Source organism: Pandoraea capi (genome assembly GCF_902459735.1).
In the GTDB taxonomy this organism is placed as follows: domain Bacteria; phylum Pseudomonadota; class Gammaproteobacteria; order Burkholderiales; family Burkholderiaceae; genus Pandoraea; species Pandoraea capi.
The window spans coordinates 229,889-284,679 of record NZ_CABPRV010000010.1 but is presented as its reverse complement, the minus strand read 5'-3'; the positions used below and the strand labels follow the sequence as shown (position 1 = coordinate 284,679).

The 54,791-nt window shown below is 64.2% G+C and carries 45 protein-coding genes (1 of these 45 cut by a window edge); 31 read left to right on the top strand and 14 right to left on the bottom strand.

Going from position 1 to position 54,791, the window contains the following annotated elements; translation table 11 throughout:
• Nucleotides 1-572: 572 nt before the first annotated feature.
• Entirely contained in the window at nt 573-2,636 is a 2,064-nt protein-coding gene (locus PCA20602_RS20105; RefSeq protein ID WP_150722689.1) for an OPT family oligopeptide transporter, read from the bottom strand.
• A gap of 336 nt (nt 2,637-2,972) precedes the next feature.
• Between PCA20602_RS20105 and PCA20602_RS20100 the strand changes: the two genes are divergently transcribed.
• The gene (locus tag PCA20602_RS20100; protein ID WP_150722688.1) at nt 2,973-4,487 is read left to right on the top strand and encodes an MFS transporter; all 1,515 of its coding nucleotides are present in this window, start codon (nt 2,973-2,975) and stop codon (nt 4,485-4,487) included.
• A gap of 28 nt (nt 4,488-4,515) precedes the next feature.
• Here PCA20602_RS20100 and PCA20602_RS20095 read toward each other — a convergent pair whose 3' ends face one another.
• Entirely contained in the window at nt 4,516-5,799 is a 1,284-nt protein-coding gene (locus tag PCA20602_RS20095) for a serine hydrolase (protein ID WP_246182253.1), read from the bottom strand.
• Between the two features lie 325 nt (nt 5,800-6,124).
• On the opposite strand from PCA20602_RS20095, the gene PCA20602_RS20090 reads away from it, so the two are divergent.
• Nucleotides 6,125-6,607, top strand: a complete 483-nt coding sequence (locus PCA20602_RS20090) for a MetQ/NlpA family ABC transporter substrate-binding protein (protein WP_150722687.1) — start codon at nt 6,125-6,127, stop codon at nt 6,605-6,607.
• A gap of 79 nt (nt 6,608-6,686) precedes the next feature.
• Nucleotides 6,687-7,310 carry an ABC transporter permease subunit gene (locus PCA20602_RS25840; RefSeq protein ID WP_150722686.1) on the top strand — a complete coding sequence of 208 codons (624 nt, stop codon included), beginning with the start codon at nt 6,687-6,689 and terminating at the stop codon, nt 7,308-7,310.
• Nucleotides 7,311-7,424: 114 nt separating this feature from the next.
• Here the strand turns inward: PCA20602_RS25840 and ggt are convergent, their stop codons facing one another.
• Both ggt and PCA20602_RS20075 read right to left on the bottom strand, forming a co-directional pair.
• The gene (gene ggt / locus PCA20602_RS20080; RefSeq protein WP_246182257.1) at nt 7,425-9,047 is read right to left on the bottom strand and encodes a gamma-glutamyltransferase; all 1,623 of its coding nucleotides are present in this window, start codon (nt 9,045-9,047) and stop codon (nt 7,425-7,427) included.
• A 752-nt stretch (nt 9,048-9,799) separates the two neighbouring features.
• Nucleotides 9,800-10,468 carry a M24 family metallopeptidase gene (locus PCA20602_RS20075; RefSeq protein WP_150722684.1) on the bottom strand — a complete coding sequence of 223 codons (669 nt, stop codon included), beginning with the start codon at nt 10,466-10,468 and terminating at the stop codon, nt 9,800-9,802.
• A gap of 219 nt (nt 10,469-10,687) precedes the next feature.
• Between PCA20602_RS20075 and pdxR the strand changes: the two genes are divergently transcribed.
• Nucleotides 10,688-12,142 carry a MocR-like pyridoxine biosynthesis transcription factor PdxR gene (gene pdxR, locus PCA20602_RS20070; RefSeq protein WP_174981361.1) on the top strand — a complete coding sequence of 485 codons (1,455 nt, stop codon included), beginning with the start codon at nt 10,688-10,690 and terminating at the stop codon, nt 12,140-12,142.
• Between the two features lie 36 nt (nt 12,143-12,178).
• Here the strand turns inward: pdxR and PCA20602_RS20065 are convergent, their stop codons facing one another.
• From PCA20602_RS20065 to cyoA, 5 genes are all read right to left on the bottom strand, one after another.
• Nucleotides 12,179-13,033 carry an SURF1 family protein gene (locus tag PCA20602_RS20065; RefSeq protein ID WP_246182252.1) on the bottom strand — a complete coding sequence of 285 codons (855 nt, stop codon included), beginning with the start codon at nt 13,031-13,033 and terminating at the stop codon, nt 12,179-12,181.
• Between the two features lie 12 nt (nt 13,034-13,045).
• Entirely contained in the window at nt 13,046-13,453 is a 408-nt protein-coding gene (gene cyoD, locus PCA20602_RS20060; protein WP_069342136.1) for a cytochrome o ubiquinol oxidase subunit IV, read from the bottom strand.
• On the bottom strand, nt 13,450-14,133 hold the full coding sequence (gene cyoC, locus PCA20602_RS20055) for a cytochrome o ubiquinol oxidase subunit III (RefSeq protein WP_150722682.1): 684 nt from the start codon (nt 14,131-14,133) through the stop codon (nt 13,450-13,452). The genes cyoD and cyoC overlap by 4 nt, the downstream gene beginning before the upstream one ends.
• Complete coding sequence (gene cyoB, locus PCA20602_RS20050) at nt 14,126-16,117, bottom strand: cytochrome o ubiquinol oxidase subunit I (protein ID WP_150722681.1); 1,992 nt, start codon at nt 16,115-16,117, stop codon at nt 14,126-14,128. The genes cyoC and cyoB overlap by 8 nt, the downstream gene beginning before the upstream one ends.
• 66 nt (nt 16,118-16,183) lie before the next feature.
• The gene (gene cyoA, locus PCA20602_RS20045) at nt 16,184-17,227 is read right to left on the bottom strand and encodes a ubiquinol oxidase subunit II (RefSeq protein ID WP_083253837.1); all 1,044 of its coding nucleotides are present in this window, start codon (nt 17,225-17,227) and stop codon (nt 16,184-16,186) included.
• Nucleotides 17,228-17,408: 181 nt separating this feature from the next.
• Between cyoA and PCA20602_RS20040 the strand changes: the two genes are divergently transcribed.
• A complete protein-coding gene (locus PCA20602_RS20040) occupies nt 17,409-18,740 on the top strand; it encodes an MFS transporter (RefSeq protein ID WP_150722680.1) in 1,332 nt (443 codons plus the stop codon).
• A 6-nt stretch (nt 18,741-18,746) separates the two neighbouring features.
• Here the strand turns inward: PCA20602_RS20040 and PCA20602_RS20035 are convergent, their stop codons facing one another.
• A complete protein-coding gene (locus tag PCA20602_RS20035) occupies nt 18,747-19,625 on the bottom strand; it encodes a LysR substrate-binding domain-containing protein (RefSeq protein ID WP_150722679.1) in 879 nt (292 codons plus the stop codon).
• A 173-nt stretch (nt 19,626-19,798) separates the two neighbouring features.
• On the opposite strand from PCA20602_RS20035, the gene PCA20602_RS20030 reads away from it, so the two are divergent.
• From PCA20602_RS20030 to PCA20602_RS19940, 19 genes are all read left to right on the top strand, one after another.
• Nucleotides 19,799-20,824, top strand: coding sequence for an ABC transporter ATP-binding protein (locus PCA20602_RS20030; protein ID WP_217432468.1), 1,026 nt, complete (start codon nt 19,799-19,801; stop codon nt 20,822-20,824).
• Nucleotides 20,821-21,954, top strand: coding sequence for an ABC transporter ATP-binding protein (locus PCA20602_RS20025; protein WP_150722677.1), 1,134 nt, complete (start codon nt 20,821-20,823; stop codon nt 21,952-21,954). The genes PCA20602_RS20030 and PCA20602_RS20025 overlap by 4 nt, the downstream gene beginning before the upstream one ends.
• 43 nt (nt 21,955-21,997) lie before the next feature.
• Nucleotides 21,998-23,512: an ABC transporter substrate-binding protein gene (locus PCA20602_RS20020; protein WP_174981358.1), complete on the top strand. Its 1,515-nt coding sequence runs from the start codon at nt 21,998-22,000 to the stop codon at nt 23,510-23,512.
• A gap of 13 nt (nt 23,513-23,525) precedes the next feature.
• A complete protein-coding gene (locus PCA20602_RS20015; protein WP_069342144.1) occupies nt 23,526-24,470 on the top strand; it encodes an ABC transporter permease in 945 nt (314 codons plus the stop codon).
• 13 nt (nt 24,471-24,483) lie between these two features.
• Nucleotides 24,484-25,416 carry an ABC transporter permease gene (locus PCA20602_RS20010; protein ID WP_174981354.1) on the top strand — a complete coding sequence of 311 codons (933 nt, stop codon included), beginning with the start codon at nt 24,484-24,486 and terminating at the stop codon, nt 25,414-25,416.
• A 68-nt stretch (nt 25,417-25,484) separates the two neighbouring features.
• Entirely contained in the window at nt 25,485-27,122 is a 1,638-nt protein-coding gene (locus PCA20602_RS20005; protein WP_150722676.1) for a gamma-glutamyltransferase family protein, read from the top strand.
• Between the two features lie 354 nt (nt 27,123-27,476).
• The gene (locus tag PCA20602_RS20000; protein ID WP_246182251.1) at nt 27,477-29,984 is read left to right on the top strand and encodes an MCP four helix bundle domain-containing protein; all 2,508 of its coding nucleotides are present in this window, start codon (nt 27,477-27,479) and stop codon (nt 29,982-29,984) included.
• A 139-nt stretch (nt 29,985-30,123) separates the two neighbouring features.
• Nucleotides 30,124-30,852, top strand: a complete 729-nt coding sequence (locus PCA20602_RS19995; protein ID WP_150722675.1) for a methyl-accepting chemotaxis protein — start codon at nt 30,124-30,126, stop codon at nt 30,850-30,852.
• Between the two features lie 55 nt (nt 30,853-30,907).
• Nucleotides 30,908-31,486: a hypothetical protein gene (locus PCA20602_RS19990; protein ID WP_150722674.1), complete on the top strand. Its 579-nt coding sequence runs from the start codon at nt 30,908-30,910 to the stop codon at nt 31,484-31,486.
• 88 nt (nt 31,487-31,574) lie between these two features.
• Nucleotides 31,575-32,216 (top strand): chemotaxis protein CheX, encoded by a 642-nt coding sequence (locus tag PCA20602_RS19985; protein WP_069342149.1) that lies wholly within the window; start codon nt 31,575-31,577, stop codon nt 32,214-32,216.
• Between the two features lie 56 nt (nt 32,217-32,272).
• Nucleotides 32,273-32,638 carry a response regulator gene (locus tag PCA20602_RS19980; protein ID WP_039400475.1) on the top strand — a complete coding sequence of 122 codons (366 nt, stop codon included), beginning with the start codon at nt 32,273-32,275 and terminating at the stop codon, nt 32,636-32,638.
• A gap of 197 nt (nt 32,639-32,835) precedes the next feature.
• Complete coding sequence (locus tag PCA20602_RS19975) at nt 32,836-33,411, top strand: MarR family winged helix-turn-helix transcriptional regulator (RefSeq protein ID WP_246182250.1); 576 nt, start codon at nt 32,836-32,838, stop codon at nt 33,409-33,411.
• Nucleotides 33,412-33,769: 358 nt separating this feature from the next.
• Nucleotides 33,770-35,026: a 3-(3-hydroxy-phenyl)propionate transporter MhpT gene (gene mhpT, locus PCA20602_RS19970; RefSeq protein ID WP_246182249.1), complete on the top strand. Its 1,257-nt coding sequence runs from the start codon at nt 33,770-33,772 to the stop codon at nt 35,024-35,026.
• Between the two features lie 119 nt (nt 35,027-35,145).
• Entirely contained in the window at nt 35,146-36,312 is a 1,167-nt protein-coding gene (locus PCA20602_RS19965; RefSeq protein WP_150722673.1) for a porin, read from the top strand.
• Between the two features lie 195 nt (nt 36,313-36,507).
• Entirely contained in the window at nt 36,508-37,338 is an 831-nt protein-coding gene (locus PCA20602_RS19960; RefSeq protein ID WP_150722672.1) for a p-hydroxycinnamoyl CoA hydratase/lyase, read from the top strand.
• A gap of 43 nt (nt 37,339-37,381) precedes the next feature.
• Nucleotides 37,382-38,833 (top strand): aldehyde dehydrogenase, encoded by a 1,452-nt coding sequence (locus PCA20602_RS19955; protein ID WP_150722671.1) that lies wholly within the window; start codon nt 37,382-37,384, stop codon nt 38,831-38,833.
• Between the two features lie 133 nt (nt 38,834-38,966).
• Entirely contained in the window at nt 38,967-40,805 is a 1,839-nt protein-coding gene (locus PCA20602_RS19950; RefSeq protein WP_150722713.1) for a feruloyl-CoA synthase, read from the top strand.
• 1 nt (nt 40,806) lies between these two features.
• Nucleotides 40,807-42,543 carry an acyl-CoA dehydrogenase family protein gene (locus PCA20602_RS19945; RefSeq protein WP_150722670.1) on the top strand — a complete coding sequence of 579 codons (1,737 nt, stop codon included), beginning with the start codon at nt 40,807-40,809 and terminating at the stop codon, nt 42,541-42,543.
• A complete protein-coding gene (locus PCA20602_RS19940) occupies nt 42,540-43,442 on the top strand; it encodes an amidohydrolase family protein (RefSeq protein ID WP_150722669.1) in 903 nt (300 codons plus the stop codon). Before PCA20602_RS19945 ends, PCA20602_RS19940 begins: the two co-directional genes overlap by 4 nt.
• Nucleotides 43,443-43,463: 21 nt before the next feature.
• Here the strand turns inward: PCA20602_RS19940 and pcaQ are convergent, their stop codons facing one another.
• Nucleotides 43,464-44,411: a pca operon transcription factor PcaQ gene (pcaQ, locus tag PCA20602_RS19935; protein WP_069342150.1), complete on the bottom strand. Its 948-nt coding sequence runs from the start codon at nt 44,409-44,411 to the stop codon at nt 43,464-43,466.
• A 131-nt stretch (nt 44,412-44,542) separates the two neighbouring features.
• Between pcaQ and pcaH the strand changes: the two genes are divergently transcribed.
• The 5 genes from pcaH (at nt 44,543) to pcaD (ending at nt 48,620) form a co-directional block, all read left to right on the top strand.
• Nucleotides 44,543-45,253, top strand: coding sequence for a protocatechuate 3,4-dioxygenase subunit beta (gene pcaH / locus PCA20602_RS19930; protein ID WP_150722668.1), 711 nt, complete (start codon nt 44,543-44,545; stop codon nt 45,251-45,253).
• Nucleotides 45,254-45,256: 3 nt separating this feature from the next.
• Nucleotides 45,257-45,856, top strand: a complete 600-nt coding sequence (pcaG, locus tag PCA20602_RS19925; protein ID WP_150722667.1) for a protocatechuate 3,4-dioxygenase subunit alpha — start codon at nt 45,257-45,259, stop codon at nt 45,854-45,856.
• Between the two features lie 145 nt (nt 45,857-46,001).
• Complete coding sequence (locus PCA20602_RS19920; RefSeq protein WP_150722666.1) at nt 46,002-47,384, top strand: 3-carboxy-cis,cis-muconate cycloisomerase; 1,383 nt, start codon at nt 46,002-46,004, stop codon at nt 47,382-47,384.
• Nucleotides 47,381-47,818 (top strand): 4-carboxymuconolactone decarboxylase, encoded by a 438-nt coding sequence (gene pcaC, locus PCA20602_RS19915; RefSeq protein ID WP_150722665.1) that lies wholly within the window; start codon nt 47,381-47,383, stop codon nt 47,816-47,818. The genes PCA20602_RS19920 and pcaC overlap by 4 nt, the downstream gene beginning before the upstream one ends.
• A gap of 13 nt (nt 47,819-47,831) precedes the next feature.
• Nucleotides 47,832-48,620: a 3-oxoadipate enol-lactonase gene (gene pcaD, locus PCA20602_RS19910; RefSeq protein ID WP_150722664.1), complete on the top strand. Its 789-nt coding sequence runs from the start codon at nt 47,832-47,834 to the stop codon at nt 48,618-48,620.
• A gap of 85 nt (nt 48,621-48,705) precedes the next feature.
• Here pcaD and PCA20602_RS19905 read toward each other — a convergent pair whose 3' ends face one another.
• Complete coding sequence (locus PCA20602_RS19905; RefSeq protein WP_069342202.1) at nt 48,706-49,659, bottom strand: helix-turn-helix domain-containing protein; 954 nt, start codon at nt 49,657-49,659, stop codon at nt 48,706-48,708.
• 309 nt (nt 49,660-49,968) lie between these two features.
• On the opposite strand from PCA20602_RS19905, the gene pobA reads away from it, so the two are divergent.
• Together pobA and PCA20602_RS19895 are read left to right on the top strand one after the other, a co-directional pair.
• A complete protein-coding gene (pobA, locus tag PCA20602_RS19900; RefSeq protein WP_150722663.1) occupies nt 49,969-51,147 on the top strand; it encodes a 4-hydroxybenzoate 3-monooxygenase in 1,179 nt (392 codons plus the stop codon).
• Between the two features lie 358 nt (nt 51,148-51,505).
• Entirely contained in the window at nt 51,506-52,885 is a 1,380-nt protein-coding gene (locus tag PCA20602_RS19895; RefSeq protein ID WP_150722662.1) for an MFS transporter, read from the top strand.
• 93 nt (nt 52,886-52,978) lie between these two features.
• Here PCA20602_RS19895 and PCA20602_RS19890 read toward each other — a convergent pair whose 3' ends face one another.
• Nucleotides 52,979-53,821: a DUF72 domain-containing protein gene (locus tag PCA20602_RS19890; protein ID WP_150722661.1), complete on the bottom strand. Its 843-nt coding sequence runs from the start codon at nt 53,819-53,821 to the stop codon at nt 52,979-52,981.
• A 120-nt stretch (nt 53,822-53,941) separates the two neighbouring features.
• Nucleotides 53,942-54,791, bottom strand: the 3' portion of a protein-coding gene (locus tag PCA20602_RS19885) for a chloride channel protein (RefSeq protein WP_150722712.1). Its footprint extends 905 nt past the window's final position; the window shows 850 of its 1,755 coding nt (coding positions 906-1,755); the start codon falls outside the window, past its right edge; the stop codon is at nt 53,942-53,944.

The following is a 54,791-nucleotide window of genomic DNA, read 5'->3' as shown; positions in this document are numbered from 1 at the left end:
ACCTTGCGCCGTCAGAGTTTGCGGCGAAACATCGAGCAACCGCGGACGCTCCTGCCGCTTTCCAGGAGTTGGTTTAACGGGACTTTGCTAGAAGCCCATTGGCCCGATTGAAGGGGGCAGGTCACCGGTGTCGGCTAGCCTGATTTCCACGAAGCGTCCGGAAGAAGACGACGCGCTCCGTTATCTCGGTGTACGCCACGTAATGCCCTCCAATGCTCCCAACCTAATCGCAGCGTGGCCTCCGCCACTGTCGATCTCGGGGATAGCACCCAAGAGCACTGCGGCTTGAAAAGATCGCAGCGGCTTCGGCGCTTTGAACTGATACCAGGCTGCAAGTCGACAATGACCCGCAGGGTAACGATGATTTTCGGTGGATTGGGACGATGACGCACTGCGGGGCAGCACCGTCGTTGAGACGGCTACCAACTTGCGGATACCGCTGCCATCGTCGTGTGACTGAGAGGCGGGGAGATACGAGTCGATGCCCTCAATCTGCCGGGCATCGACTCGTAAAGACAACTGAAACAGCTAGGCAGCTAGCCGACGACGTTGGTCGTCGGTGCGGCAATTCGTTAGCGCGCTGTGGCCAGGACCCTACGCACGATGACTACGCAGATGCCGACGAATACGATCAGTGCGAGCCATTCGGACGTCGGGGCGAAGCTGCTGCCGACAAGCGCGAGCGGGGCGTCCGAGCCGGTGAAACCGACGACCATCGCCATCGCAACACCCACGAGACTTTCGCCAACGATCAGGCCGGACGCCAGCAACACGCCGCGTCGCTCCGCCGCTTCCGCGTAGGGGCCGTAATCCTCCCCCTTCGCCTTCGCACGTGCCTTCAATACACGCTGCGCAATCCACCCCAACAACGCACCGATCACCAGCACCGAACCGATCGTCGGCGGCAAATAGATGCCAATACCCACGGCAATGACCGGTACACGCGCAACACCACCGCGCTTGGCCAACACCGCATCGATGGCAATCAACGTGAGACCGAGCACCGCCCCAATGCCTAACATCGACCAGTCGAGCTGGTGCGTGAAGATGCCCTTGGCAATCGCCGTCATCAGAATCGCCTGCGGCGCCGACAACGCTTGCGACGGATCCATTCCGGGACGCGGCAACGCATCCGTAAAGCCGTACGCGTTGTAGAGCAGATTGAGCACCGGCGGAATCACCGCCGCACCCACCACGCAGCCGACGAGCAACGCCACCTGCTGACGCCACGGCGTCGCCCCCACAAGCCAACCCGTCTTCAGATCCTGAAGGTTATCGTTCGAGATGGTCGCGATAGCGATGACGGCAGCCGTCGTGAAGAGTGCCAACGCAATCGCCAGCTTGCTTCCCGCGCCCGTGTCGAGCAACCCACTCGCCTGGCTGACGCTCAGAATCAGCAGCGAGACGAGCACCACAGCCACAATCCCGATGCCCGAAATCGGACTGGCAGACGATCCGACCAGCCCGGCCATGTAGCCGCACGCGGCAGCCACCAGAAAACCGAAGACGACAGCAAACACCACGCTGCAAATGACCAACGTCGCGATCGCACCGAACGACAGCGGCGCCTCCGCCAGGAAGACTCCGAATGTCACGACCCAGACGGCCACACACAGCAACGTCAGTCCGATCACCCAATACGGCGACAGATCCTGCTCCGTTCGCGCCGGCGCACCTGCCCCGCGCGCACCGCGCGACTTACCCAACGCGGCAAACGACGTCTTCACGCCATCGACCATCGGCTTTGCCAACGTAATCAACGTCCAGACAGCGGCCACGCCGATCACGCCGGCGCCGATGAAGCGCACCTTGTGCTGCCACAGCCCGTTGGCGAACGCGGCCATCGCCACGCCATCGGGATTCGGCGTGATGGAAGTGAGCACCGGCACCGCGATACCCCACGTCAACACAACGCCGAGCAGGATCGCCAGCCCGGACACGATACCGATGAGATAGCCGGCACCGATCAACGCGAGCGAGAAACCCGTCGTGAGACGAAAGACAGCGGCACCCGCAGGAATCCACGCCGTGATGCTCTCGCCGAGCACCTTCAGCCCCGCCGTGGCAAACGCGAAAAGCGCCGACACCACGCCGCCGAACGCAATCTCGCGCACGCCACTGGATTCGTTACCCGTCGCGGCCTTCTTGCCAGCCGAAGGCGTGCCTTCGTCCCCCTCACTGCCGACGCGCAGAATTTCCGCCGCCGCGACACCTTCGGGATAAGGCAGGTCGCTGTCGACGACCATCGCGCGTCGCAGCGGAATGGTGAACAGCACACCGAGAATGCCGCCCGACGCACAGATCGCCAGCGTCAGGCCGAACGGAAAGCCTTGCCAATGCCCGATCATCAGCAAACCGGGCAAGACGAAGATGATCGACGAGAGCGTGCCGGCTGCGGACGCCTGCGTCTGCACCATATTGTTCTCGAGGATGTTGCCGCCACGCAGCGCCCGTAATACGGCCATCGAAATGACGGCAGCGGGAATCGAAGACGAAAACGTCAGACCGACCTTGAGGCCGAGATATACGTTGGATGCGGTGAACACTACGGTGATCAACGCACCGAGGATCATGCCGCGCACCGTCAGCTCGGGAAGCGAGACGGCGTCGGGAATTCGGGTCGGATGAGATGCCATGTACGAATCGGGGGGATTTTTCGCCCAATGGGAATGTGGCGCAGATTGTATGCGTCCACGTGGTGTATCGCCAGTCTTGACGCGCGCGCTAGAACAGTCGTTCGATTCTGACCCTGTGAAGGGTGCATCTCCGCGTAACCTCGTTCATCCCCGTCTCACAAACGCCATACGCAGAATGCTGCCTACATCCATCTGCTTTTCAGATGAAATCTAACTTTTATCAATTGATTTATTGATGGATGATGCGGGTTTTCCCTAGAAATAAATGAATGCGCCGGATAGCTCGGAAGTCACGCAGACAACCGGACCGGCGCGAAGAAGCAAAGGAGTTTTCCGATGTCCAGTCTGCATACCTCAACACATCCGGTTCCCCACACTCGCGACACCCGTCGTTGGTGGGTACTGGCTATCGTGTCGGTGGCGCTGCTGCTCATCGTGATCGACATGACGGTGCTCTATACGGCACTGCCGCGTCTGACCCACGATCTCGCAGCGACGGCCTCCGCCAAGCTGTGGATCGTCAATGCCTACGCACTCGTCGTATCGGGTCTGTTGCTCGGCATGGGCACGCTCGGTGACCGCCTTGGCCACAAGCAATTGTTTCTCGCCGGCCTCGTCGTTTTCGGTATCGCGTCGCTTGCTGCGGCCTTCGCGCCGAGCGCCAATGTGTTGATCGTCGCGCGCGGCTTCCTCGGTGTGGGGGCTGCGATGATGATGCCCGCGACGCTTTCGTTGATTCGCCTGACCTTTGCCGATCCGCATGAGCAAGCGCTCGCTATCGGTATCTGGGCGTCGGTCGCCTCGGGTGGCGCGGCGTTTGGCCCGATCGTCGGCGGGGCGCTGCTCGAACACTTCTGGTGGGGTTCGGTCTTTCTGATCAACGTACCCATCGTGCTGATCGCGCTGCCTGTGGCCTGGTGGCTGATCCCGAATCGTGGGGCGACGTCGACGCAACCATGGGATTGGCTCGGCTCGTTGCTCTTCATGGTCGGTCTGATCGGCGTGACGTACGCGATCAAGAGCGCAGGCAAGATGTCACCCGACTGGACGACGGTCGGCGTCGCGGTGTTCGTCGGCGCCGTCTTCCTGTGGGCGTTCGTCAAGCGTCAGCAACGCAGCGAGCACCCACTGCTCGACTTCGCACTGTTCCGCAATCCGGTGTTCGCCGGCGCCGTTGCCGCAGCACTGATCGCCGCTGCCGCGTTGATCGGCATGCAACTGGTGTTCAGCCAGCGACTGCAACTGGTCCTGGGTTACTCGCCGCTTGCCGCCGGACTGGCGGGGATGCCGTTGTCGTTGGCGGCGTTCGTCGCGGGGCCGATTGCGGGACGTATGCTGCCGCGCATGGGAAGTACGCGCTTGCTGTCGATTTCGCTGACGATGTCGGCCGCCGGCATGGCGGGCTATCTATTCCTGCGTGATTCCGGATTCGTCCTGTGGGGACTCGCGCTGGTGATCCTCGGGCTTGGCGTCGGGGCGACGATGACTGCCGCCTCGCACACCATCATGCAGAGTGCGCCGCCCGAGCGCGCGGGCATGGCCGCGTCGGTGGAGGAGGTGTCGTACGAACTCGGTGGCGCGCTCGGCGTGACGTTCATGGGCAGCTTGTTGACCTTCGTCTACGGCCGCGCGATGGATGTGCCGCAAGTCGCTTCGTTGCCCGACACCGTGCGCGATAGCCTCGATGAAGCCCAGATCGTCGCCGAGCATCTGTCGCCGGGAATGGCCGACGCGCTCACGACGTTGTCCAACACGGCCTTCAATCAAGGCTTCGACGCCGTGATCGGCACCGGGGCATTGTTGCTGCTCCTCACTGCTATCTGGGGACGTTGGCACGCACGCAAGCGCTAACCGGTCGTCTTCATCCCTACACAAGCACCTACCGCAACGAACACGACAACCAATGCGCGATACGCACACCGTCCAGTCGTGAGCCTTCGGGGGTATCGCTACCGAGCATGGTCACGATGACGGGACGTGTCTTGTGCACCAGCACGCGCATCACCATGTTGTGTCCCGACTCGTTGATGAAGCCGGTTTTCTGCACGCTCGCGTGGACCTTCCCGTAGCGCACCAGTCGATTCGTATTGACGTACTGCAACTGTCCTTTGCCCGTAGGCACAAGTTGCTGGTTATCAATCGAGTAGCGGCGAATGAGCGGATAGCCGTTCGACGCGCGCACCAGTCGCGCCAGTTCGCGCGCCGTCGACACGTTTCGCGGCGAGAGCCCCGTGGAGTTCTCGAAACGTGTATTCGGCATGTTGAGCAGGCGTGCCTTGGCATTCATCGCCGAGATAAACGCGGGACGTCCGCCCGGATAGTCGCGGCTCAGCGCTGCCGCTGCGCGATTCTCGGAGGCCATCAGCGAGATGTGCAGCATGTCGGCGCGCGAGAGCGTCGAGCCCACCGCCAGACGCGAATGCGTGAACTTGAGCGTGTCGAGATCTGCGGTGGTGACGCTCAGCGGCGCACGCATGGCCGGGCCGCTATCGAGCCAGACGACCGCCGTCATGAGTTTCGAGAGCGACGCGATGGGGCGCACCTGATCCGCGTTGCGCGCGAACAGCGGCGTGTGGGTCTTCTCGTCGACGATATAGACGGCCTTTGAGAACAGCCGCTTGCGCGACGCTGGCGTGAAGCCACATCGCGCAAGCAGACGCGGCTTGGCGTCGGTACTCACTTGTGCAGAAGCGGGCGCCGTGCTGGTCGCAGCCGCGGCCGTCCCTGCCGCCACACTCCCGGCGCCCGCAACGGCCGCCGTTCTGGGCACTGCCTTGCGTCTGGCTGTCGTTGGCGCCCGTTGGGCCGTCGATCTCGCCGCCTTGGCATGACGCGGCGGCACAGCCTTCTTCGCGCCCCGCGCGGTCCGCGATTTCGCCGAATGACTCGCCGCACGCTTGCGCGAGGCGCTTGCCGTCGCCTTGCGCTGCGGGGCTGCCTTGGCCTTCTTTGCCACGGGCTTTTTCTTCTTGACGACGTCGTGACGGCGTTTGCCGGTGCTCGTGTGATGTGCGTTGGCAGCGAGCGCGTCGCTCACCGGCAGCCCCGCAATCAGCAAAATGACGCCGAACATCACCAGACGGGCGATGGCAATGGCGCGAGGCGACAGGCGGTAAAGGCGGGGCAGGGACGGGCTGAGCAGCGGGTACCACAAGGCGGACATCTTCGCGAGGTTCCGTAGAGACAAGCGGTGGGCGGATGATTCGCGTCGGCAAAAAAGCCGCGCTGCGCGGCAGGCATCGCCACACAGAGCACGGACGCAATTCACGGGGAAACCTGTTGGACGACGCGTCAGCGAGGAGTTCCTGAATTTCTCGATCGCGTATTACAAAAAGTTACATGTGCAGAACCTTCGGCGCACGAATGCTCTTTGCGCGGCGACCCATTAGCTTTACGCAATTGGTTATTGGACGCTCCCGGGCGTCGCTTCCTACACTGTGCGTTCGCCTCAACCGGCGTCACCGATACCAACATCAAGCGGAGTTTTCATGCAACGCCGCCAATTGTTTCGTCTGCTCGGCAGTCTCTCGATCGCATTCGCCATCGGCACGGTGGGGTCGCTGGGGACGATGGCGGCCCACGCGGCCGACAAGCCGCTCAAGGTCGGTGTGCGTGGCGGCGTCGACGAGGAAATCTGGGAAGTGGTCACGAAGGTCGCGAAATCGCGTGGCCTGAACGTCGAACCCATCGTCGTGAGCGGCACCGCCAGCCCGAACGAGGCGCTCAACAACGGCGATCTCGACGCGTCGGCCATCGTCAACAGCTTTGCCTATCAGGCGGGCCTGATCGCCACGCGCGACGGCATCGCAGTGGAGAAGCGCGAGAACAATCCGTACGTGAACATCATCGCCGTGCGAGAGAAGGACAAGAACGCTCCGTGGGTCGCGCCGCTGGTCAAGGCCTATCAGTCTGAAGAAGTGCGCAAGTTCATCGAGACGAAGTATCAAGGCTCGGTGGTCCCGGCGTTCTGATGTCCCGACGTCCTGAACCGAACGCACACCCCACACCCCCATACCTGATATCCAGCCCATCACCTACGAGGAGCCGACGATGGCGACACGAAACGCCAGCGCAGCCCCCGTCACCCGTCTGCCTACGGCAGCCGCACGCGAGGTCGTGCACATCACCTTCGACGGACTCGGCAAGATCTATCCGGGCGCATCGAGCGCTGTGCTGCAAGACATCTCCTTCGCGGTGCAACGCGGCGAGAGCTTCGGCATCATCGGGCGCAGCGGCGCGGGCAAGTCCACGCTGTTGCGCACGATCAACGCGCTGGAGTTGCCGGGCGTGGGCCACATCAAGGTGGATGGCGTGGACATCGCATCGCTCGACGACGAAGCGCTGGTCGGTCTGCGCGAGATCGACCCGGGCCTGATCGAAGCGGCCCGCGCGATGGGCTGCCGCCGGTGGCACATCGTGCGGCACGTGTTGTTGCCGGAAGCCTTGCCCGCCATTCTGGGCGGTGCGACGGTGACGGTGATTGCGAGGGTCGGTGCGTCGGCGATGGCGGGCGCCGTGGGCGCGGGCGGGCTCGGCGATCTTGCGGTGCGCTATGGCTACGAGCGCTACGAGACCAGCGTCATGTTCAACGTGATCGTCATTCTCGTGGCGCTGGTCACACTGGTGCAGCGCGCGGGCGAACGACTGGCACGTCGCGTCGATCATCGTCGCTGAGACGAAGCCCGGGAGATTCGAGGACAAAAAAACGGGGCCGCGATTGCGGCCCCGTTTCATTGGCGATCACTTGCATCGCCGACGATCCGGACGATGTCCGGACCGGATCGTGCATCAGTACCCGAGTGCGAGACCCGTGTTACGACGCGGATCGTTCGCGCCATAGAAACGGTTCTTGCCGATCGGCTTGCCGCCGAGCGACGGGGCGCCCACGAGAATCGCTGCAATGTGGTTCGCCGGCTGCGGACCTGCGAACTTCTGGCCCCAGCTTTCCAGAATCTTCTGCGTATCCGGGCTGAGGGCGAACGGCTCGATGTTCGTCGCTTCCGGCATCCACTGCTGGTGGAAGCGCGGCGCATCGACCGCTTCTTGCAGGTTCATGCCGTAGTCGATCATGTTGAGCATCGTCAGCAGCGTGGCCGTAATGATGCGGCTGCCACCCGGCGTACCCACGACCATGACCGGCTTGCCATCCTTAGTGACGATGGTCGGGCTCATCGACGACAGCGGACGGCGGCCCGGCCCGATGGCGTTCGCTTCACCCTGGATCAGACCGTACAGGTTCGGCACGCCCACCTTGGCGGTGAAGTCATCCATTTCGTCGTTGAGCAGTACACCCGTACCGTTGGCCATGACCTTCGCGCCGAACCAGTCGTTGAGCGTGTAGGTGACCGACACGGCGTTGCCGTCCTTGTCGATGATGGAGTAGTGCGTGGTGTTGCTGCCTTCATGCGGCGGCACACCCGGCTTGATCTCTTGCGAGATACCGGCCTTCTGCGGCTGGATCGCGGCGCGAATCTTGGCGGCGTAGTTCTTGTCGAGCAACTGCGCGATCGGGTTCTTCACGAAGTCCGGGTCACCCAGATAGCTGTTGCGGTCGACGTAAGCATGACGCATCGCTTCGATGGTGTAGTGCACGCCCTGAGCCGAGTGATAGCCCAGCTCCTTCATCGGGTAGCCTTCGAGAATGTTCATGATCTCGCAGATCACCACGCCGCCCGAGCTGGGGGGCGGTGCCGACACCACGTGATAGCCGCGGTAGTCGCATTCGACCGGCGCGAGTTCACGCGTCTGGTACTGGTCGAGATCGGCCTGCGTGATGATGCCGCCGCCGGCCTTCATCGATGCCACCAGCTTGTCGGCGACTTCACCCTTGTAGAAGCCGTCGGGGCCCTTCGCGCTGACCAGCTTGAGCGTGCGTGCGAGGTCCTTCTGCACCAGGCGCTCGCCCGGCTGGAACGGCTGTCCCTTGTTCAGGAAGATGGCGCCCGAGTTGGCGCGGTCCTTCTCGAAATCCTTGGTGGACGTCCACAGCATGTCGACGTCGCCCTGATCCAGCACGAAGCCCTTGTCGGCCAGCGTGATGGCAGGCGCGAGCAGTTGCTGACGCGTCTTCGTGCCGTACTTGCTGCGCGCGTATTCCATGCCCGAGACGGTGCCCGGCACGCCCACGGCCAGATAGCCGGTGGTGGAGGCGCCCTTGATGACGTTGCCGTCCTTGTCGAGGTACATGTTGGCCGTCGCGGCGAGCGGGGCCTTTTCACGGAAGTCGAGGAAGGTCTTGCGGCCGTCGGCGAGCTGGATCGTCATGAAGCCGCCGCCGCCGATGTTGCCCGCTGCCGGGTACGCCACGGCGAGTGCATAGCCCACGGCAACGGCTGCGTCGACGGCATTCCCGCCGGCCTTGAGCACATCGACGCCGACTTTCGACGCGAGGTGCTGGGCCGTCACGACCATGCCGTTCTCCGCGCCGACCGGAGCCTGCGATGCCGCGTGAACGTTGAACAGCGCACCGGCCAGCGCCGTGGCCAGGAGAGCTTTGGTGAAGGTTGGGTTTTTCATCGTCTTTCTTTGGTTCTTGTCGTAAGCGAGATAGAAAGGGACTTCAACTGCGGAGGACTTCAACTCCACATTCGACGGACGCACGACGGGCAGCTCACCCTCGTGCACGTGCCTGAGCGAGTGGCACAGCGCCGGGGTGACGTCTCCGCTGCCGGTGTGTCGTACATTGGGAAATATCCGTCGACCATCGAACGTTAACGCATAACGGGTAATTGGGGAAAGATGTGCCAAAAGTCCGGGCGACGGGCCACGACGCGCGACCGGGTGGCTCTGGACAATTGGCAAAACAGCATGCGAGCCTTCAATGACGTGCGCTCGACGTGATTTGGGGTCAGATGCCGGAGGGGATTTGTCCGTCGAAACGGTGAGGATCGCGAGGCGAAACAGCAGGAAAAGTTCGGAAACCGCCCGATGATGTTGCGTTATCACTACGTTGTGACGTGCGTAGTGTCATGGCGAGCATGGGGTGACGACAGCGAAGATTGCGCTCAAGTCTTGAGCCGCGAATGGCGGCTTGAGCCAGATTGAACTGCGTGTTGAGTATTTGTTGGGTATTTCTTGGTCTTCGTCGGGGCTGCCCATGGAATCCCGGCCGCGCCGCTCTCGCGGCGCGTGGCCGGAATCATCCGATAAGCATCACACGAACATCAGATGAGCAGGTCTTCGTAGAAGGCGCCGAAGGCACGCGTCGGATGGGCGATCTGGATCTCGAGAATCCATAGGCCGCTGCTGGGCGTGCCGTCCAGATCGGCCAGCCTGCCGCCCTTGTGGATGGCGTGCGGGAAGTCGCTCACCCGATGGCCCTTGATGTCGAGGTTGAGGACCCAGCCCATCGCTTCGGCCTGCGTCTTCGCGAACTCATACAGCGCTTGTCCGGTCACGCCTTCGGCGCGCCAGTGGGCGTGCACGATGTCGAACAGGCGCCTCGCGTCGTCGGCACAGCGCTGCATCTCGGAATCGGTGCCGGTCGTGCGGGTGAAGCCGCAGTCGCCTTCATGGGCTCCGAACACCACGCCGATATCGATGAAATAGATGTCGTCGTCACCGAGCACCGGGTCGTTATCGCTACGTTCGCTGAAGGTGCGCAACGTGTTTTCGCCGAAGCGGATCAACACCGGATGCCAGATGCGGTCCATGCCGAGCGTGCCGAGCAGCGCCTTACCGGCCGCAATGGCTTCCGACTCACGCATGCCGGGCTTGATGATGGCGGCGATTTTTTCGGTCGCTTCCCATGTGAGGGCCTGCGCCCGCTTCATGGCCTCGACGCTGTACTTTGCTCCGACCGCCTCGCGTCGAGCCAGCTCCGTCAACTCCATCGAATTTCTCCACTGATTGTTTTGGCTTGGGGGGAACGTCCGTTCGCGTTGCAACCTACGGAACGGATGTCATGGCATCAAGGATAAGGTCTAACTTGTATAATTCGAAGCGCCATTTGTCGGGTGTTTGATTGGGCCACTATGAATGAGCCCGGTTGCCGACAAGATGCCTACGTCACGTTTTACCTCCACCAGGCTCGCTCACGAATCCATCGCCCTATGCGCCGTCGTCACTTAAGCCAGTCGCTCGAACTGCCGCTCTCCGACCGTCATGAGAAGGAGACGCGTCAGGCGTGGGTGTATCGCTGTGTGCGCGAGCGCATCGTGGCGGGCGCATTGCGGCGCGGTGACCGTCTGCCGTCTACACGCACGCTGGCCGAGCGCTGGGGCGTGTCGCGGGGGATCGTCGAACTCGCTTTCGAGCAACTGACGCTCGAAGGCTATGTGGCGAGTCGTGTGGGGGCGGGCACGGAAGTGGTCGCGGACCTGCCGGGCGCGAGGGCGTCCACGGATCGGGCGAACCCGTGCGTCGCCCCGCCTGAACCGTTGCCGGAAAACGCGGCGTCGCTCGCTTCGAAGACCGGGCGCTCGCCCGATGCCGCGCTGTTCTCGCTGCCCGTTTGGCGCAAGCACATGAATCGCGCGCTGCGCACGGCGACACCAGAGCTGCTCGCCGACACCGATCCGCGCGGTTACCTGCCGCTGCGCGAGAGCATCGCCCGCTATGTGCGCATGACACGCGGCATTGCTTGCGAGGCCGCCGAGATCGTTGTGACGACGGGCATCCGCCATGCCATCGATCTGGTAACGGAGGTGTTGGCCGACGATGCCACCGCGTTCTATCTCGAAGATCCTGGCTACAAGAATCTGTCGTCGCTGATCCGCGCGCCGTTGCCGCGTTGCGTGAGTGTGCCGGTGGACGACGAAGGCTTCGTCGTGGGAGCGGCTGACCGTGCGGGGGCGGGGCGTGCGGGCATCGCCTACGTCACGCCGGCGCATCAGGCGCCGCTCGGCACGACGATGTCGATCAATCGTCGCATGCAGTTGCTGGCGTGGGCTGTCGCGCGCAACATGTGGATCGTCGAGGACGATTACGACAGCGAGTTCAGCTACGGCAGCGCGCCGTTACCCGCACTCAAGGCCATCGACACGCACGGCCGCGTGATCCATTGCAGCAGCTTCAACAAGACGCTGTTTCCGTCGCTACGCATCGGGTACCTGCTGGCGCCCCCGGCGTTGCTCGCGCGGATTGCGGGGTTACGCTCGGCATCGGGCAGAGCGAACAGTCTCATCGAGCAGATGGCGCTGGCGAGCTATATCGACGCCGGGGATTTCGCGCGACACCTGCGGGCGTCGCGCAGCGTTTATCTGCGACGTCGTAATCTGCTGCTCGAAACGTTACGCGCGCGGATGTCGACCCCGTGTCGCGTCACTGGCGAGCACGCCGGCTTTCACTTCGTGCTCTGGCTGCCGACGCCGATGGATGAGGCGGCGCTCGTCGCGACGTTGCGCGAACAGGGTGTTTTCGTGGAAGGGCTCAGGGAGTTCACGCGAGCGCAGGCGATGGCGCCTGCGCTCGTGCTTGGCTACGCCGCGCTGCAAGAGGCGCGGCTGCCGGAGATTGCGACGCGAATAGCCCTGGCCATCGATAGGGTGGCGCAGGCGGGCGGATGAATTCGCGTCGAGGTCGAACGGACGTGAGACCGAACTTCAGGCCGAACGCTTGCGCATTTCGAGCCGGATGACGAACCAGCCGGCCACGGCTGACATGATCGCCAGCGCATACCACGTCAGCAGATAGCTCATGTGGTTGTTCGGGAACTGCACGACGGTAAGACCGCCGACCGGGTAATCGCGGTCCTGGGACTGAGCGCGGCTGGTGACGGCTTCGGCATCGTTGGTGATGGCGTTCGTGCTGTCGCCGGTGCCGGGTTTGGCGTCGGCATCGACGAAATACGGCGCGACGTCGGCCTGCGAGAGCCCGCGCGCGGCGGCAATCGCGCTCACATCGCGCGAATACCAGAGATTCTCCGACGGCACGTTCTTGCGCAGGAAGCCGCCGACCGGCTCAGGCATGCGCAGCAGGCCCGTGACCGTGACTTCGCCAGCGGGGGCCGGCGGCACCGATTCCTTCCAGCCCGGCGGCACGAAGCCGCGATTGACGAGCACGTCGCCGCCGTTTGCCGTGTGCAGCGGCGTGAGCACCCAGTAGCCGCCGCCCAGATCGGTCACGGCTTGCACGAGCGTGTCCTTGTCAAACCGGTAGGTGCCGGTGAGCGATACATGGCGGTATTCGTCGGATTCCGCGTTCACGGCGGGCCACTGTGCGCGTGTCGGCGCGGCGGACGGCGGCGCATGCACGCGGGAGTTCACTCGCTCGATCAGGTCGAGCTTCCAGGCGCGGCGTTGCAACTGCCACGTGCCGAGCGAGGCGAACACGCTCACGAGCACCAGCGTGATGACGCCAAGGATGACCAGCCGCAGGGGGGAAGGTTGGGCGGGGGCGCCGGAAGCGCGCGGGGGACGCTGTGCGTCCCCCGAATTGTGAAGTCGATCGCTGCTCAAGGGAAATGCCGTTCAAGGGAGGTTTTTCGTATCCTGCATCATACCCGGCATCATGTTTTGGTTCAGGTGATACATCACCCAGAGCGAGCCCGAGAGCGTAATGACAACCAGCACGATCGTGAAGATCAGCGAGAGCATGTTCCAGCCGCCCTCGGACTTCGCGTTCATGTGCAGGAAGTAGATCATGTGCACCACGATCTGAATGGCCGCGAGGAAGAGAATCATGATCGCGGTCGTGCTCGATTTCTCGAACACGCCGCCCATCACGAACCAGAACGGAATGGCGGTGAGCACGACCGACAGGATGAAGCCGGTCGCGTAACCGCGCAGGGTGCTGTGCGGTCCTTCGTCGCCATGATCGTGATCATGGTCGTGGTCGTGCCCCTCGGCACCGTGCAGGGTGGAGTCATGGGTGCTCACGGCAGCACTCCCATCAGGTAGACGAACGTGAAGACGCCGATCCACACGACGTCGAGAAAGTGCCAGAACATCGACAGACACATCAGACGACGGCGATTCGGCGCGGTGAGGCCGTGCTTGCCGATCTGTACCAGCAGCGTGATCAGCCAGACGATGCCGAACGTGACGTGCAGCCCGTGCGTGCCCACCAGCGTGAAGAACGACGACAGGAACGCGCTGCGCCACGGCCCCGCGCCTTCATGGATCAGGTGCCCGAACTCATACAGTTCCAGCGAGAGAAACGCCGCACCGAGCAGGCCGGTCACGATCAGCCAGGCGGTCACCGCGCTCTGGCGGCGCTTTTGCATCTCCAGCATTGCGAAACCATACGTGATGGAGGAGAGCAGCAGGAACGTGGTGTTCAGCGCGACGAGCGGCAGATCGAACAACTCCGCCCCGGTCGGTCCGCCGGCGTAATTGCGACCGAGCACGCCGTACGCCGCGAACAGACAGGCGAAGACGAGACAGTCGCTCATCAGATAGATCCAGAAGCCGAGCAACGTGCCACCCGGCGGGTGGTAGTCGGTCGACATCATGAACTTCAGGCTGGCGTCGCCCGGGGGCGCGGGCGTGTGAGCGGCATGGGCGCCGCCGCCGAGCGGGGCGCCGCCTGCCGGGAAGGGTGCGGTCGTCTCAGACATGCTGGGCGAGCAGTCGCGTGCGCGCTGCCTCCGTGTGTTCGACCTGGTCGGCCGGGATGTAGTAGTCGCGGTGATAGTTGAACGTGTGGCCGATCGCCACCGCCAGCAGCGAGACGAATGCCACGATCACCACCAGCCACATGTGCCAGATGAGCCCGAAGCCGCACACCGTCGCCAGACCCGCGAGGATGATGCCCGCGCCGGTGTTCTTCGGCATGTGAATCGGGATGAAGCCATCGTCCGGACGCTTGAAGCCGTGCTGCTTCATCTGCCACCACGCGTCGTTGTCATGGATGAGCGGCGTGAAGGCGAAGTTGTAGACCGGCGGCGGCGACGACGTCGACCATTCCAGCGTGCGTCCGCCCCACGGATCGCCCGTGTCGTCGCGCAACTGATCGCGGCGCATGAAGCTCACCACGAGCTGGATGATGAAGCAGCCGATGCCGATGGCAATGAGCAGCGCCCCCACGGCGGCGACCTGGAACCAGATCTGGAGCGACATATCGTCGAAGTGGCTCACGCGGCGCGTCACACCCATCAGGCCCAGCAGATAGAGCGGCATGAAGGCGACATAGAAGCCGATGAACCAGAACCAGAACGAGCACTTGCCCCAGAACGGATCGAGCTTGTAGCCGAACGCTTTCGGGAACCAGTAGGTAATGGCAGCGAACACGCCAAACACGACCCCGCCGATGATCACGTTGTGGAAGTGGGCGATCAGGAACAGACCGTTGTGCAGCGAGAAGTCGGCGGGCGGCACGGCGAGCAGCACGCCGGTCATGCCGCCGATCACGAACGTCACCATGAAGCCGACCGTCCAGAGCATCGGCACTTCGAAGTGGATTCGCCCGCGATACATCGTGAACAGCCAGTTGAATATCTTCGCCCCGGTCGGTATCGAGATGATCATCGTCGTGATCCCGAAGAACGAGTTCACGCTCGCGCCCGAGCCCATCGTGAAGAAGTGGTGCAGCCACACGAGATACGACAGCACCGTAATCACGACCGTGGCGTAGACCATCGACGCGTAACCGAAGAGCCGCTTGCCGGAGAACGTGGCGACGACTTCCGAGAACACGCCGAACACCGGCAGCACGAGAATGTAGACCTCCGGGTGGCCCCAGATCCAGATGAGGTTCACGTACATCATGGCGTTGCCGCCGAGATCGTTCGTGAAGAAGTTGGTGCCGGCGTAGCGATCGAGCGCGAGCAGTGCGAGCACGGCGGTAAGCACCGGGAACGCAGCGACGATCAGCACGTTGGTGCACAGCGAGGTCCACGTGAACACCGGCATGCGCATCATCGTCATGCCCGGTGCGCGCATCTTCACGATGGTCACGAGCAGGTTGATCCCGGAGAGCAAGGTGCCGACCCCCGCGATCTGCAACGCCCATATGTAGTAGTCGACGCCCACGTCCGGACTTTGCAGAATGCCCGAGAGCGGCGGGTAAGCCAGCCAGCCGGTGCGTGCGAATTCGCCGACGAAGAGCGACATCATCACGAGCACCGCGCCGCTCGTCGTCATCCAGAAGCTGAAGTTGTTGAGGAACGGGAAGGCCACGTCGCGCGCACCGATCTGCAACGGCACCACGAAGTTCATGAGCCCCGTGACGAGCGGCATCGCCACGAAGAAGATCATGATCACGCCGTGCGCCGTGAAGATCTGGTCGTAGTGGTGCGGCGGCAGATAACCCATGTTGTCGCCGAACGAGACCGCCTGCTGCATGCGCATCATGGCGGCGTCGGCAAAGCCGCGCAGCAACATGATGATGCCCAGAATCACGTACATGATGCCGATCTTCTTGTGATCGATACTCGTGAACCACTCTCGCCAGAGATAGCCCCACAGCTTGAAATAGGTGATGACGCCGACCACCACGATGCCGCCGATCGCCACGCCCGCAAAGGTCGCGAGCAGGATCGGTTCGTGGTACGGGATGGCCTCTAGCGTGAGGCGGCCGAAGATCAGCTTGACGATGTCCATAAGCTCGAACCTGGGATCATTCGCGCGCGAGGCGCATCATTGTCGACGGTTGGGCGCGGTGGTCCATCACTGCGCAAGCGCGGTGCCGGGAACGCGTCTGGCCTCCGACGCGAACTGTACGGTGTTCTGTGCGGTGCACATGGCGTCGGAGAGCAAGGCGTCGGTGCTGCGCGAGCGCGCCCGGCTGGCATGCGAGTGATTGGGCTGATCCATCATGTCCTTCAGACAGGTCTGCCCCGGCTGGACACAACGGTTCAGGATCGCGTCGTAGAGATCGGGCGCCACATCGGCGTAGTACTTCACCGGCACCCACTCGCTCGGTTTCGCGAGCGCCTCGTACTTGTCGCGCGAGAGGTTCTCGCCGCGTGCCTTGACCTGTCGCACCCACGCGTCGAATTCGTCCGCCGTCATGCCGTGGAACTTGAAGCGCATGCCCGAGAAGCCCGCGCCGCTGTAGTTCGCGGAGAAGCCGTCATACACGCCGGGCTTGTTGATGACCGCATGCAGCTTCGTTTCCATGCCCGGCATGGCGTAGATCTGACCGGCCAGCGCAGGCACGAAGAACGAATTCATCATCGTCGTCGACGTGATCTCGAAGCGAATCGGTCTGTCGACAGGCGCGGCCAGTTCATTGACCGTCGCAATGCCCTGATCGGGGTAGAAGAACAGCCACTTCCAGTCCATCGCCACCACTTGCACGGTGAGCGGCCGGGTGTCGGGCGGTATCTCGCGTTTCGCGTCGATGCGTTCGAGCGGCCGGTACGGATCGAGCTTGTGGGTGCTGACCCACGTGAGCGCACCCAGCGCGATGATGATCAGCAGCGGCGCGGCCCAGATCAGCAGTTCGAGCAGCGTCGAGTGATCCCACTCGGGGGTGTAGACGGCGTTCTTGTTCGATGCCCGGTATCGCCAGGCGAACAGCAATGTCAGCACGATCACCGGCACGATGATCAGCAACATCAGAACGGTGGAAATGATAATGATGTCCCGCTGCCTCACCGCGAGATCCCCCGAAGGCGACATCAGAACGGTATTGCAGCCGGACAACAACGCCACGAGGGCGAAGGCGGGGAGCAAAAGTACCCCGCGAGGGAACTTGGGGGAAGTCATGCTGCGATCGATGGAACCGTAGCCTTAGACCGTGACCATCATGGACTGCCCTCCCGCATGCAGCAATTTAGGGTAAACCCTATGGCGGTAACTTGAGATACCTGCGATGCTTTTCTGGCACGAGTGTTTCATCGTCAGCCCGCGCCATCCCGATCCGCCCGATCCGTGAGGGGGTCCGATAATGTCAAGCAGTGCTCATCATTCGCCCACGCCGGGCGTACCCGCCGCACCGACGGCGCACGATCACGGGAGCAAGTCCCGCATCGCGCCGGAGGAAATTGCGGTTGGCGTGGTCGTTGGACGCGCCTCCGAGTACTTCGACTTTTTCGTGTTCGGCATCGCTGCCGTGCTCGTCTTTCCACACGTCTTCTTTCCATTTGCCGACGGGCTGCACGGTCTGCTGTACTCGTTCACGATCTTCTCTTTCGCTTTCATCTCGCGTCCGTTCGGCACGGCATTGTTCATGAACGTGCAACGCCGCTGGGGACGCAGCGTGAAGCTCACGGCGGCGCTGTTCGTGCTCGGTACGGCCACGGCCGGCATGGCCTTCCTGCCGGGGCACGCGGTACTCGGCGATCGTGCGATCTGGTTGCTTGCGTTCTTCCGGCTGGTGCAGGGCATCGGCTTCGGCGGGTCGTGGGACGGGCTGCCGTCGTTGCTCGCCATGAACGCACCGCCGCAGCGTCGCGGCTGGTATTCGATGATGGGGCAGTTGGGCGCACCGATCGGGTTCATCATCGCGGCGTCGCTGTTCCTGTTCCTGCACTGGAGTCTGGAGTCCGACGACTTCCTCACGTGGGGCTGGCGCTATCCGTTCTATGTCGCCTTCGCCGTGAACGTGGTGGCGCTCTTTGCGCGGCTGCGTCTGGTGGTCACGCATGAATACACGGCCATGCTCGAAGAAGGACAACTGGAGCCGATCAGCACGCGCGAGATGGTGCGCTCGCAGGGCTACAACATCTTCCTCGGCGCGTTTGCGGCACTCGCGAGCTACGCGTTGTTCCACCTCGTGACGGTCTTTCCGCTGTCATGGATTTCGCTGCAAAACACGCAGGATCTGAACAGCGTGCTGATCGTGCAGCTGTGCGGCGCGGTGATCGCGATTATCTGTACGGTGCTCTCGGGACGCATCGCCGACCGCATCGGACGCCGGACCACTTTGGGCCTTTTCGCGATCTTTATCGCCATCTTTGCCCTATTTGCACCGTTCCTCATGGGCGGCGGCTCGACACGTCAGGACATCTTCATTCTGGTCGGCTTCGGCCTGCTCGGTCTGTCGTACGGACAGGCGGCCGGCACGGTGACGTCGAACTTCGAGCAGCGCTTTCGCTACACGGGGGCGGCGCTGACGACCGACTTCGCGTGGTTGCTCGGTGCGGCGTTCGCGCCGCTCGTGGCGCTCGGGTTGTCGGCTGAATTCGGGCTGATCGCCGTGAGCGGCTATCTGCTCTCCGGCGCGGTGTGCACACTGCTGGCGCTGCGCATCAACAAGGCACTGGAGACGCGCGACTGACATCGATCACACGTCATGCAACATACCCGCGATGGCGGCGGTGATGTTGTAGGTGCGCGAATCGTGTGCGCGATGAATCATGCCGACGGTGCGCAGCAACGGCGGCTCGGCGATCGGCACGATGCGCAGCGACGGATCGGACTGCCAGTCGCCTCGATGCAGCAAGGGCAGCACGGACACGCCGACGTTCTTGCGTACCAGCGCGACGATTGTCTCGATGGAGTTCAGCTCCAGATATTCCGTCACGCTTAGTTTCGCCGCGCGCAATGCCTGCTCCACCACGAGCCCGGTACGAACGCGCCGGTCGAAGCGCAGGAACGCGTGGGCGTCGAGAATGCGCTGCGGGTCCGGCTCGGTGACCTCACGGTTCACCACCATCACCATGGGCTCGGTGTAGAGCGGCGTCCACACCAGTCCGTCCTGACCGCTGGCATGCGCGTCGTCCGCGCGGCCGACCACGGCGGCGATATCGACTTCCCCCTGTTCCACGAGATCGGTCAGTTCGTCGGAGCGGGCCGACGTCAGGCGAACGTCGAGCCGGGGATGCGCTGTCTTCAATTCCGCGACCACGAGCGACAACGCACCGATGACGGACACCACCGCACCGATGGTTACGGGGCCCTGCATGGCGTCGATGGGCGTGGCGGTCAGTTCGGCGGTCAGCGCGAGAATCTGCTCGACGCGAGGAAACAGATCGCGCCCCTGACGGGTGAGCGTGATCTGGCGTCCGCGCCGGTCGAACAGTCGCTGGCCCACGGCGTCTTCCAATCCCCGCATCTGGAGACTGATGGCAGCCTGCGTCAGCGCGGCACGCTCGGCCGCCGCAGCGAACGACCCGGTTTGCGCGACCAGCCGGAACGTTTTCAACATGCGCAACGTGAGCATTTCGATGGGCGTTCCAATGTTAAAAATTACTTAAGCATGAAAAAGAAATATTAATATTTCTTTTGCTTCCGTGGGGGACATAATCGTGTCATGCAGATCCCTCATGACCGGCGAGCCAAGGTTTCCCGGGCGAGAGGGCAGAAAGACCGACCCACACAACGCGCCCCATGACCATGCCCGCAGACGCTGGGCCGGTGCTTGATGTCACCGGACTGTCGCTGAAGTTCTCCAAGGCGGCCGACGCGCCGAATCTGATCGACGGCGTGTCGTTCGCCGTGCATCCCGGCAAGACGCTGTGCATCGTCGGCGAGTCGGGATGCGGCAAGAGCGTCACGTCGCTGGCCCTCATGGGCCTGCTGCCCAGCCCGCCCGCGAACGTCGTTGCCGGGCGGGCCGTCTTCGAAGGCAAGGACCTTCTCGCGCTGGACGAACGCGACTTCGCCGATCTGCGAGGCAATCGTCTGGCGATGATCTTCCAGGAGCCGATGACCTCGCTCAATCCGTCCTTCACCATCGGTCATCAGATCGAGGAGGGCATTCGGCGTCATCGCGGGCTGGACCGGCGCGCAGCACGGGCCGAAGCGCTCGAGATGCTCAAGCTCGTGCGCATTCCTGCGCCGGAGACCCGACTGGACAACTATCCGCACGAGCTGTCCGGCGGCATGCGCCAGCGCGTGATGATCGCCATGGCGCTCGCCAACCGGCCCGCGCTGCTCATTGCGGACGAACCCACCACGGCACTCGACGTCACCATCCAGGCGCAGGTGCTCACGCTCATCCAGACGCTGCAACGCGAGACCGGCACGGCCGTCGTGCTGATCACGCACGATCTGGGCGTGGTCGCCGAAGTGGCAGACGACGTCGCCGTGATGTACGCCGGGCGCATCGTCGAGTACGGCACGGTGGGCGAGATTTTCGATGACCCGCAGCATCCCTACACCATCGGTCTGATGGGCGCGATACCGTCCATCGGCAAACGAGAGGGCACGCTCGCGACGATTCGCGGCTCGGTGCCGTCGCCGGAGCGCATGCCTGCCGGGTGTCGCTTCGCGCCGCGCTGTCCGTTCGCCGAGGCGCGATGCGTGCGTGAAGCGCCCCCCGAGCGCACGTTGTCGGGCGCGCACCGGGTGGCTTGCTGGCTTGCCCCGGTCGAGGCGCTGACACCGCCGCCGTCCGTTCGTGACGAGGTGGCCGCATGAGTGCCAATCACACGCCGCATACACCCCACACGTCGCCGGTGCCGATTCTCGAAGCACGCGACCTGACGAAGCACTTCGGCGGTCACCGCGTCGGCTTCTCGCGCGCGCCCACGGTCTATGCCGTGAATGGCGTGTCTTTCGCCGTGCAGGCGGGCGAGACGTTCGCGATCGTCGGCGAGTCCGGTTGCGGAAAATCGACGCTGGGCCGTCTGCTGCTGCGTCTGCTCGACGCCACACGCGGTGAAGTGCGCTATCAGGGCGAAGACATCATGACGCTCGGTGCGAATGCGATGCGGCGTTTGCGCCGGGAGCTTCAGATCATCTTTCAGGACCCGTTCGCATCGCTCAATCCGAGCATGACCGTCGGCGGCCTGATCGGCGAGCCGATTGGGCTGCACGGTCTGGCACAAGGTCGCGCCAAAGACGAGCGTGTTGCCGAGCTGCTGCGCACCGTCGGCCTGCAACCCGATTACGCGCAGCGGTTTCCGCATGAGTTTTCCGGCGGCCAGCGTCAACGCATCGGCATCGCACGGGCGCTGGCCGGCGAGCCTCGCGTGATCATCGGCGACGAACCGGTCTCGGCGCTGGACGTCTCCGTGCAGGCGCAGGTCATCAATCTGCTGGAACGGCTCAAGCACGACTTCGGCCTCACGCTCATCATGGTCGCGCACGATCTGGCGGTCATCCGTCACATGAGCGACCGTGTGGCGGTGATGTACCTCGGCGAGATCGTCGAACTCGCAAGCGCCGATGCGCTTTTCGACAACCCGCTGCACCCCTACACGCAGGCGCTGCTTCAGGCGATTCCGGCGAGCCGTCCGCATCTGCGTCGTGAGCGCGCGCCGCTCGGCGGCGAGCTGCCGAGCCCGACCGCACCGCCGCCCGGATGTCGCTTCCATCCGCGTTGTCCGCATGCGCGTGCCGCGTGTCGCGAGCGACAACCGATCACCGAAGTGCTGCCCGACGGACGACAGATTGCCTGCCACTTCTGGCAAGAGATCCAGAACGCCGGCGCGAGCCCCGCACGCGCGGTGGCACCGAGCGAAAAGCTGGGCGAGCGTCTGGCGCTGTATCGCGCAAGACAAGCGCAGGCCGACGCAGCCGTCGCGAATTCCATGTCCGGTGCATAACACCATCTTCACCACACCCTCACACAACCAAGGGATCACACGCATGCGCAACGTTCTGCTCGATCTTGTACTGGCGACGGCTCTGACGACCGGCGCGGCTTCGGTCATGGCGCAATCGACCGCGCCGTCCACCCTGCGCATTGGCTTGCAGGAAGACATCGGTTCTCTCGATCCGGCGCGCAGTTCGCAGGTCGTCGACCGCATGGTGCTTCGCTCGCTGTGCAGCTCGCTTGTGGATATCAGCACCGATCTGAAGTTCGTGCCGATGCTCGCAACCGCGTGGAATGTGAGCGCCGACGGCAAGACCTGGACGTTCAAACTGCGCAAGGGCGTGAAGTTCCACGACGACGAGCCGTTCAACGCGGCCGCCGTCAAGGCGAACCTCGACCGCGCGCGCACCATGCCGGCGAGCAACCGCAAGAGCGAGTTGTCGTCCATCGACCATGTGGACGTCGTCGACGATTCGACCGTCAACATCGTGCTCAAGACGCCGGATTCGGCGCTGCTTGCCACGCTGTCCGATCGCGCGGGCATGATGCTCGCGCCGAACACGCTCAAGGACGACGCCGCCGTGCAGTCGCGCCCGGTGTGCTCGGGGCCGTACAAGTTCGTGCAGCGCGTGCAGAACGACCGCGTGGTGCTGGAGAAATTCGCGGGCTTCTGGGAGGCCGACAAGTACCCCATCCAGAAGGTCATCTACCTGCCGATTCCGGATACGACGGTGCGTCTGGCGAACGTGCGTTCGGGCTCGCTCGACATGCTGGAGCGTCTCTCGCCGTCGGATGTGAAGTCGGTCAAGCGTGATGCGAACCTCACCTTCATCTCGATGGGCGGGCTGGGGTACTACGGTCTGACGTTCAACGTCGCGGCCAACGCCAACAAGGCGCTGCGCGACAAGCGCGTGCGTCAGGCATTTGATCTGTCGATCGATCGCGACGCCATCAATCAGGTCATCGGCGGCGGCATCTTCACGCCCGCGAATCAGGCGCTGCCGCATTCGGGCCAGTATTACGACACGTCGATCAAGACCACGAAGCGCGACGTCGCCAAAGCCAAGGCATTGCTGAAGTCGGCCGGTTTCGAGAAGGTCGAGGTGACGCTGAGCTTCGGCAACAGCACCGTCTCGAACCAGATGGCGCAGATGTTGCAGGCGATGCTGGCCGAGTCGGGCATCACGCTGAAGCTGCGTCCGATGGACTATGCGGCGGCGCTCGACGCCGCGCACCGCGGCGACTTCGACGTGCTCTACAACGGCTGGTCGGGCCGCGTGGACCCGGACGGCAACCTGCATCAGTTCGTGTCGTGCAAGGGCAACCTGAACTACGGTCAGTACTGCAATGCCGACGTCGACAAGCTGCTGAACGACGCGCGGGTGAAATCCACGGTCGCCGAGCGCAAGCCGCTGTACGACGCTGCGAACAAGATCCTGTCCGACGAAGACCCGATCCTCTACCTGTACGTGCAGCCGTGGCCGTATGTGCTCACGAAGAAGGTGCAGGGCTTCGTCGCCTATCCGGACGGTCTGATCCGTCTGCGCGGCGTGAGCCTCAAGGGCTAAGGGGACTGCCGCCATGCTGCGCCTCGTCGTCCATCGTGCGCTGGTTGCGATTCCCACGCTCATCATCGTGTCGATGATGATCTTCGGGCTTCAGAAGATGCTGCCCGGCGATCCCGTGCTCGCGATGGCCGGCGAGGACCAAAACCCGCAGGTCATCGCCGCGCTGCGCGAAAAGTATCACCTCGACAAGCCGCTGCCGACGCAGTACGCGCTGTGGATCGGCAGCGTGCTGCGCGGCGATCTCGGCAACTCGCTGCGCACAGGTGAACCGGTCACGTCGCTCATTGCCCAGAAGCTGCCCGTCACGCTGCAACTGGCGATGTTCGGGCTGGTCATCGCGATCGGCATCGGCATTCCGCTGGGCATTCTGTCGGCGGCCAATCGCGGCAAAGCCATCGATTACGGCTCCAATGTGCTGGCGCTCTCGGGCATGTCGATCCCGAACTTCTGGCTCGGCATTCTGCTCATCTTCCTGATCTCCGTGCGCTGGCAGTTGTTGCCGTCGTCTGGCTACGTGCCGCCGAGCGAAGATTTGTGGATGAGCTTCAAGACGATGGTGATGCCCGCGTTCGTGCTGGGGGCGGCGCTCGGTGCGCAACTGATGCGCCACACGCGTAGCGCGATGCTAGGCGTGCTGCGCACCGACTACATTCGCACGGCGCGTGCCAAGGGGTTGTTGCGCGGTACGGTGGTGCTCAAGCATGCATTTCGCAATGCGCTGATTCCCATCGTGACGGTGCTGGCGTTGCTGTTCGGCGAGCTGCTGGCGGGCGCGGTGCTCACGGAACAGGTCTTCACGATTCCGGGCTTCGGCAAGCTGGTCGTCGACGCCGTGTTCAATCGCGACTACGCGGTCGTGCAGGGCGTGGTGCTGGTGACGGCTGTGAGCTTCATCGTGCTCAATCTTCTGGCCGACGTGCTTTACGTCTTGCTCAACCCGCGCCTGCGTCGCGCCTGAGACCTCTTCGACTATGGCTGCTATTCAGACGTCATCCACGACACCCGCGGGCGCAGAGGCGAATCGGTCTGCGTCGTCTCCCGTGCCGGGTGCGAGCGCGGAGCGACTGCCGCGCCGGCGCTATCGCGGACTGCGCAAGTTCATGCGCAACAAGGCGGCGGTCGCAGGCGCGATCATCGTGGCGTTTGCGGTGCTCATTGCGCTGCTCGCGCCATGGATCTCGCCCTACGATCCGATTGCGACGAGCTTCCTGACGGTGCGTCAGGCACCGAGTGCATTGCACTGGTTCGGCACCGACGAACTGGGCCGCGACATTCTCGCGCGCATGATCTTCGGCGCGCGCGCCTCGCTTGCGGCGGGTGTCGTGTCCGTGGGCATTGCGGTGATCATCGGCGTGCCGCTCGGCCTGCTCGCGGGCTACTTCGGCCGCTGGGTCGACGCTATCGTCTCGCGACTGGCCGATGCACTGCTGTCCATCCCGTTCCTGATTCTGGCGATTGCGATGGCGGCGTTTCTCGGCGCGAGTCTCACGAACGCGATGATCGCCATCGGCGTGTCGGCCATGCCGCGCTTCGTGCGGCTCGCACGCGCGCAGGCACTCACCGTGAAGGCGGAAGAATATGTTGAAGGCGCACGCGCCATCGGCCTGACGGACGCGCGCATCATCGTGCGCTACATCCTGCCGAACGTGCTGCCGCCGATCATCGTGCAGGCCAGCCTGACGGTCGCCACCGCGATCATCGCCGAGGCGAGCCTGTCGTTTCTCGGGCTGGGGCAACTGCCGCCGCTGCCGTCGTGGGGCTCCATGCTCAACACGGCCAAGGACTTCGTCGAGCAGGCGCCCTGGATGTCCATTTTCCCCGGCATCGCCATCTTCCTGACGGTGCTTGGCTTCAACCTGCTGGGCGACGGTCTGCGCGATGCGCTGGATCCTCGCGAGCAATAAGCGTCCGACCCCGGCAGAATCCTTCCAACCAACAAACCAACATACATAAAAGGACAGCAGCGACTCCCATGACGCAATTTAACTGGCAAAACCCGTATCCGACACTGCGTATGCCGGTGTTCGCCCGCAACATCGTATCGACGTCGCATCCGCTCGCGGCGCAGGCCGGTCTGCGCATCCTGTGGCAGGGCGGCAATGCCGTCGATGCCGCAATTGCCGCCGCCGCGTGCATGACCATCGTCGAGCCGGTATCCAACGGTCTGGGCGGGGATTGCTTCGCGCTGGTGTGGGACGGCAAGCAAGTGCACGGCCTGAATGCCTCGGGCACGGCGCCCGGCGCGTGGAACGTCGATTACTTCCGCAAGAAGTACGGTGAGGAGCACGGCATCGCGAAGCAGCCGATTCGGGGTCTCGACACGGTGACCGTGCCCGGCGTGATCGCCGGCTGGGAAGCCCTGCATGCGAAGTTCGGCAAGCTGCCCTTCGCGGACCTGATGGCGCCGGCCATCGAGATCGCCGAGCGTGGTCACGCCGTGGCGCACATCGTGGCGCGCAAGTGGGCGGCCGCCGTGCCGGAGCTCAAGAACCAGCCGGGCTACGCGCAGACATTCATGCCGAACGGCCGCGCGCCGACGACCAGCGAGATGATGCGCATGCCGGGTCACGCGCGCACGCTGCGTCTGCTCGCCAAGGAAGGCCCGCGCGCCTATTACGAAGGCGAGATCGCCGAGCGTATCGCGGCGTGGAACGTCGAGCACGGCGGCGCGATGACGGCCGAAGACCTGCGCGGCTATCGTGCGGACTGGGTCAAGCCCATCGAGAAGGATTACCGTGGCTATACCGTGCATGAGATTCCGCCGAACGGGCAGGGGATCGCTGCGCTGATCGCGCTGGGGATTCTCGACAAGTTCGACGTCTCCAGCCATGCCGTCGACCAAGTGCATTCGCAGCACTTGCAGATCGAGGCGATGAAGCTCGCCTTCGCCGATCTCTACAAGTACGTGGCCGACCCGCGTTCGATGGAGGTGACGCCGGAGCAGATGCTCGACGACGCTTATCTCACCGAGCGCGCGAAGTTGATCAACCCGGACAAGGCGACGCATTTCGATTTCGGCATGCCGAAGTCCGGCGGCACGATCTATCTGACGGCGGCCGACGAGCAGGGCATGATGGTCAGCTTCATCCAGTCGAACTACATGGGCTTCGGTTCGGGTGTCGTGGTGCCGGACTACGGCATCGCGCTGCAAAACCGTGGCTGCGGCTTCTCGATGGATCCCAAGTCGGCGAACGTGGTCGAGGGCGGTAAGCGTCCGTTCCACACGATCATTCCGGCCTTCCTCACGCAGAAGGTGAACGGCCAGCACGAGGCGGTGATGAGCTTCGGCGTGATGGGCGGCGACATGCAGCCGCAGGGGCATCTGCAATCGGTCGTGCGCATGCTCGACTATGGTCAGCAACCGCAGGCGGCTTGCGATGCGCCGCGCTGGAAAGTGAACCGCGACTTCACCGTCGATATCGAATCGACGATGAATCGCGAGACCGTCGACGGGCTGGTGGCGCTCGGCCACAAGCTCAAGTCCATTGACGATCCGTACATGGACTTCGGCTCGGGCCAGTACATCTGGCGTCTGGATCGCAACGATCCGGAGCGTGGCTACGTGGCCGCGAGCGACAGCCGTCGCGACGGTCTGGCTGCCGGTTACTGATCGGCGCCTGATCGACTGCCCTGTTCGTTGCCCGTTGGATGACCTCGCTCCGAGGTGTCGTCGACCGGTAGCGGACAGGTGGCGGACAAGAAGCAGGCCGGGGGACGGTGTGAGGACCGAAACCTCATTCCGTCGCCCGGGATATCCCCGTCAGTACGCACTCGCTCATCTCGGATTCCTACACGGTGGTACGGCATTGGCTCGACGTGAAGCTTCTGTTGATTCATCGAATCGTCACAGTTCACCCGCAATAATCACGGCGCACGAGGAATCTACAAACTAATTCGGCGGCCGATCTACTGCGTCAACTCACGCGTGGCACCGGGCGCCGGTGCGACCCGGGGAAATGACGCAATGACCATCCGTCATCGAATTACGCTATTGGTGATCCTGACGTTCGTCGCGCTCTCGATCATCGGCGGCTACGCGGTCTACCAGACGCGCGCCAGCGCTCAGAAAGTCCGACAGGTAACGGAAGGGGTGGTGCCCAGCGCGCTGGCTTCCGCCGATCTCGTCTCGCAAGTCAAGGCGGTGCAGATCGCCACCATGACGCTGGTCTACGCGCCCGACGACACCGTCGTCGAACAGGCGCTCGACAACCTCAAGAAGCTGCGCGGCGATATCGACCAGTCGCTCGCCCGTCAGGCCGAAGGCGCCGCCAGCGACGCGCAGAAGGGGCTGGTGACGCAGGCCCGCGAGAGTGTCGAGAACTACTTCAACGCCATCAACGACACCGCCAAGCTCAAGCAGGCCGGTAAAACCGAGATGGCCCAGGCGTTCCTCTTCGCGATGGTCGCGCAGTACCGCGACGAACTCGAAGGCGTGGTCAACACGCTGCGCGTCGAGAAGAACCGCCAGAAAGACTCGGCCATCACCACGCTCAACGACACGCTCTCGACCACCACGACCGCCATCGGCATCGTGACAGGGCTGGCGATCGTGCTGCTCACGGCGATCGGCGCGTTGCTGTACCGCCAGATCACGCGCCCGCTCTCGCGCATGCAGGCGATGATGAGCGAGATCGCGAACAGCCAGGACTTCACCCGCCGGGTGCCGGTCGGCCGCATGGACGAGATCGGACATTCGATCGTGGCGTTCAACGGCATGATCGAGAAGATTCAGGAACGCTCCGCACAGCTCAAGCAGAAGACGGCCGACATTCAGGCGATGTTGCAGAACATGCAGCAGGGCATTCTGACCGTGGTCGACGGCTCGAAGGTGCACGGCGAGTATTCCGCCTATCTCGAGGCGATCTTCGAGACGCAGGACATTGCCGGTCGCGGCGTGATGGATCTGGTCTTCGGCGACAGCGATCTCGGCTCGGACGCCCTCTCGCAAGTCGAAGCCGCCATCGACGCGTGCATCGGTCAGGACGCCATCAACTTCGCGTTCAACGAACACCTGCTGGTCGGCGAAATCGGCAAGCGCATGCCGGATGGACGCATCAAGCAACTCGATCTGACGTGGTCGGCGATCACCGATGAAAGCGACACGATCCTGCGACTGATGCTGTGTGTGCGTGATGTGACCGAGTTGCGCGAACTCGCCGCCGAAGCCAACGAGCAGAAGCAGCGTCTGGAGATGATCGGCGAGATTCTGGCGGTGAGCCAGGAGAAGTTCCATCACTTCATCGAAAGCTCGTCGGACTTCATTCGCGAGAACGAGCGGATCATCCGCAAGCACTCGCAGGCCGACAGCGCGGCCATCGCCGAGCTGTTCCGCAACATGCACACGATCAAGGGCAATGCGCGCACGTACAACCTGCAATACCTGACGAACGTCGTGCACGAGACCGAGCAGAGCTATCACGAACTGCGCGCGCCGGACGTCGCCCGCCCGTGGGATCAGGACGGCATGATGCGCGAACTCGAACGCGTGCGTGAGGCCGTCGACGCCTACGCGCACATCAACGAAATCAGCCTTGGCCGCAAGGGCCCGGGGCGTGCTGCCGACGAGCAATCGATGGTGGTCGACCGTGCCCACATCCGCGCCAGCCTGCGCATGCTCGAAGCGGCCGATCCGAACGATCTGCACCAACTGGTCGCCATGCGCGACGCCGTGCACCAGACCCTGCGTCTGCTCGGTACCGAAGGCGTCGGCGAAGCGCTGGGCGGTGTGCTCGACTCGCTGCCGTCGCTGGCCGGCGAACTCGGAAAACCGGCCCCGGCCGTGCGGATCGACGACAACGGCTACCGCCTGCGTGCCCCGGCCGTGCGGATTCTGCGCGACGTGTTCATGCATCTGCTGCGTAACTCGATGGACCACGGGCTGGAAGGTGCGGACGAGCGTCGTGCCAAGGGCAAGCCGGCCGCGGGCACCATCGACATCGAAGTGGGCCTTGATCACAACATGCTGCAAGTCACGCTGACCGATGACGGTCGCGGGCTCGCGCTGCACCGGATTCGCAGCATCGCCGTGCAGCGCGGCTGGATCACCGCCGAGACGTATGTCACCGACGAGCAGATTGCGCAGTTCATCTTCCGTCCGGGCTTCTCGACGGCCTCGGAAGTCACCGAAGTCTCCGGGCGCGGTGTCGGCATGGATGCGGTGCAGGACTTCGTGCGTCGCGAACATGGCCGCATCGAACTGCGCTTCACCGACGAGCGCAAGGGCGCCGAGTTCCGTCAGTTCCAGACAGTGGTGTGCCTGCCCGATAACCTCGTCGTCGACGGGTTCGACCTGAATAGCGTTGCCGCCGACGCCGTCGATTTGCCCGCACTGGACGCTGTCGTGCCGCGTATTGGATTGAATGCGGGACTGAATGCGGGATTGAACGCGGGAACGAATGCGGAGATGGGCGCAGACACGAAGGCGGCCCCGGACAAGTCGCACGACGACCTGTCCCAAACCGGGAAGGTCTGACGCCCGAGCACTCGACAAGCACGATGGACGAGGCGGCGCAGACCTGAAAGGTTTGCAGCCGCCGCGCCATTTTTTGCGTGATGAATGTAGGGACGGCATAGGCGTTTCAGGCGTCGATGGCGTTCAGGGAGAAGCACGGATGGAAGCAGTTCAATGGCTACTGGCGGGGGCGCTTGCGGGCATCGTCGGCGCGGGCGCTGTGGGTTTTATCGTGCATCGCTGGCGCATGGCGCAGGCCACGGCGCACTGGCGCGCACTGACGAAGACGCACGACGAGGCGCTCGAGCAGGCGCTTGAGCGCGAGCGTGTCGCGCTCGCCGACAAGGACGCGCTCGCGCAAACGCACGACGACGCCATCGCCACGTTGCAGACAAAGCTGACGCAAGCCGAGCAGGATTTGCAAACGGCGCTCAAGTCGGAAGCTGTCGTGCTCGAAGCCAAGGCGATGTGGCAGGGCGAAGCGCAGCGCATTGCCGGGGAAGCGGCGCGCCTGCGGGGACTGGCGGCCACCTTCGAGCGCTGGCACGAGCAGATGATTTCGCTGATGACGCAGAACCAGGACATGCACGCGAAGAATCACGAGCTGGCGTCGATCGTGCGCCACGTGCTGATCGTGTCGCTCAACGCGTCCATCGAAGCGGCGCGCGCCGGGACGGCCGGCCGCGGCTTCGGTATCGTCGCCAGCGAAGTGCGCGCGCTCGCCACGCGCTCGGAAGAACTGTCGAAGAGCTATCGCGACAGCCTGCATCGCAACGACGTCACGACGACCGCGACGTTCCAGGACATTCAGGCGGGCGGGAAGATGATTGCGGCGTCGCTCTCCAGCGTCGAGGCGCTGGCGCAGCAACTGCATTCCCGTCTCCATTGAGTTGTCTTACGTGTCGTTATTTCTCTCAAGCATCCGTCAGCCAACAGGTTTCATTGTGATCAGCGCTCACGCTCGCGACAGTTTCGAACGCATTCTCCACAAGGCGGCACGCACGCGTCTCGCGCGCTCAGTCGATTCGCCGTGCGACATCGCGCCGCTCGGCGTGCGCTACAGCGCGAAGGGCGACGCATCGGTGCAGGACGATGGCGTGGCGCTCACCGTGCGTCATGCCAACGTGGTGGTGCTCACCATCTCGGGCATCGACTTCCGCATGCTGCTCGTGCTGCATTTCGACGAGGACGACGCGACGAAGGCGTACTTCGTGGGCGACGATCAGGACAAGTCGTTTCGCGAGGCCTTTCTCGAAATCAGCAACCTGTGCTGCGGGGCGATCAATCAGGAGTTGCTGGGCTACTTCCCCGATCTCGGCATGTCGACCCCGTATGTGCTGAGCGCGCGCTGCGTGCCTCACCTCATGCAGCTCAAACCGAATCATCTGGCGTCGTGGGACATCACGCTCGACGGCTCGGTCAATCTTGCCGCCACGCTATGCGTCTGTGCGCATGCACCGCTGGATTTCAACGCCGAAGTCAGCGAGACGCAGGACAGCGGCGGCGAACTCGAATTGTTCTGAGACGGCCGCGCTTCGCTGCCGAGTAGCAGCCCGCATCCCCTCTCGCCTCTTACGCGCTTTCCGTACTACGCTCTAGGAAATTACGACAATGAACCGAAGCACCCCCCGCGAGTCGGTCGGCCAGTTCCTGATCCTCGAAGACAGCGTCGAGCACGAGTACCCCGACGCGCTTGTGCGCGGCATGATCGACATCACCGACGGCGTGTTTCGCGGCCTGTTCGGCGACATCGAAGTGAGCTGCGATTCGCCCAGCGTGGTGCGTGATCGCATCATCTTCGGCGAAGTGTTCAGCCTGATTCCGCTCGAGAGCGCCTGGTGCCGCGGCTACATGATGATGCAGGCCGAGCAGGTGCCGTTCATGCAGTTGCTGGAGCACACCGGGCGCTGCGAAGGGCAGGCCGGTTTTCGCGAACTGAACGGCATGCTGGGGGAGCTGACGAACCTCGTCTGGGGCGCTTTCAAGAATCGCTACATGGGCGATCCGCTGGCCGTCGACCGCACCCAGGTGCAGGTGCCGCTGCTCATCAATCACAAGCAGAAGTACATCACGTTCGGCACTGACAACCCGCAGTTGTGCTTCGTCTACCGCCTGACCGATCCGGTGAGCGGGCAGATCGTCACGCTGCATCAGCATTTCGTTTTCAGCCTCAACTGGTCGCCCGAAGCGTTTCGCGAGGCGGCACAGGGCACGGCCGAGCCCGTCGAGACCGGAGCGCTGGAACTGTTCTGAGATTCCGGCTCGACACCTGTCACTGCACATTCACTTTTACACACAAGGACAACACCATGTCGAAGATTCTCGTGGTCGACGATTCGAGCACCGTGCGCGACGAAGTCGCCGGTTTTCTGCGCAAGAACGGCCTGGACGTGGACACCGCCGTCGATGGCAAGGACGGCCTGGCGAAGATCAAGGCAAGCCCGGGCGTGCGTCTGGTCATCAGCGACGTGAACATGCCGAACATGGACGGCCTGACGATGGTCGAGAAGATTCGCGGCGAACTCGCGAACGCTTCCGTCAACGTGGTCATGCTCACCACCGAAAGCAGTCCGGCCATGAAGGAGCGCGGCAAGGCGGCCGGCGTGAAGGGCTGGATCGTCAAGCCGTTCAAGGGCGATGCAGTGCTCGAGACGTTCCGCAAGCTCGCCAGCTAAAACCGGCAATGCGAGTGTGCAGGACATTCGGTGACTTCCGGCTTTGAGGGGAGCCGGGGATACCGACGGCGCCTGACGCTCATGCCGCTCATCGATGGGATGAATCGCGGGCAGACCGTCGCCACCGCACGGTGGCGGCGTTACACTGCTGACTTTCCCGTACCACGCGAAAATCTGCGCATTCTCGCTTTCTCATCATGAGCGTCGTCCCACAGAAAAAGAAGTCTGTCGCCGCCACGTCGTCGGCTGCCATCGCTTCCTCCTCGTCTTCCTTGCCCGATGCGCTCGCGCACGATGCCGGGGCTGAAGCTGCGCATGGGACGGCCGACACGACGTCGGATGCGCGTCCGCGTCGCTCCAAGCTGCGCCTGACGTACGTCATCGCGAGTCTCGATCGTTTGCTGCGCCGCCACATGTCGGAAGCGCTGGCGCCGCTGGGCCTCACGCTCGCGCAATTCACCGCGCTCTCCGTGCTCGACGCGCGCGGCAAGCTCTCCAACGCGCAACTCGCACAGCGCTCGTTCATCACGCCGCAGTCGGCCAACGAAGTGGTCAGCATCATGGCGTCGCGCCAGTGGATCACGCGCGAGCCGGATCCCAATCACGGCCGTATCGTGTTGCTGCAACTGACCGACGAAGGCCGTCGTGTGCTCGCGCAATGCGAAGCCGTCGCCAAGGAAATCGACACGCGCATGCGTGCGGGTGTGCCGCGTGAAGACGCCGCCGCCATTCAACGTCATCTCGAAATGTTCGTGCGCAATCTGCGCGACTGACTCCGGGTTTGTCCCGACCTGCCGATTGCTTGTATTGTCAGGTTGCTTGATATTAAATGGAGTCCGTCACCCCCGGTCGGCATTCGACGATGCCGGCCTGAGATCTACCGGATCGAGCCCCGTATCTTGCCGAAAGCAAGGGCACGAGCATTGCACGACCGCATCCCAGTGACCCGCTAAGACGACAGCGATGCACCGCTATCGCGGTGTTGTCGCGCCGTCACACGTTCGCCTTTAATATCAGGTTTCCTGATTAATTGTCGAGCTGGGTGCCGAGCGTTGGCGCGTGTTGCTTCCGGTGTCGGTTGAGCTTGCAGGGTGGCGACCGACGTTCATAAAGAAGATGACAGGAGACAGCATGGAATCGAATCGGGAGGGCAACGTTCAGGCGTTGCCATTGGGGGCGGATGGTGTAGCGAGCGCGGCGAGTCCGGTCGCGCTCACGCTCGCGCTGTGTTTCGCCGTAGCGCTGCTGGAGGGGCTGGACCTGCAATCGGTCGGCGTGGCGGCGCGCGGCATGGCACGAGAGTTCGGGTTGAGCGTCGCGCAGATGGGCATCGCATTCTCGGCGGGTACCTTCGGTCTGCTGCCGGGCGCGATGGTCGGCGGGCGGCTCGCCGACAGCATCGGCCGAAAGCGGGTGCTCATGCTCTCGGCGGCGCTGTTCGGGGTGTTGTCGATCGCCACGGCTTTCGTGTCGGACTTCTGGATGCTGGTGATCGTTCGCGTGCTCACGGGCATCGGACTTGGCGGGGCCATGCCGAATCTCATCGCGTTGTCGTCGGAAGCGGTCGCGCCGCGCCTGCGCGGCACGGCGGTGAGCATCATGTATTGCGGCATTCCGCTCGGCGGCGGCATTGCGGCGGCCATTGGCATGCTGGCCGTAAGCGACGCCGACTGGCGCCACATCTTCTATGTGGGCGGGGTCGGTCCGCTGTTGCTGCTGCCGTTGCTCGCATGGTTCCTGCCGGAGTCGCGAGCGTTCGCCACCGCGACGTCGCAAGGGCAGCGTGCGACCCCGGCACCGATGACGACGGTGCTGTTCTCCGAGGGGCGCGGCGTGTCCACCGTGCAGCTCTGGCTGTCTTACTTCTGCACGCTCATTGTGCTGTATTTCCTGCTCAACTGGTTGCCGTCGCTGATGGGCTCGCGCGGTCTGGCACGCGGCGAAATCGGTTGGGTGCAGATTCTCTTTAACGTCGGCAGTGCTGTGGGAGTGCTGGGCCTCGGCTATCTGATGGACCGGGCACGCATGTCGTTCGTGATCGGCGGCATGTATCTCGGCATGATCGCGTCGCTCGTCGGTCTGGCGGCGGCGCAAGGGTTCGGCGTACTTGCTGCGGCGGCGTTCTTCGCGGGGATGTTCATCATCGGCGGCCAGTCGGTGCTATATGCGCTGGCCGCAGCCTACTACCCGACAGCGATGCGCGGTACCGGCGTGGGCGCCGCCGTCGCTGTCGGGCGCATCGGTTCCGTGGTCGGTCCGCTGGCCGCCGGCATGTTGCTCGCCGTCGGCAGCAGCGCGGCCGTGGTGATCGGCGCGAGTATTCCCGTCACCGTTGTCGCCGCACTCGCGGCGTTGATGCTGATCCGTCGTCCCCGCGCGGCTGACTGAACCGGCTTCGCGCCGGACACTGGTTGGCCCGCTTGCGCGCGACGGATGGCAAACGACTGCCGCCGTCGCGTTTTTTCTTGCAGCACACACATAACGATATCGATAACCTGGAGACAACCATGGCACTTCCGCGTCCTCATCGCCCCTCTTGCCTCACCTCTCGCAGCACGTTCGCATCACTCGTGGCGCTTGCCGCCGTCACAGTCCCTGGCATCGCTGCCGCGCAATCGAGCGTCACGCTGTACGGCATCGTCGACACCGGCATCGAATACGTATCGCACGCGAGCCCGAACGGCTCGGTCGTTCGCATGCCGGGCGTGACCGGGGAGTTGCCGTCGCGCTGGGGGCTGCGCGGGTCTGAAGACCTTGGCGGGGGCCTCGCCGCCATCTTCCAGCTGGAGAGCGGCTTCAACATTCGTGGCGGCGATCTCGGGCAGGGCGGACGCCTCTTCGGCCGTCAGGCGTTCGTGGGCGTGAAGGGGCCTTACGGCACGTTGTCGTTCGGTCGCCAATACACCATGACGTATTACGCACTGCTCGGCACCGACATTCTGGGACCGGACATCTACGGCATGGGCTCGTTCGACGCCTATATTCCCAACGCGCGCACCGACAACTCGGTGACGTATCAGGTCGGCTGGCAGGGGCTGACGTTCGGGGCGGGCTATTCGTTCGGACGCGACTCGGCCGGCACCGGCAACTCGCCGGGGCAGGGCACCTGCGCGGGACAAGTGCCGGGCCAGTCGGTGCAGTGCCGCGACTGGTCGGTCATGCTCAAGTACGATGCCAGCAACTTCGGTGTCGCCGCCTCGTACGAAGAACAGCGCGGCGGCACCAACGCGGCGGCGAACTTCTTCGACGGACAGGCCACGACGGCCTTCATCCGTAGCAGTGACAAGGACACGCGCACGACCCTCGGCGCGTACTACAAGTACGGCGCGCTCAAGGTCGGCGGAGGCTGGCTGGGGCGTCATGTCTCGACGTCTGCCGCCAACACGCACTCGAACCTGTTCTATCTCGGTGCGGCGTACAACATCACCCATGCCTGGCTGGTCGACGGACAGGTCTACCGCATCATCAACAGCGATCACGACACGCGCGGCACCATGACGACGCTTCGGGCCACGTATTCGTTCTCGGTGCGCACGGCGGTCTACGCGCAGGCGGCCTACCTCTTCAACAGCGCCCATGCCGCGTATTCGGTCAGCGGCGGTGGCGGCGGCACCACGCCGCCCGCAGGCGAGGGCCAGACCGGCGTGATGCTGGGCATGCGTCACACGTTCTGATCGCAGGCATTGACAGACTTTCAGGGTTTCCCCTGAAAACGTCACGCTTGCAATGTAAGGTTGCCTGATATTAAATTGTGTCTGACGACAACACGTCGGTACCGATTCGGTAACCCCGTGAGAACACTTTGGGCACGCCGCGCGCCACTCCCGGCGCGCGAGCCGGTTGCCCCGGACACTTGGGAATTACGCAAAATGAATGCATACGAAGGACGCTGGAAGACGATCGACGTGAAGGTGGAGGGGGGCATTGGCTGGGTCACCTTCAATCGGCCGGAGAAGCGCAACGCGATGAGCCCGACGCTGAACACGGAGATGAATCAGGTGCTCGACGCGCTCGAACTCGACGCCGACGCGCGGGTCGTCGTGCTGACCGGTGCGGGCGCTGCCTGGACGGCTGGCATGGATCTCAAGGAGTATTTCCGCGAGATCGATGGCGGTCCGGAGATCGTGCAGGAGCGTATTCGCCGTGATGCGTCGGACTGGCAATGGCGCCGTCTGCGCATGTATGGCAAGCCGACCATCGCCATGGTCAACGGCTGGTGCTTCGGCGGCGGCTTCTCGCCGCTCGTGGCCTGCGATCTGGCGATTGCGGCTGACGACGCCGTGTTCGGTCTGTCGGAAATCAACTGGGGCATTCCGCCGGGCAATCTGGTGAGCAAGGCGATGGCGGACACCGTCGGTCATCGTCGCGCGCTGCACTACATCATGACGGGCGACACCTTCACGGGCCGCGAAGCGGCGGACATGGGCCTCGTGAACCAGAGCGTGCCGCTCGCCGAACTGCGCGATGCCACGCTGGCGCTCGCCGCCAAGCTGCTGGAGAAGAACCCCGTGGTGCTGCGCGCGGCCAAGCACGGCTTCAAGCGTTCGCGCGAACTCACGTGGGAGCAATGCGAAGACTATCTGTACGCCAAGCTCGATCAGGCGCAGTTGCGTGATCCTGAGCACGGCCGGGAGCAGGGACTGAAGCAGTTCCTCGACGACAAGTCGATCAAGCCGGGTCTGCAGGCCTACAAGCGTTGATGTACGGCATCGTTCAGTGACCGAGTGAAAGAGGAATAGCGCAATGCATGAAGTGCAGATGCTGATCGGCGGCCAGTGGCGCGGCGCGCAGGGCGGTGCGACGTTCGAGCGGGTCGATCCGGTGACGGGCGAAGTGGCCACGCGTGCGCCGGCCGCCACGGTGCTCGATGCCGATGCGGCGGTCGATGCCGCACACGCCGCGTTTCCCGCCTGGGCCGCGCTCTCGCCGACGGCGCGCCGTCAGCGTTTGCTCGCTGCGGCCGAGCGCATGGACGCCCGCGCCGCGGAGTTCATCGCCGTCGGCGCTGCCGAAACCGGCGCGATGGCGAACTGGTACGGCTTCAACGTCATGCTCGCGGCCAACATGCTGCGCGAAGCGGCAGCCATGACGACGCAGATCGACGGTAGTGTGATTCCGAGCGACGTTCCCGGCAGTCTCGCGATGGCCGTGCGTTCGCCGGTCGGCGTGGTGCTGGGCATCGCACCGTGGAACGCGCCGGTCATTCTCGCGACGCGCGCACTCGCCATGCCGCTCGCCTGCGGCAACACGGTCGTGCTCAAGGCGTCCGAGCAGTGTCCCGGCGTGCACGCGCTGATCGGCGCCTGCCTGCACGAGGCCGGGCTGGGCGACGGCGTCGTCAACGTCGTGACGAATGCACCGCAGGATGCCGGGGAGATCGTCACCCGGCTGATCGCGCATCCCGCCGTGCGACGCGTGAACTTCACCGGCTCGACGCACGTGGGCCGCATCATAGCCCGCCTCGCGGCCGAGCATCTCAAGCCCGCGCTGTTGGAACTCGGCGGCAAGGCCCCCGTGCTGGTGCTCGACGATGCCGATCTGGATGCCGCCGTCGACGGAGTGGCTTTCGGCGCGTTCTTCAATCAGGGGCAGATCTGCATGTCGACGGAGCGGGTCATCGTCGACGAGCGCATTGCCGACGCGTTCGTCGAAAAGCTCGCGGCCAAGGCCGCGACGTTGCACGCCGGATCGCCGACGTCGCCCGACAGCGTGCTCGGCGCGATGGTCAGTGCGCAGGCGGCCTCGCGTGTGGCGGCACTGGTGGAGGATGCGCGCGAACACGGTGCCCGTCTGCCGCTCGGCTGTCGGGTGGACGGCGCGATCATGCAGGCTGCGATCGTCGACGGCGTGACGCCGGCGATGCGGCTCTACCGCGAGGAGTCGTTCGGTCCGGTGGTGACGATCCAGCGTGTGCGGGGCGACGAGGAGGCCGTACGCGTGGCGAACGACAGCGAGTTCGGTCTCTCGGCGGCGATCTTCAGTCGAGACGTTTCGCGCGCGCTGCAATTGGCCAGACGCATCGAATCGGGCATCTGCCATATCAACGGGCCGACGGTGCACGACGAAGCGCAGATGCCGTTCGGCGGCGTGAAAGCCAGCGGCTACGGGCGTTTCGGCAGCAAGGCGTCGATCGGCGAATTCACCGAACTGCGCTGGATCACCGTGCAGACGACACCGCGCCATTACCCGATCTGATTGCGTCCATCGCCCGAAGATCGGCGGATGATCGCCGGATGAGGAGGGCGCGCGCGAACGCTACCGAGAAAGCGTCGCGATGCGCCAATGCAGGCACTAGGCAGGAGACAGCGTTTTGAGTCAAGGCAACAACATGGCCGGGCACCGGTATCGGCAAGTCGCCATCGGGAATCCCGGTGTCGAAGTCCGGCGTGACGGCGAGTTCTGGTATCTGCGCTCGCGCGAGGCGCTGGGCGATTTTCCCGAGCGGCTGACGGATCGGCTTGTCTCGGGCGCGGCGAAGCATCCGGAGCGGCTGTTGATCGCGCGACGCGGGGCCGATGGCGAGTGGCTCGGCATCACCTACGCGCAGATGCTGTTGCGCGTGCGCGCCATTGCGCAGGCATTGCGTGACCGGGGGCTGTCGCCGGAGCGTCCGATCGCGATTCTCTCGGGCAACGATCTCGAACACTTTCAGCTCGCGCTGGGGGCGATGTACGCGGGCGTGCCGTTCGCGCCGATCTCCCCGGCGTATTCCATCGTGTCGACGGACTACGGCAAGCTGCGCCATACGCTCGGCTTGCTGCGTCCGGGGCTTGTCTATGCGAGCGACGCGACAGCCTACGGTCGCGCGATGGACGCCGTGCTGGACAATGGCGTCATCCGTGTCACAGCGGACGGTGACAAGGGCACGCTGGCCTTTGGCGAGCTGCTCGATGTCGTGCCGCGCAACATCGACGCCACGCATGCGCAGGTCACAGGCGAGACCGTCGCCAAGATCCTGTTCACGTCCGGCTCGACGCGCGCGCCCAAAGCCGTGCCGACCACGCAGCGCATGCTGTGCAGCAACCAGCAGATGCTGCTGCAAACCTTCCCGACGTTCGGCGAAGCGCCCCCGGTGCTGGTCGACTGGCTGCCGTGGAATCACACCTACGGCGGCAGTCACAACGTCGGCATCGCGCTGTACAACGGCGGCACGCTCTATATCGACGACGGCAAACCCGTCGCGGGCAAGTTCGGGGAGACGTTGCGTAACCTGCGCGAGATCTCGCCAACGGTGTACTTCAACGTGCCGAAGGGATGGGAAGATCTTGCCATCGCCCTGGAGAGCGACGCCGCATTGCGCGAGCGTTTCTTTGCGCGTGTGAATCTCTACTTCTTCGGCGGCGCCGGTTTGTCGCAAGCCGCGTGGGACCGGCTGGAGCGCGTGACCGAGACGCATTGCGGCGAGCGCATCCGCATCATGTCGGGGCTGGGGATGACGGAGACGTCGCCGAGCTGCATGTTCACCACGGGGCCGATCATGCGCGCCGGGTACATCGGGCTACCGGCGCCGGGCTGCGAAGTGAAGCTCGCGCCGGTCGGCGGCAAGCTCGAAGTGCGCTTTCGCGGGCCCAACGTCATGGCAGGGTACTGGCGGCACGAGTCGTCCGACCCGGTCTTCGACGAAGAGGGGTACTACTGCACGGGCGACGCCGCCGCGTTCTACGACAAGGCCGACCCGGAAGCGGGTCTGCAATTCGACGGCCGCATTACCGAAGACTTCAAGCTCAGTTCAGGAACGTTCGTGAGCGTGGGGCCATTGCGCGCCCGCGTGATCTCGGAAGGCGCGCCGTATGTGCAGGACGCTGTAATCACCGGCATCAATCGCGACGATATCGGGCTGATGATCTTCCCGCGTGTCGACGATTGCCGCCGTCTGAGCGGTCTGGCCAGTGACGCGCCGATGGCCGAGGTGCTGGCCTCCGATGCCGTGCGCGAGGTGTTCAGGGCGCTGCTCGCAACGCTCAACGCGAGTGCGAGCGGAAGCGCGACTAGCGTGGCGCGGCTTGTGCTGCTCGACACACCGCCATCGCTCGATCGCGGCGAGGTCACCGACAAGGGATCGATCAATCAGCGGGCGGTGCAGGATCATCGTGCGGCCACGGTCGACATGCTGCATGCGGCCCAGGCCGGTGACAAATGCGTGATCCTCGCGCCGGTGAGGCGCTGACATGCCGCGTTCGGAATTGCGCAGTGCGGCCGACGACATCGCGTTTGTACTGTCGCGGCTCGGCATCGGCGAGGCGTTGTCGTGCCTCGCGCCGTATCGCGAGTTCGATACGACCATGCTCGTGCAGGTAGTGGACGAAGCGGCCCGTTTCTCTCGTGAGGTGCTCGCGCCGCTGAACGCCATCGGCGACCGGGAGGGGTGTAGCTGGCGCGACGGTGAGGTGCGCACGCCCTCTGGGTTCGCCGACGCTTATCGTCAGTATCGAGAGGCCGGGTGGCCGTCGCTGCCGTGTGATCCGTCGCTGGGCGGGCAAGGGCTGCCGCTCGTCGCGCAGATCGCCGTGCAGGAACTGACGTCGGGGGCGAATCTCGCCTGGACGATGTATCCCGGCATTCTCCACGGCGCTTACGAGTGCGTGAATCGCTTCGGCAGCCCGGCATTGCGCGACGCGTGGCTCGGCCCACTCGTCAGCGGTGAATGGCTTGCGACGATGTGCCTGACGGAGCCGGGGGCGGGTAGCGATCTCGGCCAGATTCGTACGCGGGCCGAATGGGTGGGATCGCCCGACGAAGGGACCGTGCGTGTGACGGGAGAGAAGCTCTTTATCTCCGGCGGCGAGCAGGATCTGACGCCCAACATCGTGCATCTGGTACTCGCCCGCACGCCTGACGCTTCGTGCGGCAGCGGTGGACTGACGCTCTTTCTCGTACCCAAGGTGCTGGCGAACGGCGAGCGCAACACGGTGCATTGCACAGGCATCGAACACAAGATGGGGATTCGCGGCAGCGCCACCTGCTCGATGGCGTTCGAGGGCGCGACCGGCTATCTCGTCGGTACGCCGCATCGCGGTCTGGAGGCGATGTTCGCGATGATGAATTCGGCGCGTCTGCATGTCGGTGCGTCGGCCGTGGGGCTCGCGCAAAGCGCCTGCGAGATGGCCGTGCGCCATGCCCAGGTACGCGTGCAGTCGCGGGTAGCGGGTGCGCAGGGGCCATCTGCCGGCGCACCCATTGCGCAGCATCCGGCGGTCTGGCGTCTGCTCGAAGGTCAGCGTATCGCCGTCGAAGGTGCGCGGTTGCTGTTGTACCGCGCTACGTTAGCCGTCGATCAGGCACATCATGCCGAGACGTCCGAGGCTCGCTCGCAGGCGCATGCCCTCGCTGCGCTCCTCACGCCGGTGGTGAAGGCGATGCTCACGGAGCAGGCGTTCCGGGGCGCGAGCGACGCGCTGCAAGTCTTCGGCGGCTACGGCTACGTGGAGGAGACCGGCATCTCGCAGATCGTGCGCGACGCGCGCATTCCCATGATCTACGAAGGCACCAACGAGATTCAGGCCGTCGACCTGCTGATGCGCAAGATCGTCAAGGACGAAGGGGCTGCGCTCGCGCATTGGCTGGGGTGGGTGCGCCGGACGGTGAACGATGCGATGGCGCTCGACAGGCTGCACGGATTCGCCGACGTACCTGCCTGTCTCGACGCCTGGGCGGCGCTGGTGCCGCGCCTCGTCGCGTTGGCGAAGACGTCACCTCGTGCCGCGCTCTGTACGGCGGGTGAAGTCATGCGCGTGGTCCATGGACTGTCGATGGCAGGCCTGTGGGCGCAAGCCGCGATGGCGGATGTTACGGACGGCGGCAAGCCACGCGCCGCCCGCTATTGGCTGAAGTTCGACTGGCCGCAGACGCGTCTCGCCATGACGATCGTCGCGGCGCAGCTCGAAGATCCGGAGACGGCACAATGAATCTCGAGACACTCGTCGCCATCGACACCCATGTGCACGCGGAGGTGTCGTGCTGCCAGCCGCCCGACCTGTTCGGCAAGGCGTTCGACGATGCCGCCGACAAGTACTTCGGCACGGTGCTCAAGCAGAATCGCCGTCCGACGATTCCCGAGACCATCGCGCACTATCGCGAGCGTAATATCGGCTTCGTGATGTTTACCGTCGACTGCGAAGCGAATATCGGTCGCCGGCGCATTCCGAACGAGGAGATCGCGGGCTTCGCGCAGGAAAACCCGGACATCATGATTGCCTTCGCGAGCATCGATCCGCACAAGGGCCGCATGGGCGTGCGCGAGGCGCGTCGACTGGTGGAGGCGTTCGGCGTGCGCGGCTTCAAGTTCCATCCGACGATGCAGGGCTTCTTCGCCAACGACCGCATGGCGTATCCGATGTACGAACTCATCGCCGAGTACAAACTCACGGCGGTGTTTCACAGCGGGCATTCGGGCATCGGCTCGGGCATGCCGGGCGGCGGCGGACTGCGTCTCAAGTATTCGGAGCCGATGCATCTCGACGATGTCGCGACCGATTTCCCTGACATGAACATCGTGATCGCGCATCCGTCATGGCCCTGGCAATCGCAGGCGCTGTCGATCGCGCTGCACAAACCGAACGTCTACATCGATCTGTCGGGCTGGTCGCCGAAGTACTTTTCTCCGGAGTTGATTCAATACGCGAATTCGCTGCTGCGCGAGAAGATGCTGTTCGGCTCCGACTTCCCGCTCATCGCCCCGGATCGTTGGCTGAAGGACTTCGAGACGGCGGGGTTTCGCGATGACGTCAAACCGCTGCTGCTCAAGGACAACGCGGCACGCATGCTGGGACTGTCGGGCGGCGCGTCGGCGCAAGCTGCCGCCTGACGCGACATGTCGCGAACGCGCTCAGCGCAGCCCCGGCATGCCGTAGCGCACGCGCGCGGCTTCGCGCATGGCGCTGATGAGCATCTGCTCGGGCGGTGTGGGCACCGTGTCGTTGCGCCACAAAATGCCGATGGACTCCTCTGTGCCTTTCGTCGCGAAGGGCAGGGCGCACAGTGCGCCATCGGCAAGATCGTCCTGCACCGTGATCTCGGAGGCGATCCAGACGACGTCGTCGCGCAGCGTCATGGCGCGCGCGAGCGACATCGACAGCAGCTCGGAATAGTCGTCCAGCGTGCCCACGCCGTGCGCGCGCAGGAAGCTATCGGCCGTGTGACGAAGAATCGTGCCGTGCGGCGGCAGCACCACGTGATAGTTCGCAATGTCGGCCATCGACACGCTGCGTTGCTGCACGAGCGGATGCTCGGGCCGCACGACCACACACAGCGGCGTGGCGCACAGGTGCTCGAAGGTGAGCCCCGCCATCCCTTCCGGGTCGGACATGCGCCCGAGGGCGAGCGTGACCTGACCGGATTTCAGTTGGGTGAGCAGTTGCTGGTTCGCCCCGGTGTGCACCTGCACCACGATGCCGGGCCACTCGCGCCGGAAGGCTTCGAGCACGCCGGGCATCATCGCGGCGGCCAGCGTGGGCAATACCGCGATCTCGATCACGCCGCCGGTCTGGCCGACGGCGCGCGAAAGCACGTCGATGCCCTGACGCAGCGCGCTCACGCTGGCGCCCGCATGCCGCAGGAACAATTCGGCCTGCGCGGTGGGCCGGGCGCCGTTGCGGCCCCGGTCGAACAGACGCACGCCCAGCAGGCCTTCCAGTTCGGCAATCGTCTTGCTGACGGCCGGTTGGGTAATGGACAGCGCTTCGGCCGCGCGCTGCAAGCTGCCATGCTGCGCGACCGCCAGCAGGCATTGCAGATGCCGCAGCTTGATGCGCCCGTCGAGAAGGTGTCTTTCCATGCCGGAAAGTTATGAAAAGCCTAAGAAAATGTCAATAAATATATCCGTTGATTATGGATATAGTGTCGAAAACAAGCTGGCGACCGGCCAACGTGCCTGCCAGATCAGTCAACACAAAATGGAGTGAGACCATGTCGAAGACGACAACCGTCCTGCGCCCCCGCGACTGGGATTCCCATCCCAGGCTGATTGACAGCGGGTACAAGTCCACGGCGCTGCGCGGGCCCAAACAACTGCTCGTGCCGGTCAGGCAGAACCTCGCGGATCTGCGCTCGCCGGTCTACGGCAATGGCATCATCGGCGCGCTAGACGGCGATCTCACGCGTAATGCCGTTCGTAATGGCGAACCGCTGGGCGAGCGCATGATCGTCACCGGCCGTGTGCTCGACGAAGGCGGCCGCCCGGTGCCGAACACGCTCGTGGAACTGTGGCAGGCCAACGCGTGCGGGCGCTACGTCCATAAGGTCGACCAGCACGACGCGCCGCTCGATCCGAACTTCCTCGGCGCCGGCCGCGCGATGACCGACGCCGACGGACGCTACAAATTCCTGACGATCAAGCCGGGCGCGTATCCGTGGAAGAACCACCACAACGCATGGCGTCCGCAGCATTTGCACTTCTCGGTGTTCGGGCACTACTTTGCGACCCGGCTGGTGACGCAGATGTACTTCCCGGGCGATCCGCTCCTCGCTTACGACCCGATCTTCCAGGCGACGCCGGCGCAGGCACGCGACCGCCTGATTGCGCGCTTCTCGATGGATATCACCGAGCCGGAATACGCGCTGGGGTACGAATTCGACATCGTGTTGCGCGGTGCCGACCAAACGCCGATGGAGTCCTGAGCCATGTCCAACACGTCAGATCTCAAGCAAACGCCGTCGCAGACCGTCGGTCCATACTTCGCCTACGGCCTGTCGCCGGAACAATACCTGTACGACTTCAAGAGCGCTTTCACGCCGGTCGTCGCGAGCGATCGCGCTGACGGGGAGCACATCCGTCTGATCGGTCAGGTATTCGACGGCGCGGGCAATCCGATCAACGATGCCCTGATTGAAATCGTGCAGGCCGACGCCCATGGGCGCTACGTGCAGACGGCCGACGATATCGAGCGCACCGGGTTCGCCGGGGCGGGCCGTTGCGGTACCGGTACGGATGCCGAGAACCGTTTCGTCATCGAGACCGTCAAGCCCGGCGCGGCTGTGCAGGGAGATGCCCCGCGCATCGATGTCGTGCTGACGATGCGGGGCTTGCTCAATCATCTGTTTACGCGTATCTATTTCGACGACGAGGCTGCGGCCAACGCGCTGGACCCCGTGCTGCAACAAGTGCCGGCCGAGCGTCGTCACACGCTGATCGCCCGGCGTGAGACGAACGGTGGACGGGTGACGTACCGGTTCGACATCCGTATGCAGGGGGACGAGGAGACGGTGTTCCTCGACCTGTGATGTCGCACCCGTCATCGGCAACCTAAACCGATACGTCAGACCAGAACTGGCGCGGCTTCGGGCTGCCGGCATGCGAATGCCGGCAGCCCGTGGCCGTATCTGCATTTTGCAACGCACCAACAACGCACCTAACATCGATTTCCCGATGACGGAACTGCTTGATTCCTTGCTGCGCGGCGCGGCCGTGTCGACGCGATTTTCCCGCGACGCCACGCTCCAGAGCATGCTCGACTTCGAAGTGGCGCTGGCCGCCGCCGAAGCCGAAACGGGACTGATCCCGGCCACCGCCGTTGCGCCGATTACCGCGGCCGCGCGCGCCGGCGACCTCGATTGGGAGGCGCTGCGCGACGCGGCTGCCTGCGCGGGCAACCTCGCCATCCCGCTGATCAAACAACTCACTGCGCGCGTGAAGACGCTCGACGCCGACGCCGCCCGCTATGTGCACTGGGGCGCGACCAGTCAGGACGCCATCGACACCGGCCTCGTACTACAGATACGCGGCGCCCTCGACGATCTCGGCACCGATCTCGACGCGCTGATTCAGCAACTCGCGGCGCAAGTGCGCCAGCATCGCACCACGGTCATGATCGGACGGACGTGGCTTCAGCACGCCTTGCCCATCACCTTCGGCCTTAAACTCGCCGGCACGCTCGACGCATTGCTGCGTGCGCGCGCCGACCTCACGAGCGTGCGCGATCAGGTGCTTTGCGTGCAGTTCGGCGGTGCGGCGGGCACGCTGGCCTCGCTCGGCACGCACGGCCCCGCGGTGGCGGCGGCGCTGGCGCGTCACCTCGGATTGTCGGACGCGGCGACGCCCTGGCACGGGCAGCGCGACCGGATCGTGCGCGTGGGAAGCTGGGCAGCGTCGCTGACCGGCTCGCTGGGTAAGTTCGCTCGCGATACGGCCCTGCTCACGCAGACGGAAGTCGGCGAGATCGCGGAAGCCTCCGGCCCGGGGCGCGGCGGCTCGTCCACCATGCCGCACAAGCGCAACCCGGTCGGCTGCGCGGCCATCCTCGCGGCCGCCGCGCGCACGCCGCAACTCGTCGCCACGCTGTTCGGCGCGATGCAACAGGACCATGAGCGCGGACTCGGCACCTGGCATGCGGAGTGGGAGACCTTGCCCGAACTGCTCATGCTGTGCGGTGGTGCGCTGGCGACGGCGCGCACGCTCGTGCAGGACTGGACGGTCGACGTGTCTCGCATGCGTGCGAATCTCGACGTCACCCATGGGCTGATCATGGCCGAAGCCGTGACGATGGCGCTCGGCGAATCGATGGGGCGACTCGAAGCGCATCGGCGCGTGGAGGCCCGTTGTCGCGATGCGCTCGCGCAGGGGCGTCACCTGCTCGACGTGCTTCGCGAGGACGCCGACATCATCCGCATTCTGTCCGGCGAGGCGCTTGAACGCCTCACGGATCCCCAACACTATCTCGGCGCTGCCGACACGTTCGTGAGCCGTGTGCTCGCACAGGTGGACGTGGCAACGGCCGCGCCGTCTTCACCTTCCGGCAGGACATCCCAATGAACGATCAGGAACGCTACGACAACGGCATGGAAGTGCGACGCGGCGTGCTCGGCGACGCGCACGTGGACCGCACGCTCACCCGCCGCAACGAGTTCAACGACGACTTCCAGGACTTCATCACGCGCTTCGCCTGGGGCGACATCTGGACCCGCCCGGGCCTCACGCGCCGCATGCGCAGCATGATCACGCTCTCGCTGCTTATCGCGCTCAATCGCGGCGACGAATTCCGCATGCACGTGCGCGCCGCGTTCAACAACGGTGTGACGCGCGAAGAGATGAAGGAGCTGTTCATGCATGCCGCGCTGTACGCCGGCCTGCCCGCCGCCAATCAGGCGATTCACGATGCCGAGAAGGTCTTCGCGGAGATGGAAGCCGCCGAGCCGGGATCGACGACGCGCGCATCGAAATCCGCTGCGCCGGACGCGCAAGGTTGAGGGGACAAGACAAATGACCGTGGAACGTTTGATCGACGTGGGCGATGCCCAACTGCGCGTGGCTATCGATGGCGACGACCATGCGCCAGCGCTCGTGCTCTCGAACTCGCTGGGCACGACGCTGGAGATGTGGGCGCCGCAAGTGCCTGCGCTTGCACGTGAATTCCGTGTGATCCGTTACGACACGCGGGGGCATGGCGGTTCGTCCGTCACGCCCGGGCCGTACGTGATCGATCAACTGGGGCGCGACGTCGTCGCCCTGCTCGACGCACTGGACATCGAGCGCGCCAGTCTCGCCGGCGTGTCGATGGGCGGCATGACGGGCATGTGGCTGGGTATTCACGCGCCGCAGCGTCTGGATCGCCTCGCCATCGTGTGCTCGTCGGCCCATATCGGCGCCGAGGACGTGTGGAACGGCCGCATTCGTGCCGTGCAGGCCGATGGGATGACCGCCGTGACCGATGCGGTCGTGTCGCGCTGGTTCACGCCGGAATATGCGCAGCGTGAGAGCGCCACCGTCGAACGGATGAAGGCGATGTTCCGCTCGCTCGCCCCGGCGGGTTATGCCGCGGCATGTGCGGCGGTGCGCGACATGAATCAACTGGACGAGATCGCCGCGATCACGGCGCCGACGCTGATCGTGACCGGCGCCGGCGATCTGGCGACGCCGCCGGCCATGTCGACGGCGATGGTCGAGCGCATTCGTGGCGCGCAGCAGGTGATCGTGCCCGGGGCGCATCTGTCGAACATCGAGTGCGCCCCTGCCGTGACCGACGCGTTGCTGAGCTTCCTGCGCGGCTGAGCGGTTGCGATGGCGCCGATGTCGTTCCGTCGGCGCGATCGTCAGTCACCTTGGTATGTCGCCCTCGCGGGATGCCCGGGCCACATCAGGGCAACAGTTCTGCGGACAGCGCCGAGTCGTCGCCCAGATGCGCGTGTTGCGCCGTACGCCGGAAGGCGGACGGCGTCACGCCGACATGGCGCTTGAACACGCGGCAGAAATACGCCGGGTCCTGAAACCCGAGTTCGTAGGCGACGTGCGAGACCGGCGCGGGAATGTAGATGAGTTTGCGCCGCGCTTCGAGCATCAGACGATCCTGCACCAGATCGAACGCCGATTTGCCCGAGATACGCCGGCACAGACGATTGAGCTTGCTCTCCGTCACATGCAGGCGTTCGGCGTAGGCGGGTACGGCCCACGCTTCGGTGTAGTGCGTTTCCACGAGCGCGCGAAACCGCGCGAACAGATCCAGTTCCGTGCGTCCCGTGCGCGTGGCGGAATCGTGATGCGCATGCAGGCGTGCGAGCAATAGCAGCACGCTGCGCGTGAGCCATCCGACCATTTCCGCGTGCCCCAGTTGCGGGCGCGAAAACTCGTCCATGATGAGACCGAGCAGCGTGTAGAGACGATCGCGTGTTTGCGGCGCATCGGCCAGCGCGAACAGCCACGGTTTGCGAAGCAGCGAGGTCATGTCGGCATCCGCACCGATGGCGGCGTCGAATGGCACGCTCTGCGCCATGGTGAGTACGAAGCCGTGCGCGCCGCGCGAGAAGCGGAAGTTGTGCACGGCCGACGGGTGCACCGTGATGACGGCGGGACCTTCGACTTCCCACGTCGCATCGTCGACATTTGCCTCGACCTTGCCTTCGAAGATCGCGAGCACCTGAAACAGACCCAGATGGCGATGCGTATCGATATGCCAGTCGTAGAGACGGCTGCGTGTCTCGATCCATTCGATATGGACGAAGTCGCCGCTGTCGGTTTCGGTCAACTCACCGTACAACGAGAATTCCGGAATCGCCTCGCGCGCCGCGCGCAGCCGGGATGACGCGCCTGACATACTGGTTTTCCCTTGGTCGAAGTTGTCGAAAAAGTACAAGAAAGTCGCCGATTCATCCATTCAACGCGACGTGCGCGCTCCATAAGATATGACGCATTCGCCCCTCGTGACAAGGCGTTAAAAAAGCACTTAGGACAGGCGCGCGGGCATGCGTGTTTACGCGTAGTCCTAAGTGGGGCAGCGAGCGTGAGACAACCAAGAAATGCAATTCGTCCGCTGCCGGGGCTTCCTCCTTTTGCCTGATTCATGTCGCGAGATGCCCGGCGCAGGTGTGCCGGACGTGGGCGGTGCAATCACAGGAGACAACCTATGCGCACCCATTACCCCGTCGTCATCGTCGGCGCTGGTCCCGCCGGCTTGCTGCTTTCCCATCTGCTGCATCTCAAGGGTATCGATTCGATCGTGCTCGAATCGCGCTCGCGTGCGGCGGTCGAGTCGACCATCCGCGCCGGTGTGCTGGAGCAGGGCACGATGGACATCCTCAACGACACGGGCGTGGGTGAGCGCATGCGCCGTGAAGGCGCGGTGCACCACGGTGTCGAACTGGCCTTCGGCGGGCAGCGTCATCGCATCGCGCTGACCGAGCTGACCGGGCGCTCGATCACGGTCTACGCGCAGCACGAGGTCATCAAGGATCTGATCGCGGCGCGTGAGGCGGCGCAGGGCGAGATCCTGTTCGATGTCTCGGACGTGTCGGTTCACGATGTCGACAGCACGCAACCGAGCGTGCAGTTCACCGTGGACGGACAACCGCGACGCCTCACCTGCGATTTCATCGCCGGCTGCGATGGCTTCCACGGCGTGTGCCGTCCGGCCATGCCCGCGTCGGTGCGCAAGGAATACCAGCGCGTGTACCCGTTCGGCTGGTTCGGCGTGCTGGTCGAGGCCCCGCCGTCGTCGGACGAACTGATCTACGCTGCACACGAGCGAGGCTTTGCGCTGATCAGTACGCGCTCGCCGACGGTGCAGCGCATGTACTTCCAGTGCGATCCCAACGAGCGCGCCGAGACGTGGAGCGACGCGCGTATCTGGGAAGAACTGCACACGCGCACGGAGAGCGACGACGGCTGGCGTCTCACGGAAGGTCCGATCTTCCAGAAGAACGTGGTTGCCATGCGCAGCTTCGTCGCCACGCCGATGCAGTACGGACGTCTCTTTCTCGCGGGCGACGCGGCGCACATCGTGCCGCCGACCGGCGCGAAGGGGATGAACCTCGCGGTGGCCGACGTTTGGCGGCTGTCGCACGCGCTCGACGACTTCTTTCACCGCGACAGTGAGGCGGCGTTGCAGGGGTATTCGGCGGCGGCGCTCAAGCGCATCTGGCGTGCGGAACACTTCTCGTACTGGATGACCCGCATGCTGCATCGTCTGGACGACGCTACGCCGTTCGAGCAACAGATGCAGCGCGCCGAGCTGGAGTACGTGGTGAGTTCGCGTGCGGCGTCGCTGATGCTGGCGGAAAACTACGTCGGCCTGCCGCTTGCCTGAGCCGGAGCCGTTTGAACGGGTCTGGGCGGGCCTGAGCGGGCCTGATGGGGCGGCGGGCCGTGGCCACCGTCTCAAGGACCACACCACCGGTGTGCTATAACCGCCACCGGTGGCGTCACGCATAACCGCCCGTTATGGATGGCCTGACGAAAGATCATTTCGACAGGCGGGATATGGACGTACATTAGCGGCAGAAATCTGCTTTGCCGCCAAGCCGCGATGCCGCATCAAGACGGCAGGACGGACAGACCCCCTGCGCGCGCCACCCCCGACACACGGATGCGCACCGGCGGTGATCGATTTCCAAAAAAATAATGGAATGAACAACGGAGCGCTCGCGCCCCGAGGAGACAGCGTCATGAATCATCCGCGCACGGTGGACGTGCCCGCCTACATCAACGCTCAGCGCTTTTCCAGCTATCAGTGGCTGGTGCTGATCCTGTGTTTCTTCATCGTGGCCATCGACGGCTTCGATACCGCCGCCATCGGTTACATCGCGCCGTCGCTGGTGCAGCAATGGCATATCGACAAGGGCTCGCTCGGCCCGGTGCTTTCGGCCGCTCTGTTCGGGCTGGCAGGCGGGGCGATCTTCGCCGGGCCGCTGGCCGACAAGGCAGGCCGCAAGACCATACTCGTGTTGTCTGTGGTGTTCTTCGGCGTGGCGAGTCTTGCCACGGCCTTCGCGCAGGATCTTCAGACGCTGACCGTGCTGCGCTTTCTAACGGGCCTCGGACTCGGCGCTGCGATGCCGAATGCCGTGACGCTGATTTCCGAATACGCGCCGCAAGCGCGCCGTGCCGTGATCGTCAACACGATGTTCTGCGGCTTTCCGCTCGGCGCTTCCGTTGGCGGTTTCGTGGCCTCGTGGCTGATTCCGCATTTCGGCTGGCATAGCGTGCTGGTGCTTGGCGGCGTGCTGCCGCTGGTGCTCTCGGTGTTGCTGATTGCGTGCCTGCCGGAGTCGGTGAAGTTTCTCGTGGTCAAGCAGAAGCCGGTGGCGCGCGTGCGTCGCATCCTGTCGCGTATCGCGGGCGAGTCGTTCGACGATGTGAACACGTTCACCGTGAATGAAGCCGCGCCGAAGCGCGCCGGTTCGGCCATCGGCGTAGTGCTCTCGAAGCAGTACGGTTTTGGCTCGGTGATGCTGTGGGTGACCTACTTCATGGGCCTCGTGATCTTCTATCTGCTCACCAGCTGGATGCCGATCCTGTTCAAGGACGCGGGTTTCACGGTCGAGCGCGCCGCACTGATTACGGCCTTGTTCCCGCTCGGTGGCGGCATCGGCACGATCCTGTCGGGCTGGCTGATGGACAAGTTCAACGCGCAGAAGGTGGTGGCGGTCGGCTACGCGCTCACGGCGGTGCTGGTGTATGCGGTCGGGCAGGCGATCGGCGACATCGGCATGCTCGTCACGCTGATCTTCCTCGCGGGCACGGCGATGAACGGCGCGCAATCGTCGATGCCGTCGCTGGCCGCCATGTTCTACCCGACGAATGGCCGTGCCACGGGCGTGGCATGGATGCTCGGCATCGGACGCTTCGGCGGCATCGCCGGTGCGTTGCTCGGCGCGGAACTCGTGCGCCGTCATCTGGGATTTTCCGCGACGTTCTCGCTGCTGGCGATTCCGGCGGTGATCGCGACGATCGCACTGCTCGCAAAGAACGCATGGGAGCGCACGCGCGGCGACGTGCCGGCGCAGAACGCTGCCGAAGCCCGTAATTCCGCGGCGATGCACTGATCGACGGATCGACGATTGACCGTGCTGTTGCTGTACCGGACGCGGCGCCTTATGCGCCGCGTTTTTTATTGCAGGCAGAGCGTGGGCGGAACGTCAGCGCTTCCCAAGCGCGTCGATCATCGCCATCGCGGCGGCCGGGTTGCGCTCCTTGAAGCCGCTGATGACATAGAGGAACACGTCGCGATGTTTGGCCTTGAGCGGCGCTTTGGCGACGGTGTCGAGATCGTCAGGCATGCCACCGGCGGCGAACGTCGTCGCGCGGTCCAGCCATTGCGCCATCGCCTTCGGGGCATAACCGAGTTTGTAGCGCTCCTGCGTGCCCATCAGCCGCGCGTAGACGAACGGCGCCGTGCTGTCGGCGATGCATGGAAACTTGGCATCACCGGCGAGCACGATGGCCATCTCGTACTTGCGCGCCAACGCGACGAACTCGGGTGTCGCAAAGCTCTCGTGACGCACTTCCAGCGCATGACGGATCGTGTGTCCGCCCGCCGTTGTCGGCAGCAGATTCAGGAAGTGTTCGAAGTCTTGCGCGTCAAACGTCTTCGTCGGTGCGAATTGCCAGTTCACCGGGCCGAGTTTCCTGCCCAGTTCCAGCACGCCGCTGTCGAAGAAGCGCGCCACGGAGTCGCCCGCTTCGGCCAGCACGCGGCGATGCGTGGCGTAGCGCGACGCCTTCACTGAGAACACGAAGTCGTCTGGCGTTTCTTCGAACCAGTTGCGAAACGTCGCAGGCTTTTGCGAGCCGTAGAACGTGCTGTTGATTTCGATGGAGGTGAGGTGTCGGCTCGCATATTCGAGTTCGCGGCGCCTGGGCCACTTCTCGGGATAGAACGTGCCTTGCCACGGGGCGAAATTCCAGCCGCCGACGCCAATGCGAATGCGCTTGTCGTCGGTGGCGGGAGTCGGCGTCTTGGGGGATCGGGTCGTCGCCATCGGAGAGTGACGCACGCGGCGGTGCGTTGTCGGTGGGATCAAGTCCCCGATGGTGGATCAACGACGTGGCGCGCGTCAACCTTGTACGAATGCACGCCACGTGCCGATGGATCTCGACGCTCAGACGCGCTTGCGTCCCAGATGCAGCATGCGCTCGCGCACTTCTTCTTCTGAGCGCCAGTGTTCGGCCGGTTTCACCAGATCGCTGCGACTGATGATGCCGACGAGCTTGCGTGACGTCGCATCGCTCACGACCGGCAAACGCTCAAGTTGATGCGCGGCCAAACGTGCGGACACGATGCGCCCGGTCTCCGAAGGCAGCGCGACGAGCGGTGGATTCACGCCATACAACTGCCCGAGCGTTTGCAGTCCCTGCGTCTGCGCGCGGGTGAGCGCCTGCCGGTCGACCATGCCAAGGACGGCGCGCGACGCGTCGACGACCGGGTAGGCGCGATGACGCTGACTCGCACCGAACGCCTGCTGCGCGGTGTCTTCGATGGACATCTCGGCACGCAGCGATTCCGGATCACGTGTCATCAGTTCGCCCACGTGCAGGCGCTCCAGCGGATCGACCCCGTATTCGCGATGGATGTGGCGTCCGCGTCGCGCGATCTTCTCCGTCATGATCGAGCGCGGCATGATCCAGATCGTGACGCCGTAGGACACGCCGCAGGTCAGCAGCAGCGGCAGCAGGGCGTTGACGTCGTGCGTCAGTCCCAGTGCGAAGACGATCGCCGTGAGCGGTGCGCCAAGCACGCCTGCGAGCGTGGCCGCCATGCAGACGAGCGCCCAGAGCGTGATGTCGCCGCCGGGCAGCACGGGTGCGAGCAACGTGCCGAGGCCTGCGCCGATCATGAGCAGCGGCGCGAGCACGCCGCCGGACGTGCATGACCCCAGCGCAATCGCCCAGATGAGCGCCTTGACGAGCAGCAGCGCGAGCGCGGCGTGCATCGTGAAATGTCCGGCAAGC

What these genes read in the sequence shown, in the direction of transcription:
- pcaC (WP_150722665.1), top strand. Translation starts at nt 47,381, where the DNA reads ATGAACGATCAGGAACGCTACGACAACGGCATGGAAGTGCGACGCGGC.
- PCA20602_RS20095 (WP_246182253.1), bottom strand. Translation starts at nt 5,799, where the DNA reads ATGTCCGCCTTGTGGTACCCGCTGCTCAGCCCGTCCCTGCCCCGCCTT.
- PCA20602_RS20040 (WP_150722680.1), top strand. Translation starts at nt 17,409, where the DNA reads ATGTCAAGCAGTGCTCATCATTCGCCCACGCCGGGCGTACCCGCCGCA.
- PCA20602_RS20075 (WP_150722684.1), bottom strand. Translation starts at nt 10,468, where the DNA reads ATGGAGTTGACGGAGCTGGCTCGACGCGAGGCGGTCGGAGCAAAGTAC.
- PCA20602_RS19905 (WP_069342202.1), bottom strand. Translation starts at nt 49,659, where the DNA reads ATGTCAGGCGCGTCATCCCGGCTGCGCGCGGCGCGCGAGGCGATTCCG.
- cyoC (WP_150722682.1), bottom strand. Translation starts at nt 14,133, where the DNA reads ATGTCTGAGACGACCGCACCCTTCCCGGCAGGCGGCGCCCCGCTCGGC.
- pdxR (WP_174981361.1), top strand. Translation starts at nt 10,688, where the DNA reads ATGCGCCGTCGTCACTTAAGCCAGTCGCTCGAACTGCCGCTCTCCGAC.
- PCA20602_RS20100 (WP_150722688.1), top strand. Translation starts at nt 2,973, where the DNA reads ATGTCCAGTCTGCATACCTCAACACATCCGGTTCCCCACACTCGCGAC.
- PCA20602_RS19920 (WP_150722666.1), top strand. Translation starts at nt 46,002, where the DNA reads ATGACGGAACTGCTTGATTCCTTGCTGCGCGGCGCGGCCGTGTCGACG.
- PCA20602_RS20025 (WP_150722677.1), top strand. Translation starts at nt 20,821, where the DNA reads ATGAGTGCCAATCACACGCCGCATACACCCCACACGTCGCCGGTGCCG.
- PCA20602_RS19940 (WP_150722669.1), top strand. Translation starts at nt 42,540, where the DNA reads ATGAATCTCGAGACACTCGTCGCCATCGACACCCATGTGCACGCGGAG.
- cyoB (WP_150722681.1), bottom strand. Translation starts at nt 16,117, where the DNA reads ATGGACATCGTCAAGCTGATCTTCGGCCGCCTCACGCTAGAGGCCATC.
- PCA20602_RS19985 (WP_069342149.1), top strand. Translation starts at nt 31,575, where the DNA reads ATGAACCGAAGCACCCCCCGCGAGTCGGTCGGCCAGTTCCTGATCCTC.
- PCA20602_RS19890 (WP_150722661.1), bottom strand. Translation starts at nt 53,821, where the DNA reads ATGGCGACGACCCGATCCCCCAAGACGCCGACTCCCGCCACCGACGAC.
- PCA20602_RS19960 (WP_150722672.1), top strand. Translation starts at nt 36,508, where the DNA reads ATGAATGCATACGAAGGACGCTGGAAGACGATCGACGTGAAGGTGGAG.
- PCA20602_RS20020 (WP_174981358.1), top strand. Translation starts at nt 21,998, where the DNA reads ATGCGCAACGTTCTGCTCGATCTTGTACTGGCGACGGCTCTGACGACC.
- PCA20602_RS19895 (WP_150722662.1), top strand. Translation starts at nt 51,506, where the DNA reads ATGAATCATCCGCGCACGGTGGACGTGCCCGCCTACATCAACGCTCAG.
- PCA20602_RS19955 (WP_150722671.1), top strand. Translation starts at nt 37,382, where the DNA reads ATGCATGAAGTGCAGATGCTGATCGGCGGCCAGTGGCGCGGCGCGCAG.
- PCA20602_RS20090 (WP_150722687.1), top strand. Translation starts at nt 6,125, where the DNA reads ATGCAACGCCGCCAATTGTTTCGTCTGCTCGGCAGTCTCTCGATCGCA.
- PCA20602_RS20030 (WP_217432468.1), top strand. Translation starts at nt 19,799, where the DNA reads ATGCCCGCAGACGCTGGGCCGGTGCTTGATGTCACCGGACTGTCGCTG.
- pcaQ (WP_069342150.1), bottom strand. Translation starts at nt 44,411, where the DNA reads ATGGAAAGACACCTTCTCGACGGGCGCATCAAGCTGCGGCATCTGCAA.
- PCA20602_RS20010 (WP_174981354.1), top strand. Translation starts at nt 24,484, where the DNA reads ATGGCTGCTATTCAGACGTCATCCACGACACCCGCGGGCGCAGAGGCG.
- PCA20602_RS25840 (WP_150722686.1), top strand. Translation starts at nt 6,687, where the DNA reads ATGGCGACACGAAACGCCAGCGCAGCCCCCGTCACCCGTCTGCCTACG.
- PCA20602_RS20015 (WP_069342144.1), top strand. Translation starts at nt 23,526, where the DNA reads ATGCTGCGCCTCGTCGTCCATCGTGCGCTGGTTGCGATTCCCACGCTC.
- PCA20602_RS19975 (WP_246182250.1), top strand. Translation starts at nt 32,836, where the DNA reads ATGAGCGTCGTCCCACAGAAAAAGAAGTCTGTCGCCGCCACGTCGTCG.
- PCA20602_RS19965 (WP_150722673.1), top strand. Translation starts at nt 35,146, where the DNA reads ATGGCACTTCCGCGTCCTCATCGCCCCTCTTGCCTCACCTCTCGCAGC.
- PCA20602_RS20000 (WP_246182251.1), top strand. Translation starts at nt 27,477, where the DNA reads ATGACCATCCGTCATCGAATTACGCTATTGGTGATCCTGACGTTCGTC.
- PCA20602_RS20005 (WP_150722676.1), top strand. Translation starts at nt 25,485, where the DNA reads ATGACGCAATTTAACTGGCAAAACCCGTATCCGACACTGCGTATGCCG.
- mhpT (WP_246182249.1), top strand. Translation starts at nt 33,770, where the DNA reads ATGGAATCGAATCGGGAGGGCAACGTTCAGGCGTTGCCATTGGGGGCG.
- pcaG (WP_150722667.1), top strand. Translation starts at nt 45,257, where the DNA reads ATGTCCAACACGTCAGATCTCAAGCAAACGCCGTCGCAGACCGTCGGT.
- PCA20602_RS19945 (WP_150722670.1), top strand. Translation starts at nt 40,807, where the DNA reads ATGCCGCGTTCGGAATTGCGCAGTGCGGCCGACGACATCGCGTTTGTA.
- pcaD (WP_150722664.1), top strand. Translation starts at nt 47,832, where the DNA reads ATGACCGTGGAACGTTTGATCGACGTGGGCGATGCCCAACTGCGCGTG.
- ggt (WP_246182257.1), bottom strand. Translation starts at nt 9,047, where the DNA reads ATGGTCGTGACGGCCCAGCACCTCGCGTCGAAAGTCGGCGTCGATGTG.
- cyoA (WP_083253837.1), bottom strand. Translation starts at nt 17,227, where the DNA reads ATGACTTCCCCCAAGTTCCCTCGCGGGGTACTTTTGCTCCCCGCCTTC.
- PCA20602_RS19995 (WP_150722675.1), top strand. Translation starts at nt 30,124, where the DNA reads ATGGAAGCAGTTCAATGGCTACTGGCGGGGGCGCTTGCGGGCATCGTC.
- PCA20602_RS19950 (WP_150722713.1), top strand. Translation starts at nt 38,967, where the DNA reads ATGGCCGGGCACCGGTATCGGCAAGTCGCCATCGGGAATCCCGGTGTC.
- pobA (WP_150722663.1), top strand. Translation starts at nt 49,969, where the DNA reads ATGCGCACCCATTACCCCGTCGTCATCGTCGGCGCTGGTCCCGCCGGC.
- PCA20602_RS20035 (WP_150722679.1), bottom strand. Translation starts at nt 19,625, where the DNA reads ATGCTCACGTTGCGCATGTTGAAAACGTTCCGGCTGGTCGCGCAAACC.
- PCA20602_RS19980 (WP_039400475.1), top strand. Translation starts at nt 32,273, where the DNA reads ATGTCGAAGATTCTCGTGGTCGACGATTCGAGCACCGTGCGCGACGAA.
- pcaH (WP_150722668.1), top strand. Translation starts at nt 44,543, where the DNA reads ATGTCGAAGACGACAACCGTCCTGCGCCCCCGCGACTGGGATTCCCAT.
- PCA20602_RS20105 (WP_150722689.1), bottom strand. Translation starts at nt 2,636, where the DNA reads ATGGCATCTCATCCGACCCGAATTCCCGACGCCGTCTCGCTTCCCGAG.